Origin of the sequence: Arthrobacter sp. zg.Y820 (assembly GCF_030125555.1) — a bacterium.
GTDB lineage: Bacteria > Actinomycetota > Actinomycetes > Actinomycetales > Micrococcaceae > Arthrobacter_B.
This window is the reverse complement of sequence record NZ_JASKLX010000018.1, coordinates 1-55023: the sequence shown is the minus strand read 5'-3', so window position 1 is coordinate 55023 and position 55023 is coordinate 1. Positions and strand designations below refer to the sequence as shown.

At 66.0% G+C, this 55023-nt stretch carries 55 protein-coding genes, 1 tRNA gene and 1 rRNA gene; 26 read left to right on the top strand and 31 right to left on the bottom strand.

What is annotated here, in order from left to right; genetic code table 11:
• Positions 1 to 243 precede the first annotated feature (243 nt).
• The 3 genes from QNN99_RS17360 to QNN99_RS17350 form a co-directional block, all read right to left on the bottom strand.
• Complete coding sequence (locus QNN99_RS17360) at positions 244 to 447, bottom strand: cold-shock protein (RefSeq protein WP_229968465.1); 204 nt, start codon at positions 445 to 447, stop codon at positions 244 to 246.
• 213 nt (positions 448 to 660) lie between these two features.
• A complete protein-coding gene (locus QNN99_RS17355) occupies positions 661 to 1278 on the bottom strand; it encodes a LytR C-terminal domain-containing protein (RefSeq protein WP_229968463.1) in 618 nt (205 codons plus the stop codon).
• A gap of 36 nt (positions 1279 to 1314) precedes the next feature.
• Complete coding sequence (locus QNN99_RS17350; RefSeq protein WP_229968476.1) at positions 1315 to 1590, bottom strand: DUF3263 domain-containing protein; 276 nt, start codon at positions 1588 to 1590, stop codon at positions 1315 to 1317.
• 346 nt (positions 1591 to 1936) lie between these two features.
• Between QNN99_RS17350 and QNN99_RS17345 the strand changes: the two genes are divergently transcribed.
• Positions 1937 to 2626 (top strand): uracil-DNA glycosylase, encoded by a 690-nt coding sequence (locus QNN99_RS17345; RefSeq protein ID WP_269439264.1) that lies wholly within the window; start codon positions 1937 to 1939, stop codon positions 2624 to 2626.
• Between the two features lie 28 nt (positions 2627 to 2654).
• A complete protein-coding gene (locus QNN99_RS17340) occupies positions 2655 to 3512 on the top strand; it encodes a siderophore-interacting protein (RefSeq protein ID WP_229968461.1) in 858 nt (285 codons plus the stop codon).
• Positions 3513 to 3593: 81 nt separating this feature from the next.
• Here QNN99_RS17340 and QNN99_RS17335 read toward each other — a convergent pair whose 3' ends face one another.
• Positions 3594 to 5618 carry a threonine/serine exporter family protein gene (locus QNN99_RS17335; RefSeq protein ID WP_331461800.1) on the bottom strand — a complete coding sequence of 675 codons (2025 nt, stop codon included), beginning with the start codon at positions 5616 to 5618 and terminating at the stop codon, positions 3594 to 3596.
• Positions 5619 to 5662: 44 nt separating this feature from the next.
• A complete protein-coding gene (locus QNN99_RS17330; protein WP_229968459.1) occupies positions 5663 to 6736 on the bottom strand; it encodes a lipid II:glycine glycyltransferase FemX in 1074 nt (357 codons plus the stop codon).
• A 215-nt stretch (positions 6737 to 6951) separates the two neighbouring features.
• Between QNN99_RS17330 and QNN99_RS17325 the strand changes: the two genes are divergently transcribed.
• Positions 6952 to 7986 (top strand): LLM class flavin-dependent oxidoreductase, encoded by a 1035-nt coding sequence (locus tag QNN99_RS17325; protein ID WP_229968471.1) that lies wholly within the window; start codon positions 6952 to 6954, stop codon positions 7984 to 7986.
• 19 nt (positions 7987 to 8005) lie between these two features.
• Here the strand turns inward: QNN99_RS17325 and QNN99_RS17320 are convergent, their stop codons facing one another.
• Entirely contained in the window at positions 8006 to 9574 is a 1569-nt protein-coding gene (locus tag QNN99_RS17320) for an MFS transporter (protein ID WP_229968457.1), read from the bottom strand.
• Positions 9575 to 9652: 78 nt separating this feature from the next.
• A complete protein-coding gene (locus QNN99_RS17315) occupies positions 9653 to 10726 on the bottom strand; it encodes a CHAD domain-containing protein (RefSeq protein ID WP_229968454.1) in 1074 nt (357 codons plus the stop codon).
• 174 nt (positions 10727 to 10900) lie between these two features.
• Between QNN99_RS17315 and QNN99_RS17310 the strand changes: the two genes are divergently transcribed.
• Entirely contained in the window at positions 10901 to 11878 is a 978-nt protein-coding gene (locus tag QNN99_RS17310) for an aldo/keto reductase (RefSeq protein ID WP_229968453.1), read from the top strand.
• Here QNN99_RS17310 and QNN99_RS17305 read toward each other — a convergent pair.
• The 3 genes from QNN99_RS17305 to QNN99_RS17295 all read right to left on the bottom strand — a co-directional run bounded on the left by QNN99_RS17305 (position 11875) and on the right by QNN99_RS17295 (position 15863).
• Complete coding sequence (locus QNN99_RS17305) at positions 11875 to 12792, bottom strand: sugar ABC transporter permease (protein ID WP_229968451.1); 918 nt, start codon at positions 12790 to 12792, stop codon at positions 11875 to 11877. The genes QNN99_RS17310 and QNN99_RS17305 overlap by 4 nt on opposite strands.
• A complete protein-coding gene (locus tag QNN99_RS17300) occupies positions 12789 to 14396 on the bottom strand; it encodes an ABC transporter permease subunit (RefSeq protein ID WP_229968449.1) in 1608 nt (535 codons plus the stop codon). Before QNN99_RS17300 ends, QNN99_RS17305 begins: the two co-directional genes overlap by 4 nt.
• Positions 14397 to 14573: 177 nt before the next feature.
• Positions 14574 to 15863 carry a sugar ABC transporter substrate-binding protein gene (locus QNN99_RS17295; RefSeq protein ID WP_229968447.1) on the bottom strand — a complete coding sequence of 430 codons (1290 nt, stop codon included), beginning with the start codon at positions 15861 to 15863 and terminating at the stop codon, positions 14574 to 14576.
• A gap of 310 nt (positions 15864 to 16173) precedes the next feature.
• Here QNN99_RS17295 and QNN99_RS17290 point away from each other — a divergent pair, with 310 nt between their 5' ends.
• From QNN99_RS17290 to QNN99_RS17275, 4 genes are all read left to right on the top strand, one after another.
• Complete coding sequence (locus tag QNN99_RS17290) at positions 16174 to 17898, top strand: glycoside hydrolase family 13 protein (protein ID WP_229968445.1); 1725 nt, start codon at positions 16174 to 16176, stop codon at positions 17896 to 17898.
• A gap of 145 nt (positions 17899 to 18043) precedes the next feature.
• Positions 18044 to 19060, top strand: a complete 1017-nt coding sequence (locus tag QNN99_RS17285; protein WP_229968443.1) for a LacI family DNA-binding transcriptional regulator — start codon at positions 18044 to 18046, stop codon at positions 19058 to 19060.
• Between the two features lie 131 nt (positions 19061 to 19191).
• Complete coding sequence (locus tag QNN99_RS17280) at positions 19192 to 19557, top strand: DoxX family protein (protein WP_229968441.1); 366 nt, start codon at positions 19192 to 19194, stop codon at positions 19555 to 19557.
• Positions 19558 to 19668: 111 nt separating this feature from the next.
• The gene (locus QNN99_RS17275) at positions 19669 to 20628 is read left to right on the top strand and encodes a hypothetical protein (RefSeq protein ID WP_229968440.1); all 960 of its coding nucleotides are present in this window, start codon (positions 19669 to 19671) and stop codon (positions 20626 to 20628) included.
• Between the two features lie 138 nt (positions 20629 to 20766).
• Here the strand turns inward: QNN99_RS17275 and QNN99_RS17270 are convergent, their stop codons facing one another.
• Positions 20767 to 22389, bottom strand: a complete 1623-nt coding sequence (locus QNN99_RS17270) for an HNH endonuclease signature motif containing protein (RefSeq protein ID WP_229968438.1) — start codon at positions 22387 to 22389, stop codon at positions 20767 to 20769.
• Between the two features lie 698 nt (positions 22390 to 23087).
• Between QNN99_RS17270 and QNN99_RS17265 the strand changes: the two genes are divergently transcribed.
• From QNN99_RS17265 to QNN99_RS17250, 4 genes are all read left to right on the top strand, one after another.
• Complete coding sequence (locus QNN99_RS17265; protein WP_229968436.1) at positions 23088 to 23378, top strand: DUF1540 domain-containing protein; 291 nt, start codon at positions 23088 to 23090, stop codon at positions 23376 to 23378.
• Positions 23379 to 23448: 70 nt separating this feature from the next.
• Positions 23449 to 25062, top strand: a complete 1614-nt coding sequence (locus QNN99_RS17260) for an AMP-binding protein (protein WP_229968434.1) — start codon at positions 23449 to 23451, stop codon at positions 25060 to 25062.
• A 97-nt stretch (positions 25063 to 25159) separates the two neighbouring features.
• Positions 25160 to 26074, top strand: a complete 915-nt coding sequence (locus tag QNN99_RS17255; protein ID WP_229968432.1) for an HNH endonuclease — start codon at positions 25160 to 25162, stop codon at positions 26072 to 26074.
• 61 nt (positions 26075 to 26135) lie between these two features.
• Entirely contained in the window at positions 26136 to 26519 is a 384-nt protein-coding gene (locus QNN99_RS17250) for an RNA-binding S4 domain-containing protein (protein WP_229968430.1), read from the top strand.
• Positions 26520 to 26591: 72 nt separating this feature from the next.
• Here the strand turns inward: QNN99_RS17250 and QNN99_RS17245 are convergent, their stop codons facing one another.
• The 4 genes from QNN99_RS17245 to QNN99_RS17230 form a co-directional block, all read right to left on the bottom strand.
• Positions 26592 to 27899, bottom strand: a complete 1308-nt coding sequence (locus QNN99_RS17245) for an MFS transporter (protein ID WP_229968428.1) — start codon at positions 27897 to 27899, stop codon at positions 26592 to 26594.
• 65 nt (positions 27900 to 27964) lie between these two features.
• On the bottom strand, positions 27965 to 29494 hold the full coding sequence (scpC, locus tag QNN99_RS17240) for a succinyl-CoA:acetate CoA-transferase ScpC (RefSeq protein WP_229968426.1): 1530 nt from the start codon (positions 29492 to 29494) through the stop codon (positions 27965 to 27967).
• Positions 29495 to 29561: 67 nt separating this feature from the next.
• A complete protein-coding gene (locus QNN99_RS17235) occupies positions 29562 to 29930 on the bottom strand; it encodes a DUF4282 domain-containing protein (protein ID WP_229968424.1) in 369 nt (122 codons plus the stop codon).
• A gap of 130 nt (positions 29931 to 30060) precedes the next feature.
• Positions 30061 to 30228 (bottom strand): hypothetical protein, encoded by a 168-nt coding sequence (locus tag QNN99_RS17230; RefSeq protein ID WP_229968423.1) that lies wholly within the window; start codon positions 30226 to 30228, stop codon positions 30061 to 30063.
• Positions 30229 to 30303: 75 nt separating this feature from the next.
• Between QNN99_RS17230 and QNN99_RS17225 the strand changes: the two genes are divergently transcribed.
• The 3 genes from QNN99_RS17225 (at position 30304) to QNN99_RS17215 (ending at position 32362) form a co-directional block, all read left to right on the top strand.
• Positions 30304 to 31140: a DUF1684 domain-containing protein gene (locus QNN99_RS17225; RefSeq protein ID WP_229968404.1), complete on the top strand. Its 837-nt coding sequence runs from the start codon at positions 30304 to 30306 to the stop codon at positions 31138 to 31140.
• Complete coding sequence (locus tag QNN99_RS17220) at positions 31137 to 31829, top strand: bifunctional 4-hydroxy-2-oxoglutarate aldolase/2-dehydro-3-deoxy-phosphogluconate aldolase (protein ID WP_229968402.1); 693 nt, start codon at positions 31137 to 31139, stop codon at positions 31827 to 31829. Before QNN99_RS17225 ends, QNN99_RS17220 begins: the two co-directional genes overlap by 4 nt.
• A 71-nt stretch (positions 31830 to 31900) precedes the next feature.
• Positions 31901 to 32362 carry a GatB/YqeY domain-containing protein gene (locus QNN99_RS17215; protein ID WP_229968400.1) on the top strand — a complete coding sequence of 154 codons (462 nt, stop codon included), beginning with the start codon at positions 31901 to 31903 and terminating at the stop codon, positions 32360 to 32362.
• Between the two features lie 40 nt (positions 32363 to 32402).
• On the opposite strand, the gene QNN99_RS17210 is transcribed toward QNN99_RS17215, so the two are convergent.
• On the bottom strand, positions 32403 to 33062 hold the full coding sequence (locus QNN99_RS17210) for an aminoacyl-tRNA hydrolase (RefSeq protein WP_229968398.1): 660 nt from the start codon (positions 33060 to 33062) through the stop codon (positions 32403 to 32405).
• Between the two features lie 191 nt (positions 33063 to 33253).
• Here QNN99_RS17210 and QNN99_RS17205 point away from each other — a divergent pair, with 191 nt between their 5' ends.
• Positions 33254 to 33811, top strand: a complete 558-nt coding sequence (locus QNN99_RS17205) for a dihydrofolate reductase family protein (RefSeq protein ID WP_229968396.1) — start codon at positions 33254 to 33256, stop codon at positions 33809 to 33811.
• Positions 33812 to 33875: 64 nt separating this feature from the next.
• On the opposite strand, the gene QNN99_RS17200 is transcribed toward QNN99_RS17205, so the two are convergent.
• Positions 33876 to 34295 carry a hypothetical protein gene (locus QNN99_RS17200; RefSeq protein WP_229968393.1) on the bottom strand — a complete coding sequence of 140 codons (420 nt, stop codon included), beginning with the start codon at positions 34293 to 34295 and terminating at the stop codon, positions 33876 to 33878.
• A 135-nt stretch (positions 34296 to 34430) separates the two neighbouring features.
• Between QNN99_RS17200 and QNN99_RS17195 the strand changes: the two genes are divergently transcribed.
• Positions 34431 to 34889 carry a hypothetical protein gene (locus tag QNN99_RS17195; RefSeq protein WP_229968391.1) on the top strand — a complete coding sequence of 153 codons (459 nt, stop codon included), beginning with the start codon at positions 34431 to 34433 and terminating at the stop codon, positions 34887 to 34889.
• 12 nt (positions 34890 to 34901) lie between these two features.
• On the opposite strand, the gene QNN99_RS17190 is transcribed toward QNN99_RS17195, so the two are convergent.
• The 7 genes from QNN99_RS17190 to QNN99_RS17160 form a co-directional block, all read right to left on the bottom strand.
• Positions 34902 to 35981 (bottom strand): PLP-dependent cysteine synthase family protein, encoded by a 1080-nt coding sequence (locus QNN99_RS17190; RefSeq protein ID WP_284016198.1) that lies wholly within the window; start codon positions 35979 to 35981, stop codon positions 34902 to 34904.
• 5 nt (positions 35982 to 35986) lie between these two features.
• Complete coding sequence (sigJ, locus tag QNN99_RS17185; RefSeq protein WP_229968389.1) at positions 35987 to 36946, bottom strand: RNA polymerase sigma factor SigJ; 960 nt, start codon at positions 36944 to 36946, stop codon at positions 35987 to 35989.
• Positions 36877 to 38040 (bottom strand): NAD(P)/FAD-dependent oxidoreductase, encoded by a 1164-nt coding sequence (locus tag QNN99_RS17180; protein ID WP_229968388.1) that lies wholly within the window; start codon positions 38038 to 38040, stop codon positions 36877 to 36879. Before QNN99_RS17180 ends, sigJ begins: the two co-directional genes overlap by 70 nt.
• A 148-nt stretch (positions 38041 to 38188) precedes the next feature.
• A complete protein-coding gene (locus QNN99_RS17175) occupies positions 38189 to 38494 on the bottom strand; it encodes a transcriptional regulator (RefSeq protein ID WP_229968386.1) in 306 nt (101 codons plus the stop codon).
• A complete protein-coding gene (locus QNN99_RS17170) occupies positions 38487 to 38957 on the bottom strand; it encodes a hypothetical protein (protein ID WP_229968384.1) in 471 nt (156 codons plus the stop codon). The genes QNN99_RS17175 and QNN99_RS17170 overlap by 8 nt, the downstream gene beginning before the upstream one ends.
• Before the next feature lie 108 nt (positions 38958 to 39065).
• Complete coding sequence (locus tag QNN99_RS17165) at positions 39066 to 40028, bottom strand: patatin-like phospholipase family protein (RefSeq protein WP_229968382.1); 963 nt, start codon at positions 40026 to 40028, stop codon at positions 39066 to 39068.
• Positions 40029 to 40149: 121 nt separating this feature from the next.
• Positions 40150 to 40377 (bottom strand): hexameric tyrosine-coordinated heme protein, encoded by a 228-nt coding sequence (locus QNN99_RS17160; RefSeq protein WP_229968380.1) that lies wholly within the window; start codon positions 40375 to 40377, stop codon positions 40150 to 40152.
• A gap of 274 nt (positions 40378 to 40651) precedes the next feature.
• Here QNN99_RS17160 and QNN99_RS17155 point away from each other — a divergent pair, with 274 nt between their 5' ends.
• The gene (locus QNN99_RS17155) at positions 40652 to 41008 is read left to right on the top strand and encodes a YciI family protein (protein ID WP_229968378.1); all 357 of its coding nucleotides are present in this window, start codon (positions 40652 to 40654) and stop codon (positions 41006 to 41008) included.
• Between the two features lie 121 nt (positions 41009 to 41129).
• Here QNN99_RS17155 and gap read toward each other — a convergent pair whose 3' ends face one another.
• Entirely contained in the window at positions 41130 to 42140 is a 1011-nt protein-coding gene (gap, locus tag QNN99_RS17150) for a type I glyceraldehyde-3-phosphate dehydrogenase (RefSeq protein ID WP_229968376.1), read from the bottom strand.
• Between the two features lie 100 nt (positions 42141 to 42240).
• On the opposite strand from gap, the gene QNN99_RS17145 reads away from it, so the two are divergent.
• On the top strand, positions 42241 to 43446 hold the full coding sequence (locus tag QNN99_RS17145) for an ROK family protein (protein WP_229968374.1): 1206 nt from the start codon (positions 42241 to 42243) through the stop codon (positions 43444 to 43446).
• 53 nt (positions 43447 to 43499) lie between these two features.
• Here the strand turns inward: QNN99_RS17145 and QNN99_RS17140 are convergent, their stop codons facing one another.
• On the bottom strand, positions 43500 to 43910 hold the full coding sequence (locus QNN99_RS17140; protein ID WP_229968372.1) for a VOC family protein: 411 nt from the start codon (positions 43908 to 43910) through the stop codon (positions 43500 to 43502).
• Positions 43911 to 43920: 10 nt separating this feature from the next.
• Entirely contained in the window at positions 43921 to 44367 is a 447-nt protein-coding gene (locus QNN99_RS17135; protein WP_229968370.1) for a helix-turn-helix transcriptional regulator, read from the bottom strand.
• Between the two features lie 524 nt (positions 44368 to 44891).
• Between QNN99_RS17135 and QNN99_RS17130 the strand changes: the two genes are divergently transcribed.
• Positions 44892 to 45356: a hypothetical protein gene (locus QNN99_RS17130; protein WP_229968369.1), complete on the top strand. Its 465-nt coding sequence runs from the start codon at positions 44892 to 44894 to the stop codon at positions 45354 to 45356.
• A gap of 235 nt (positions 45357 to 45591) precedes the next feature.
• Positions 45592 to 45732, top strand: a complete 141-nt coding sequence (locus tag QNN99_RS17125; protein ID WP_229968367.1) for a hypothetical protein — start codon at positions 45592 to 45594, stop codon at positions 45730 to 45732.
• A gap of 316 nt (positions 45733 to 46048) precedes the next feature.
• Here QNN99_RS17125 and QNN99_RS17115 read toward each other — a convergent pair.
• Both QNN99_RS17115 and QNN99_RS17110 read right to left on the bottom strand, forming a co-directional pair.
• A tRNA-Thr gene (locus QNN99_RS17115) sits at positions 46049 to 46125 on the bottom strand.
• A 163-nt stretch (positions 46126 to 46288) separates the two neighbouring features.
• The gene (locus QNN99_RS17110; protein ID WP_229968365.1) at positions 46289 to 47161 is read right to left on the bottom strand and encodes a DsbA family protein; all 873 of its coding nucleotides are present in this window, start codon (positions 47159 to 47161) and stop codon (positions 46289 to 46291) included.
• Between the two features lie 168 nt (positions 47162 to 47329).
• On the opposite strand from QNN99_RS17110, the gene QNN99_RS17105 reads away from it, so the two are divergent.
• The 5 genes from QNN99_RS17105 (at position 47330) to QNN99_RS17085 (ending at position 54170) form a co-directional block, all read left to right on the top strand.
• Entirely contained in the window at positions 47330 to 48793 is a 1464-nt protein-coding gene (locus QNN99_RS17105; RefSeq protein ID WP_229968363.1) for an alpha,alpha-trehalose-phosphate synthase (UDP-forming), read from the top strand.
• Positions 48790 to 49566: a trehalose-phosphatase gene (gene otsB, locus QNN99_RS17100; protein ID WP_229968361.1), complete on the top strand. Its 777-nt coding sequence runs from the start codon at positions 48790 to 48792 to the stop codon at positions 49564 to 49566. The genes QNN99_RS17105 and otsB overlap by 4 nt, the downstream gene beginning before the upstream one ends.
• Positions 49567 to 49696: 130 nt before the next feature.
• Positions 49697 to 50788, top strand: a complete 1092-nt coding sequence (locus tag QNN99_RS17095) for an ABC transporter ATP-binding protein (RefSeq protein ID WP_229968359.1) — start codon at positions 49697 to 49699, stop codon at positions 50786 to 50788.
• A gap of 105 nt (positions 50789 to 50893) precedes the next feature.
• Complete coding sequence (locus QNN99_RS17090; protein WP_229968357.1) at positions 50894 to 52255, top strand: DUF4032 domain-containing protein; 1362 nt, start codon at positions 50894 to 50896, stop codon at positions 52253 to 52255.
• Positions 52256 to 52514: 259 nt separating this feature from the next.
• Positions 52515 to 54170: a glycoside hydrolase family 13 protein gene (locus tag QNN99_RS17085; RefSeq protein ID WP_229968355.1), complete on the top strand. Its 1656-nt coding sequence runs from the start codon at positions 52515 to 52517 to the stop codon at positions 54168 to 54170.
• A 55-nt stretch (positions 54171 to 54225) separates the two neighbouring features.
• Here QNN99_RS17085 and QNN99_RS17080 read toward each other — a convergent pair whose 3' ends face one another.
• Positions 54226 to 54711, bottom strand: a complete 486-nt coding sequence (locus QNN99_RS17080; protein ID WP_229968353.1) for an SRPBCC family protein — start codon at positions 54709 to 54711, stop codon at positions 54226 to 54228.
• Between the two features lie 233 nt (positions 54712 to 54944).
• Positions 54945 to 55023, bottom strand: a 5S ribosomal RNA gene (gene rrf, locus QNN99_RS17075); the annotation flags it as partial.

Below are 55023 nucleotides of genomic sequence, written 5' to 3'. Positions count from 1 at the left end.
CAGGTCCTCACCTCAGTGGCTTGCTTTTTCACTCAACGCCGACCGCATTTAGCAGTCATACGGCAAGAGTGCTAAGTCAATAATTAGCACTCCCACACACTGAGTGCAAGCGATCACGGCTCATCGCTGCCGTCGTCACATTCATCAACACAGGTGCGCCGCGGGTCCGGCGCGATCTCCCGGCGCACGAAAACGGCGGCAGCCCCGGACCGGGGCCGCCGCCTCGGCTGCGGCGGTCCGCCGCTAAACGGTGCGCACGTCTTCCGCCTGCGGACCTTTCTGGCCTTCTCCAATTTCAAACTCCACGCGCTGGCCTTCTTCCAGCGTGCGGTACCCCGACGCCTGGATCGCAGACCAATGCACGAAAACATCCGTCTGGGCCTCGTCCAGCGTGATGAACCCGTACCCTTTTTCCCCGTTGAACCATTTGACGATCCCCTGCGCCATTGCGTTTCTCCAACCTTGTTTCGCTCGTTCGTTCCGCCGGATGCCGTGGCGGAACGGTCCGGCGGACAGGCGGCCTGGGTTGGGCGGATATCCTTGCCTGGTCCCGGGCCGGCGTCGCACGGCTGGCACTCACTTTAGCCAGCGTGATCCGGGCCACAAACGTGGATGCAGGATCGTTATGGAGTTTTTACGGTCGGGGGCTCTTTCGGCCGGTTACTGGAACCCGGGGCCGGGCGCGACGGTCACCAAAGTAAACTCCGGGGACTCGCGGAGGTTGGGGATGCCCAGTACCCTCGACAGCTCCTGCGCGTTCGGCAGCTGCTCGGCGTTGCCGTAGAAAATGACTGACGTTTGCAGGGGCGTTCCGCCCCAGTTGGCGACCTGTGCGGTGGTCCAGCCGTCGGCCGCAATCAGTGCCGAGACGTTGGCTCCGAGTCCCCCGATGCCGCTTGCGTTCAGCACCACCACAGGCTGGGACCGGTCCACGACGGCTGCTGGGGTCGGCGACGGCGTGGGGCTCGGCGAGGCGCTCGGCGTGGGGCTGGCAGACGGTGCGGGCTCCGCCGTTTCCGTCCCAGCGGGCCGCGATTCCGGGCTTTCCGCGGGGGTGGACGAATTCGAGGCGGGCGCCGAAGCGCCGTCGCCCTGTCCGATGCCCAGGCGCGGCAGGACGAAATAAGCAGCGAGTCCAAGAACCAGGGCCAGCACTCCGACGGTAATGATCAGGGCGAGACTGCCCGACCGCGAGGGGATCAGCCGTTCCCGGTGGACACCCTGCCGCGACGACGTCTCGGGAACCTTGTCAAACTCATCCCGGGGATATTTGCTCATGGTTGGGTATCTGTCCTTGGTCTCAGGTGGCGCCGGTTAGACGTCAGAGCCTGAACGACGGGCGGTACGCGCGCGCTGACGGGTGGTACGTAGTCTACGCAGTCTCTTGACCAGCATCGGGTCGTGAGCCAGAGCGTCCTCGGTATCGATCAACGCGTTGAGGACCTGGTAATAACGGGTGGCGGACATGCCGAACAGCTCGCGGATGGCCTGTTCCTTCGCCCCGGCGTATTTCCACCAGGCCCGCTCCAGCGCGAGCATCTGCTGTTCCTGTTCCCCGAGCGGACTGTCGGGGTCAACCGTGCCGTCCATTGAGAAGGCTTCGGTTGTTTCGGCCACAGGATGCTCCCAGATCGGTTGTCGGTTTCCCATCCATGCTAGTTCGGAAATAACAGCCTTGTCATTCGGGGTGGTTCCGCCGGCGTCACAACTTCCGGTCCGACGGCGTGCGAGCACCGCAGAACCGCGCCGGGCCTAGGCTGGAAGGGTGAGTTCCAATGATCCGACCCTCTTTTCGCTGCCGCCCACCCCGCCCCTCCCGGCCAATGATCCAGAGCACAACAGTCCAGGACACAACGGCCCAGGGCACGACGGCGCTGCGGCGTCGCGAGCCGGCGCCGAGGCGGCAGAACCGTTCCCCTTTGCGGCCCCGGCGCGCCTGGCCGACGTCATGGCACCGGATTGGGCTCGGGCGTTGGCTCCGGCCGCCCCGGAACTGCATCGGCTCGCCGGCCTGTTGGAGGAGGAGCGCCGCTCCGGCTCCGCCGTGCTGCCGTCCCCGGGAAACATCCTTCGGGCGTTTTCCCGCCCCCTCGCGGACGTCAAGGTCCTGCTGATCGGCCAGGACCCGTACCCGACCCCGGGCCACGCGGTGGGGCTGTCCTTCTCGGTGGACCGCGGCGTACGTCCGTTGCCGCGGAGCCTGAACAACATCTATAAGGAACTCGCGGCGGATGTGGGAATTCCCCCGAGCCCGCACGGGGACCTCAGTGCCTGGGCCGATCAGGGCGTCCTGCTGCTGAACCGGGTCCTGACGGTCCGGGCGGGCAGCGCCGGATCGCACCGCAGGCGCGGCTGGGAACAGATCACCGAGCAGGCCGTCCGCGCCGTCGTCGCCCGCCGGACCCCGGACGGCAGCCCCGCTCCGCTGGTTGCGGTGCTCTGGGGCAATGACGCCCGTTCCATCGTTCCCCTGTTGGAGGGGGTTCCCCGGATTGAATCCGCCCATCCCAGCCCGCTCTCGGCGTCGCGCGGGTTCTTCGGTTCGCGCCCCTTCAGCCGGACCAACGAGCTGCTGCTGCAGCAGGGAGCGGAGCCGGTGGACTGGCGGTTGGACGCGATACGGTAGGGGAAACCCGTTGATCGAGGAGAACCGCATGCCTGACCGTTCCGTGCCCGCCGCGATGCCCGCGCAGGATGCTCCCCGGCGGTCCCGCCCGCTGCTGACCCTTGAGGTTTTGCGGCGGGAGCAGCTGACGCCGCACATGGTGCGCATCATCGCCGGTGGCCCCAACTTTGAGCGTTTTGTCGAGAACGGCTGCGCCGATGCCTACTGCAAAATCTGGTTTGGCCCGGATGGCAAGCCGCTGGACGGGAAGTCCGAGCTCGAGTCCCTGCGGCAGGATTTTCCCCGTGAGGAGTGGCCGGTGTCGCGCACCTACACGATCCGCAGCGTCAATTCAGCGGCCCGCGAGCTGGCCATCGATTTTGTGGTTCACGGCGACGAAGGCCTTGCCGGACCCTGGGCTGCCCAGGCCACAGCGGGTGAGGCCTTAACGTTCGCCGGCCCGGCCGGAGCCTTCAGCCCCGATCCCGACGCCGGATGGTACCTTTTCGCCGCTGACGAGTCCGCTCTGCCCGCCACTGCCGCCGTGCTGGAAGCCCTGCCGGCCTCCGCCGTTGGACAGGTGTTTCTGGAAGTGGGCGGTCCGGAGGACCGGCAGCCGCTGACGGCGCCCGCGGGGGTCACCGTGTCCTGGTTGTACCGCGGTGATCTGCCGGCCGGAAACACCGGCCTGCTGGCTGCAGCCGTTGCTGCCGCACCGTGGCCGAACAATGATGTGCAGGTCTTCGCGCACGGCGAGCGGGAGGCTATGAAGGCGCTGCGCGATATTTTCTTCGCCGGTCACGGGCTCGAGCGCCGGCAGGTGTCCCTGTCCGGATACTGGGCCGCCGGACGCACCGAGGATGCCTTCCAGGCAGAAAAAAAGACCCCGGTCGGCAAGATCCTCTAGATCCTGCGTTCCGGGGCCCTCTTTCCAGCTAAGGCCGGCCCTGCTGTGTGGCCGCAGAACCGCGGCCGGTCGTTCCGCAGACTACCGGCGGCGGTTCCGGCGGTCGTTGCCGGAAAGGCTCCGCGTCAGCGGCCGGGCGAGGTTGTCTCCCATCACCACGCCGCCGGCGATTGCCAGGATCACCGTCAGCGCATTGAAGATCCCCACGGCACCGGCGGTGAAGTCGTCCGAGCCGACGCTCAGGCCGTACATGGCACGGAAAATGCTCAGCCCCGGGAAGAGGAAGAGCACCGCCGGAACCGCAACAATCAGCTGCGGCGCGCCCATCCGCAGGGCAATCATGCGGGCCAGCATGCCGATGAAGACGGCCGCCACAGCCGGCGTGAGCCGGGGCCCCAGACCCACCAGCTCACACAGCTCGAACACCAGGTAACCCGCGGCTCCGGTCAGGACCGTAGGCAGCACCAGATTCATCGGTGACTGCTCCACCACACAGATCGTGGCCAGCGCCACGGCCAGCAGCAGCATCGTCACCACAAACGGATACTGGGATCCGGTAACGCTGGTCACGTCCAGCCGCGGCATGCCGGCCAGGGCACCCACAACCAGCGCGACGGCGATGCCCGCGACCAGCGCGCCGAACGTCAGGAACGCGGACAGGAAACGGCCGGAGGCGGTGACCGGGAAGCCGTTGATCGCATCCTGCACTGCCGAGACCAATCGCCCGGTGGGCAGGAGCAGCAGGATGCCGCCGGCCACCACGATGCCCGGCGAAATCGGCACGTTGAAGGACCAGAAGATCATGGCGATGGCAGTGACCACGAACCCCGCGGCGGCGGTGCTGAAAAAGTCCGGCACCCGCCAGCGGCCCAGCAGGCGCTGCAGCAGGCTGACCAGGACCGTACTGAGGAAGGCCACCAGGGAAGCCAGCGGCCCGCCGCCGATAAAGCCAACGATCGCGGCGGAAAACACTCCGGTTGACGCCGTCACCCCCCACCGCGGAAACGGCTTCGTCTGGTGGGTGATTTCGTTGAGCCGGTTGGCGGCCTCGGCACGGGACAGTCCGCCGTCGATGATGTCCGTCACGAGCTGGTGAACCAGGCCCAGACCTGCATAGTTGTTTGTCCAGGAACGGACCACCCGCATGACGGTGATGGGTGTCTGGTCCTTGGGCGAGTGGTTCAGCAGCACCGACTGGTTGGTGATGTCCACCTCGATGCTTTCCAAGCCGAAGGCTGCAGTGACTGCGATAATCGCCGTCTCCACCTCCAGGGCACCCGCACCGTACCGGAACATGGTCTCCGCCAGGCTGAGGGCGAGGTCCAGCGTCTTCCGGGCCGAGGCATCGGGACCGGCGGTGCGCACCAGGGGATTTGCGTACGGGGAACCGGCCAACCGCTCCACGATGGACATGGCCTGGGTGGGAGGAGTCTCCCCCTGGACCAGCCTGCGCAGCATCCGCCGGGCGGCTGCCGATGAACGGTCCTGCTGCCGGGCAGCGCTGCCGGCGCTGGTGTGCTGCTGACCCGGCACCGTCTTGCGGGAGCGGGGCTTCCGCGGCGGCTGGGTTGTGCCAGCGGGCTTTCCGGGTTTGCCGCTGCCAAACCCGGACCCCGGGATGCGTCCGGAGCCCAGTCCGCCCGAGGTGCCTTTGGAGGGCGTCAGCATCACCGAGGTGGTGGGGGGAGGCGGCTTGGGTTTGGTGCTCCTCAGCCCGAAGCCCCCCGGACCGGTGGGGAGCCCCATGGTGCTCTTGGAAGCCGATCCCTTCGGTGCCTTGCCGGGCGCAGCGGGACGCCGCACCTTGGCACCCGCGGGTGCCTTTTTAGCCCCTGATGCCCGGGGCTGCTGCTCTGTCCTGGGGTGCCCGGTCCTGGGCTGCCCTGCGGCGGACTCCTGTCCGGCAGACTCCTGTCCGGCAGACTCCTGCCCCGCGGACTCCTGCCCGGCGGACTCCTGCCCGGCAGACTCCTGCCCGGCGGACTCCTGCCCGGCGGACGACTCCTGCCCGGGACGCCGGATGACCGGTATCAGTCCCACCATCGGATCGGGGTTCTGTGCAGGCTTTTGGCGGTCTGCATCGGACGTGTTTTCCAAAGGACTCACCCTTTCGCCTCTGTTGCCTGAAATCCGTTCAGGCGCACTTGCTGTTAGTAGAACGGCTGCTGGTGCCGGCGCCAGTAAATCTGCCGCGCGACGCGTTCACCGATGGCGTTCCAGATCTTGTACCGCAGCGGGTCCAGGACCAAGTCGTAGCAGCCCACGAAGTCCGTGACGGTCTTCGAGAAGCTGGTCTTGAACAGCCCCAGCCCATGGTGGGGATGTTCCTTGTTTTTCAGCTGGTCACTCGGAGGCGTTCCGCAGAAGTCGTACTGCTCAATGCCGAAGTCTTCCTTCAGTTCGGTGATGGCCGTCCATTGAACCAGGTGCGAGTCTCCGTACTGGTTGCGGCGGGGCTTGGAGCCGCCGTCCTTGTACGTACCCTTCTTGCCGTAGGCGATGACGAAGGCACCCACCGTGGGTTCTCCGTTTTCGAAGGCAAAGTAGAACCGGCCCTGACCCGCAGCCACGAAGTTGGACCAGAAGCGGTGGTAGTACTCGTAGGAGCGCATCCGCGCCGCGGAACGGTCCTCGATATGGCTCATGAGTTTGTACATGGTGCGCATATTCTCTTCGGTGGGCTCCACCCGGCGCACGTCGGCGCCTTCACGGATTGCCCGGCGGACGGCGTTGCGGCCGCGCGAAGAGATGTTCTTCAGGACCTGCTCGATGTCCGGTGTGGTGTCCAGCAGCGCCGTGGAGTCATTGGGCTGCAGGTTGAAGGTCTTGACCAGGCCGGCGCCCTCGAACTGGGCCCGCACCTCGGCACTGTCAACGATGTCCGGTTCCACCTTCACGGCGAACACGTTTCGCTTGGTCTCCTTGATGAACCGGCGCAGCGCATCCAGGACCTCGGGCACGTGGGACGGCTCAGCGACGTCCGGTCCCTTAATCAGGTACCAGAGGCTGCCCAGGCCGGGAACCTTCTTTTCGATCGCCAGGTTGTACGTCGTGTAGCCGCGGCCGGTGAACACCAAGTGGATGGGATTCCATCCGTGGTGGGACTTGACCTCCGCGTACGAAGCGGACTGCAGCACGTTGCCGCCGCACGGGTTGGACTGCACGTGGCTGTCCCATTTGTCTCTCTCGTCGGCGGTGGCCAGACGTGCACTAAAGTCTCGCAAAATACCTCAACTAATCATTTGATCGCTTGATCGCTTGCACCATCTGCGGCTGATCCAAAAGTGACCCCGGAAAACGCCCGGCGGCCGTCCCCAAGTCTATCCGGTGGGACGATCACTCAATGAAATCCCGGGAGCCTCGGGCGGTGTGAGTTCGCACCGAAGGCCGCGGCTAGACTAGATGCAAATTCATGAAGTTTGCGCGAACAGGGAGCACCATGGGACAGCGGCTGGAACTCGGGTTGGACACCTTCGGCGACGTGACGTCGGACCCGGCCGGTGAACGGCTTCCACAGCACCAGGTTCTGCGCAACGTCGTGGCCGAGGCGGTGTTGGCGGACTCGGTCGGCGTCGACTTCATCGGCGTCGGAGAACACCACCGGGAGGATTTCGCGGTATCGGCACCGGAGGTGGTCCTCGCCGCGATCGCCGGGCAAACCAGCAGGATCCGGCTCGGGTCGGCGGTCACCGTCCTGAGCTCCGATGATCCGATCCGGGTCTTTCAGCGCTTTTCGACGCTGGATGCCGTTTCCAACGGCCGCGCCGAAGTGATCCTGGGCCGCGGCTCCTTCACTGAGTCCTTTCCGCTGTTCGGGCTGGATCTGGCCCAGTACGACGAACTCTTCGAGGAAAAGCTGGAGCTCTTCACCGAGCTGCGCCGCGAAACCCCGGTGACGTGGAGCGGCAGCACCCGGGCACCGCTGCAGAACCAGCGGGTATATCCGCCCACCGCCGGCGGGAAGCTTCCGGTGTGGATCGCCGTCGGCGGCACTCCGCAGTCCGTGGTCCGGGCCGCCCACTACGGCCTGCCCCTGATGTTGGCGATCATCGGCGGGGAACCGGCACGCTTCGCACCGTTCGTGGACCTGTACAAGCGGGCACTGGCCCAGTTCGGCCAGCCTCTGCTCCCGGTGGGCGCCCACTCCCCCGGCTACATTGCCGCCACTGATGAGCAGGCGCTCGAGGAGGCCTGGCCGCATTTCGAGCGGATGCAGAACCGGATCGGCCGCGAGCGCGGCTGGAGCCCGACCACGCACAGCGACTACCTTGCCTCGGCCGGCCCCGAGGGCGCCCTGTTTATTGGCTCGCCCGCAACCGTCGCCGCCAAGATCGTCAGGGTGGCCCGGGAACTGGAGCTGAGCCGCTTTGACCTGAAATACAGCCTGGGCACCCTCCCTCATGAGCTGATGATGAACTGCATCCGTCTGTACGGCACCGAGGTTGCCCCGCTGGTGCGCGAACAGCTGGCCTAGCCCGGAGGCTGGCCCGGCATCAGGCCGACGCCGGAAGGAACCACCGGATGCGCGGTTCCGTCTCGGCCAGCCCGGCTGCCTGGTCGATCACCTTCCGGTCCTCCCCCGTGGTGCGCTCCTGTTCCTGGCGCAGGTACTCGCGCCAGGTGGCGACGTCGTAAATCTCGCGGAACTGGCTGGAGTCAGTCACTGAGTGCACCAGCTCCCAGTCCCGCGCTCCGGTCCGCATCCGGGAAAGGCGCACCTCGTGCATCAGGTGCACGAAGTCCGCTGCCTTGTCCGGAGCAAGCTCGTAAGCGATAAGGATGGTGACCGGGCCGGCGTCGGGCGCCGGCTCCTGCGTCGGCTCGATCCCCAGGTCCGCTTCAGCCACGCTGCGGTCCAGCCGGCCGGTGCGGGGCAGCAGCGGCAGCACCGACACGCTCACGCCCGCGGCGGCCAGGACGAGTCCCGCCGCCGCCAGCACCGGACCATAGCCGTACACGGTTGCCAGCGAGCCCCAGACGACGGCGCCCAGCGCCTGCGCACCGGTGGTCACCATGAGGTAGACGGAGAGCCCGCGGGCACGCACCCACTCCGGCAGCGTGAGCTGCATGGCGCTGTTGAGGATGGAGAAGGTGGCAATCCAGGCGATCCCCGCGAACACCAGCAGGACGGCCAGCACTGCGGCGGGAAAGGACCCGGCGGCAAATGTCCCCGCTCCGAAGACGGCAGCGGCGAGGCCCAGCATCACGCTGTCGTTGAACCGGTCCTGGACGCGGGGCAGCAGTACGACGCCGACAATGGCACCTGCGCCCAGCGCCCCCAATAGCAGTCCGTATCCGGTGGACCCGAGACGGAGGTGGCCGTTTACGGCGACGGGCAGCAGCGCATAGAGCGCGCTGGCAGGCACCATGAAGAGCGCCGTCCGGAGCAGGATACGGCGGATCCGCGGAGCCGCCCGGATGTAGCGCATGCCGGCGGCAAGGGCCTCTCCCATCCGCTCGGGATCCTCCGGCTCGGCAGGTGAGCGCCACGCATAAACAGCGGCGGCCGTGCCCAGAAAGGAAACGGCGTTGAGCCCGAAGACGAAGGACGGGCCCAGGAGGGAGACCAGCACACCGGCCACGGCGGGCCCCACCGCCCGGGCGGCATTGACCGCGACACTGCTCAGCGCCGCCGCGGCGCGGATTTCCCGGCGGGGAACCAGCGCCGGCGTGATGGCCTGCCACGCCGGCGCGCTCAGGGCCACGCCGCAGCCGATCAGGAACGTGTACAGCAGCAGCGAATCCGGATCCAGCAGGCCCAGCGCCGCTATGACGGTCAACGTGCCGGCGGCAGCGGCGGCAAAAAGGTTCGCGCCGAAAATGAGGCGCCGGCGGTTGAAGGCATCAGCGAGCACCCCTGCCACGAGGCCCAACAGCAGGGTGGGCGCCAGATTGGCGGTCTGGACCAGGGATACCACTGCCGCGTTGGAGCTGTTTTCCACCAGGTACCACTGCGCGCCGACGGTCTGCATCCAGGTGCCGATGTTGGACCCGAGGTTGGCCAGCCACAGAATGAGGAACATCCGGCGCCGCAGCGGCGCCCAGGGCGAGGCCGGGTCCATCTCGGATACCTCCGTCCTGGGATACCTCCGTCCGGACATGCCGGGCTCGGACGTTCCCGGTCAGGCCAGTCAGGCAGGTCAGGCCACCCGGGGAAAGGTTGCCCACGCCTTGCGGAACTGCTTCCGGGCTGTTTCTCCGCGCTCCTCCTCCAGGGCATGCAGCCGTCCGAAGGTGAACCCGTTCTGGCCGGGGTCCGCCGCTGCGGCTCCCAACCGGCGCAGGTAGTCGCGGCTCACCACGCTGTCCTGGTGCTCGCCGAGGATCTTTTGTACGTGCTCGGCTCCGGCGATGAGCACGGTGACGTCGTCGGCACGCACCGGCTGGGCGACCTCGGCCGCGTAGCGCAGCCGTTTGGCGTCTTTGCGTGCGTCGTGCAGCGCTTGTGCCCGATGATCATCACTGCGGGCAGAACGGGCATCCCGAACCTGCTGGTGCAGGCGCTTGCGGTCGCGCTGCAGCATGCGGCCCGCCGTTACGGCGGCCGGCGCCTCTGCGGCGGCCGTGAAGTCGGGACGGGTCACCACCGCCTCGAGCTGTTCCAGCAGACGGCGGTAGCGGACGCCGTCGAGCTCGCCGGCAACCGCCGCATGCGCCGCGGCGTAATCACCCAGCAACTCTTCGTCGATGCGCTGCAGCACCGGTCCCATCACCAGCTCGGCAGGTTGCTCGTTCACCAGAGCGTGCAACCGGGCACGCAGAACCTGTGCGTCGCGGGCGGCGCCCAGAACTCCGGCCAGCCACTTGAGTTCGTTCCGCACGGTCCGCGCCGGCTCCGGGGCCAGCACCCGCTGGTAACTCGCCAGAGCCGACCGCATCCGACGGGTGCTGACCCGCATCTTGTGCACGGCGTCGGCACGATCTGCCCGCACCCGCGGATCTTCCGCCAGCATGGCAAGAAACTGCCCGCGCAGATACGCCAGCAGCAGGAGCCCGGCGGGGCCCTCGGGCGTCAGCGGCGCGGAATTCCCGCCGGCGACTCGTCCAGCGATCTGCCGGGCGAGGGAAGCCGGTGATGGTATCGGGATGTGTGGTGTCGGCGTTTGCGCCGGGATGTCCGGCGACGATTGTTCCTGCGAGGGTTCCGGCTCACCTGCGGGGCGGCTGCGCCGTGGCGGTCGCACGGAAATTTCCGGATCCTGAGCGGTAGGCATGGCTCAGTATATGGCGGCAAAGCCGCGTCTCGGCAGGGTCTGCACACCGGCAGCTGCCCACGGTGCGACATCCCTGTACCGGGTACCGCCGCAGCGGTAGCATCGCCGTACGGTGCCGGTGCTTGCCTCCGCCGCCGCGAATTCTTTCCGAACGCAAAGGCCGCAATGACCGACATGAGATACGTAAAGCTGGGAAGCTCGGGAGCCATTGTGTCGGCCGTCGGTCTGGGGTGCATGACGTTCGGCGACCCCGGCCGCGGAAACCACGGGTGGACACTGCCCGGACCCGAGTCACGGCCGATCCTGCGCCGCGCCCTGGACCTGGGCATCAATTTTTTCGACACCGCCAATGTGTACTCCGCCGGGGACAGCGAGGCGATCACGGGCGCGGCCCTGGTGAACTACGCCAAGCGGGAAGAGGTGGTGATCGCCACCAAGGTCCGTGGCGAAATGGCACCCGGCCCCAACGGATGGGGGCTCTCCCGCAAGCACATCCTCTGGCAGGTGGACGAAAGCCTGCGGCGCCTGGGCACTGACTACATCGACCTGTACCAGGTCCACCGGTGGGACGGCTCAACCCCGCTGGAGGAGGTCCTGGAAACACTGGACGGGCTGGTCCGGGCCGGCAAGGTCAGGTATCTGGGGGCTTCCACCATGTACGCCTGGCAGTTTGCCCGGGCGCTGACACTGCAGCATGCCAACGGCTGGTCACCGTTTGTGACCATGCAGGCGCATTACAACCTCGTGTACCGCGAGGAGGAACGCGAGATGATTCCCCTGTGCGAAGCCACCGGCACCGGAGTGCTGGCGTATTCGCCCCTGGCCCGGGGCCGGCTGGCCCGTGGCTGGGACCGGGTGAGCCGGCGCCAGCAGCAGGACGAACTGGGCCACTCCCTCTACTCAGGCCAGGACGTGCCCAACAGTGCCATTGCCGACGCCGGCCTCCGGGTGGCCCAACGCCACGGCGTGCCGCGTGCCCAGGTGGCCCTGGCCTGGGTTCTGACCCACCCGACGGTGACGGCACCGGTGCTGGGCGCCTCCGCCGTCGACCATCTGGATGATGCCGTGGCTGCCTTGGACCTTCGGCTCTCGCCGGAGGATCTCGAGGAGCTGGAACAGGACTACACGCCCCGGCACGTGGCTGGCTTCTAGCCCTTCACGGCTCCGGCAACCAACCCGGAGGAGATGAAGCGCTGCAGGAACAGGAACAGCACCATCACCGGCAGGGCGGCCAGGACGGCACCCGCGGAGAAGACGCCCCAGGTGCGGGACTGGCTGTCTCCGACGAAGGAATAGAGGCCCACTGCCAGCGTCTGGGTGTCCGGATCATTCAGGACAATGGAGGCGATCAGGAATTCGCCGGTTGCCGTGATGAAGGACAGCAGCCCCACAATGGCGAGGATGGGGGTGACCAGCCGCAGGATGATGGTGAAGAAAATCTGGATGTGGCTGGCACCGTCGATGCGGGCCGCCTCGTCCAGGGACTTCGGCACGGTGTTGAAGAATCCGTACATCAGATAGGTGTTCACACCCAAGGCTCCGCCGAGATAGACCATGATCAGTCCGGTCTGGCTGCCCAGGCCCAGCCAAGGCACGACGTCGGAGATGCCGCTGAGCAGCAGGAAGATGGCGACGACGCCGAGCATCTGCGGAAACATCTGCAGGAGCATCAGGCTCATCAGTCCGAAACGGCGGCCCGTAAAACGCATCCGGGAGAAGGAGTACGCGGCCAAGGCGCCGAGGAACACGGTGCCGGCACTGGTGATCAACCCGACGACAAGGGTGTTCACAAACCACTTGGCGAACGGTTTCTGGGGGTCCGAGAAGAGGTTCACGAAGTTGTCGAACTCGATTGTGCCGAACAGCCCGCTCGCGGAGACCAGCGTGCCAGTGGGGCTGAGCGCGGCGGAGAGCACATAGGCCAGGGGAAAGAGCGCGAAAACTCCCATGACCAGGCCCACCAGATGCCGCCAGCCCTTGTCGCGGAACCAGACGGCGAACTTCCTGCGGGGTGCCGGAGCCGTTGGGACGGTTTTGAGTGCCGGGGTCAGAGTCGAATTGCTCATGAGTTCACTTCCTCCAGCGCCTTGGTCTGCCGAAAGCTGACCGCTGAAATGACTGCCACGATGATGAAGATGATGACGGCGAGCGCACTGGCCAGCCCGTAGTCACGCCCGGACCCCTGGCCGAACGCCACCTTGTAGACCAGCGTGATCAGCAGGTCGGTGGCGCCGATGTCCATGTTGGTATCGGAGAACCGGGGCCCGCCGCCGGTGAGCATGAAGATCACGTTGAAGTTGTTGAAGTTGAAGGCAAAGGTGGAGATCAGCAGCGGTGCAGTGGAGACCAGCAGCAGCGGCAGCTTGATCGAGCGGAAGATCCGCCACGCGGAGGCGCCGTCCATCCGGGCGGCCTCGTTGACGTCTTCCGGGAGGGACTGCAGGGCTCCGGTGCAGACCAGGAACATGTAGGGGAACCCCAGCCACGTGTTCACCAGCAGCACGCTGAACTTCGCCAGCCACGGATCGGTCAGCCACGGAATATCGGCTCCGCCGAACAGGGAGGCGTTGATGAAGCCGAATTCCTGGTTGAGCATCCCGGACCAGACCAGCCCGGCGAGGAAGGCGGGGAAGGCATACGGCAGGATCATCACGGTGCGGTAGATCTTTTTGCCGCGCAGGTTCGGATGGTTGAACGTGAGCGCAAGGAACAGGCCCAGTCCGAAGCACAGCAGCACCGATCCGAGCGCAAACGCAAAGGTCCAGAGAATAACGCTGACGAGCGGTCCGCGCAGGTCAGGATCGGTGAACGCACGCTCAAAGTTCTCGAACCCGACACCCACCTTCCAGCCCGTGGCGAGGCGTTCGCCGTCGGCCGTTATGAAGGAACCTTCACCGCCGTCGGTGTAGACGGCTCCGGACTCGGTGTCGGTGAAGGTGTCCGCCGCTTCGTCGTAGACCAGCACCGGTTTGAAGACGTACGCATTGGAGCCGTCGGCCGTCTGCAGGATGCCCTCATCGAGGTCTTCACCGAGGGGAACCTGGATGGCGGTGATTTCCTGCTGCGCGCCGAGCAGTTCGTTGAAGGTCAGTGTGCGGTAGCCCTCGGCGCCCACGGCCTTGCCGGTGCTGCCGAGTTCGGCGCCGTCGACATCGGCCAGCGGTTCGCCGGTGGTGCCGATCCGCACGCCACCGTCGGGATCGGTGACCAGCAGCGACAGGACATCGCCCTTTTCCACCACAGACACCTGGTAGGCGGGGGAATCCGGAATGCGCTTCTGCGCGCTCATGGAGATGGACGAGATGGCATCGTCCTTGGTGCTGTTGTGCCCGTCACCGTAGTTGGTGAACGCGATGTAGCCGCTGTAGACCACCACGAAGACCTGAAAGACGAGCAGGAACAGGACACCGGGGGCCAGATACTTGGCCGGCAGGCCGCCGCGGCGCAGGTAAATCCAGTTGATCAGCACGGTCACGGCCGTGGCTACTGCCAGGATGGTCCATTTCTCGTTCATGAACAGGGCCATCAGGACGTAAACGGCAAACGCATCCGTCAGGCCCAGAAGCAGGATTTTGGCCAGCAGGCCAGCCGTAGAGTCCGGGCTGCGCCGGGGTTTCGTTTTTGGTGCGGGAATGTCTGAGCGGACGGGGGTGTCCAGCTGATCAACCATCGGGGTTCTCCTTGAACCGGTTCGGGCCGGGACACTGCTCCTAAAACTGCAGTGTCCCGGCCCGCGTATCTTGCATCGGCTGTGCGGCCGGTGCTGTGTCTATCTCGTGCCGTACCTGTGTCGACGTCGTGTCAGGCCCCGGCTATTCCGTGTCTGACCAGACCGGCTGATACCGGACTACTTGGCGATCTTGGCTTCGATGTTGCTGACCATGGTGGCCCAGGATTCAGCGGGATCGCCCTGGCCCTTGATGAGTGCCAGCTCGGTGCCGCCCCAGTCCGCCCAAACGGCTTCCATTTCCGGAATGGCCGGCATCGGAACGCCGTTGGCTCCGATTTCGCCGAAGGCGGCGACGATCGGGTCCGCAGCTGCCTTGTCGAAGGAGGCGGTGAGGGCCGGCGGCCGTCCGCCGCCCTCGAACATGGCGTCCTGCACGGCCTCGGTGGTCAGGTAGTTCAAGGCAAATTCGGTGGCAGCGAGGGAGTTCTGGCTCTTGGAGCTGATGAAGAACCCGTTCACGCCCACAAAGGGCTGCGCGGGCTGGTCGCCGGTGGTGGGCAGCGGGTCGACGGCGACGTTGATGCCGGCTTCCTCGGCCAGCGGCACGTTCCACGGGCCGGTGAGGAAGTACGGGGAGGCTCCGGCGTTGAACTTCTCCTTGGCGATGTCCGCTGAGATGTTGGAATTCAGGATTCCGGCGCCGCTTTCGCCCCATTCCTTCAGCTTGGCGGCAAAGGCCGCGCCGTTTTCGCTGCCCAGCTCCAGCTTGGTGGCGTCGTAGCCGCCGTCCTCATCGGTGCCGAAGACCGGAACACCCATCGAGGTCTGCAGCGGGTAGAGGTGGTAGGGATCGCCCTGCTTGGGATCCATGCCCACTAGGAACGGGAATTCGGCTCCCTTGGTGGCGACGGCGTCCTGGCCGTTGGCGATGACCTCGTCCATGGTGGTTGCCGGTTCCGGAACCAGGTCCGTGTTGCGCAGCAGGCCGATGTTCTCGATGGAGTACGGAACGCCGTAGGTGCTGCCTTCATAGGTCATTGCCGAGACGGCAGATTCCTGGAAGTCGGCTGCCTTGTCGCCCAGTTCGATCGGGGCGACGACGCCGTTGAGCACAAACTTGCCCAGCCAGTCGTGCGGCCCGACGATCAGGTCCGGGCCCTTGCCGGTGGGAACCTGGGTGATGAAGTCATCGGAAACCTGCTCGAAGTCCTTCGTGACCAGCTTGATCTCGATGCCGGTGTCTTCCTTGAACTGGGCCGTGACCTCGGTCAGTGCCGGTGAACGTTCGGCATCGACCCACATTGTGAGGGTGGTGGCGCCGGCGCTGGCGAGATCGGTGGAGTCTGCGTTGTCAGCGGCGTCGCCGCCCCCACAGGCACTCAGGACAAGGGCTGCGGTGACCGAAACGGCCCCGAGAGCGAGGGCGCGGCGGCGAGGCGCCGTCGTACCCGTGGTGTGCACCTTCATTGGTGAACCTCTCCTAGTTTTTTCAATGGTGTCCGACATTCTCAGGCTGGTGCCCGAGCCTCCTGTGCTGCTGCACCGGAAGGGTCAGGAGCAGGGGAACTCTCCATCGGGGACCTAAGTATGGAGAAAGTGTAAGCGCGTACACGGTGTGCGTCCAATCACAGACTCAGATCACACTAACCTTCCCACGTCAGAGGCACATTGCCCGCTCAGCTTCCCCGGCTGGACGGAAACTACCGTCGCTGGGAAAGCCGCAACCTGCGTGCAAGCGTTTTCATTCTGAGCCGGAGATGCCCCTAGGATGGCACCCATGCTCAGCCACTTAATTTCCGGCACCGGCGCAGAGACCGGCCCGTCCCTTGTCCCTCTGCACGCAGCCTCCAGCGAACACGATCGCCAGTGGTGGCGTTCCTCGGTGATTTACCAGGTGTATCCGCGCTCGTTCCGCGATCTCAGCGGAAACGGCGTGGGCGACCTGCCCGGCATCACTGCTGAGATGTCCTCCCTGGCCGAGCTCGACATCGATGCCCTGTGGCTCTCCCCGTTCTACACCTCACCGCAGAACGACGCCGGCTACGACGTCGCTGACTACTGCGCCGTCGATCCGCTGTTCGGCACCCTCGAGGACTTTGATGCCCTCGTTGCGAAGGCCTCCGGGCACGGCATCCGGATCATTGTGGACCTCGTTCCCAACCACTGCTCCAGCGAACACGCCCTCTTCCAGGCCGCCCTTCACTCGCCGGCGGACTCGCCTGAGCGGGACATGTTCATCTTCCGTGACGGGGCCGGCGAAAACGGCGTCCTTCCGCCCAACAACTGGCAGTCGCACTTCGGCGGATCAGCCTGGACCCGGACCACCAACACCGATGGAACGGCCGGCCAGTGGTACCTGCACCTGTTCGACTCCAGCCAGCCGGACTTCAACTGGGACAACCCGGCGGTGCGTGCGGAGTTCGAACGCGTGCTGCGCTTCTGGCTGGACCGCGGCGTCGGCGGTTTCCGCGTGGATGTTGCCCATGCCCTGGTCAAGAAGTCCGGGCTGCCCGATTGGGGCGGCCGTGCCGACGGCGGTTCCTCGGAGGGTTTCCCCGGATACGAGGCTCCGATGTTCGGCCAGGCGGAAGTCCACGACATCTACCGGTCCTGGCGGCGGCTGCTGGACAGCTACGACGGCGACCGCGTGCTGTGCGCCGAAGCCACCATCGATCCGCTGGACCGCCTCTCGGACTGGGTCCGCCCGGATGAGATGCACCAGACCTTCAACTTTGCCTATCTGCACCACCCCTGGCACGCCGGGGCGCTGCGCCACGTCATCTCGTCGTCGTTGGAAGCCTTCGACAAGGTGGGGGCGCCCACCACCTGGGTGCTTTCAAACCACGACGTCGTGCGCCATGCCACGCGCTTTGGTCTCGAGGACCAGCAGGAACGCCCGGGCGACGGTCTGGGGCCGGAGGACCCGCAGCCCAACCACACCCTGGGACTCTCCCGGGCACGAGCTGCCACCTTGCTGATGCTGGCCCTGCCCGGCGGCGTCTACCTCTATCAGGGGGAGGAATTGGGACTGCCGGACCACACCACCATGCCGCACGACTTCCGCCAGGATCCCACCTATCACCGCACCGGCGGCGCCCGCCTGGGACGTGACGGCTGCCGGATTCCCCTGCCCTGGTACTCCGCGGCTGACAGCTTCGGCTTCAGCAGCACCGGTTCGGCTTGGCTGCCCCAGCCTGCCGACTGGGCGTCGCTGGCCCGCGATGTCCAGCGCGAGGATCCGAACTCGACGCTGAACCTGTACCGCAGCGCGCTGGCCGTACGTCGGGAATATGCCCTCGGTGCCGGTTCGCTGGCCTGGTGGCCCGACGTCGATCCGGACGCCGTCGTCGCCTTCCTGAACGGCACCGTCCTGACTGTGCTGAACATGGGCACCGAACCGATGTCCCTGCCCTCCGGGGAGGTTCTGGTGACCAGCGAAGCCGGTGCCGCGGCTGACGGTTTCCTGCTCCCCAACCACGCTGTCTGGCTCCGGCTAAGCTAAATGCGGAAAAGGCACCGGGCTTCCGGGTCCGGTGCCTCAGCTGGGCGCTGCTGCTGTCAGGGTGCGGCAGCCCATAAGCCTTCTGAACAGTGCAGGTACTGAATCGCACATCTGCGTCATGCAGTTGCTGAATCGAGGACAAATCGTGGCAGGGATCAAAGAGGTGGCCGCGCGCGCCGGTGTCTCTTCAGCCACGGTCTCCCGTGCCTTCAGCGGCAACGGAAAGGTCTCCGAGGCCACCCGCCGCAAGGTTCAGGCCGCAGCCGACGAGCTGGGCTTTGTCATTTCCTACAACGCGTCGTCGCTGGCTTCCGGCCGCAGCCGCAACATTGGAATTGTCATGCCCACCGTCGGCCGCTGGTATTTCTCCCAGGTCCTCGAAGGCGCTGCCGCTGCACTCATCGATGCGGGCTATGACCTCACGCTTTACAACACCGGCGACAGCCCCGGACACCGCGAGAGTGTGCTGACCGAGATGCTGCGCCGCAAACGGCTCGACGCCGTCATAGCGGTGGCGCTGAAACTCACCGACGAGGAGCTGTCCCAACTGCACGCCGTCGGCAAGCCCATTGTCGCCATCGGCGGTCCCCTGCCGCAGACCCACACCATCCGCGTGGACGAGGCCAACATCTCGGCGCTCGCCACCGAGCACCTCATTGCTCTCGGTCATACCCGAATTGCCCACATTGGAGGTGGCGAAGAGCTCGAGCGCGATTTTCGGATGGGCAGCACGCGCCGGGACGGTTACGAACAGGCCATGGGCCGTGCCGGTCTGAAATGCGTGCACATCAACAGCCCCGACTTTTCCGTGGGCAGCGGAGTTCACGCCGCCAAGACTCTCCTGGCCGCTCCGGGCCGGCCCACTGGCATTTTTTGCGCCTCGGACGAGATCGCCATCGGCACCATCCTTGCGGCCAAGAGTCTGGGACTGCGTGTTCCGGAGGACCTGTCGGTGATCGGCATTGACGGGCATGAGCTCGGGGAGGTCTTTGGGCTGACCACCATCAGCCAGGATCCGCGGGGCCAGGGAGCTGCCGCCGTCGCCGCCGTCCTTTCCCTCCTCCAGCAGGAGCCGCTCGAAGCAGACTGGACTCAGCGTTTCTACCCCACCGAGTTCGTGGTCCGCTCCAGCACTTCGGTTCCCGCGGACCTGCACAGCTGATCCGCGGACTGCGGCCTCCACTCCGGGAATCAGCGGCTCCGCCGTCGTGCTGGCCGTTGCCCTCGTCTTCACCAGCCAACCGTGCTTGACTGGAATGTCAGTTCGTCCGGCCGAAAGAACACCGCTCCCCCATGTCCCTTTTTCTCTGGATTCTGCAGATCGTTCTGGCCATCATGTTCATGGGAATTGGCGGGCAGCGGCTGACGCGCCCCGCCAGGCACTTGAGGAAATTGCCGTGGACAGACGGTTATCCGGTGGCCGCCATCCGCGCCCTTGGTGCAGTGGAGCTAACCGCGGGCGTGTTCCTCTTGCTTCCCGGATTCCTGGGCTGGACGCCCATCCTGACCACCGCCGCTGCCGCAGGCCTGGTGGTCCTCATGGCCTTGGCCGTAGCGATGCATCTGCGCCGGGAACAGCGCCAGGCCGCTGTCCTCCCGGCTATCCTTCTGGTGATGGCAGCCATAGTGGTGTGGGGCCGGCTGGCTCAAATGCTGTGAGCTCGTTTTGATGAGCCCTAAGGTTGTGGAGTCCTGCAATGGGGAGCCTTGAATGGGGAGCCATGGAAGGTGAGCGCGGGAAGGTAACCACGGAAAGATGAGCGGAGCGGGATGGCGGACAAGGCAGAGACCGTAGCGGAGCTGTATGCCCTCATGCCCGATGCCTTCACGGAAGCCCGCAACCAGCGCGCAGCCGCTGCGACCAAAGGCGGGGACAAGGAATTGGGTAAAGCCCTACGCACCCTGCCGAAACCCTCTGCCGGTGCGTGGCTGGTCAACATGCTGACCCTGCATCGTCCGGAGCTGGTCTCCGAGGTCCTCGAACTGGGCGCCGTCCTGCGGGAAGCGCAAACCGATATGGATCAGCAGCAGCTGCGCCAGCTCAGTGGTGAGCGCCAACGCCTGCTCCGGTCTGCCGCGCGGGAAGCCCGGAGTCTCGCCGAAGAATTGGGGCGTCCGGTCAGTGCCGCAGTGGGCGCGGAAGTGGAACAAACACTCTGGGCCGCGATGACCGATGCCGATGCTGCCGCCGCGGCAGCCAGCGGTCAGCTAGTTCGGGCGCTGGAAGCCAATGGCTGGGAACCGGTGCAGCTGGAGGGCGCCGTTGCGGACCCCTCCTCGGTTCGGCAGCTGACTGCCGGCGGAACGCCGCGGCAACCATCCACAACCGGAACCGGTGCTCGCGGCTCTGGGGCCGGGGATGGGGAAGGTGCTGAGGGTGGGGCCGGTAAAGGTTCTGCCGTGCAGGCGAGGAAGGAAAAAGCTGCGGCAGCCCGCGCACTTCGCGCGGCGCGGACATCATTGGCGGATGCAGAGCGGGACGCAGCGCAGGCTGAGGACGCTCTGAAGGCGGCCCAAGATGAGGTCGATGCTGTTGACGACCGCCGCGACGAGCTGACAGACGAAATTGACGAACTGCGTGAGCGGATCCGAGATCTCGAGCGTGAAGTGGCTGCCGTCGACCGCCGTGCGGGCACCCTCGAACGGGCACGCGATAGTGCCCGCCGCACAGCGCGTGCGGCCCGACGGGCCGTGGAGAAAGCCCAGGCCAAGCTGGAGGGTTTGGGCTAGCTCCAGAGAGGCCGGGCTCCAGGTCTGGAGCCCTGTACGGCTCCAGCCGCCAGCCCTGTCCTGCTGCAGCTGGCCCCCAGCCCTGCTGCATCTGGTTCCAGCTGCGAGCCCTTCCGAATCTCGATGAATCAGTTCGCCCTAGAAGGGCGGCGGGTCGTCTCCGTAGTCGTCCGGATCATCTGGAGCGCTTGGTCCGCCGGGAGCACTTGGAGCGCTTGGTCCGCCGGCATCATTGGCCCGTGATGGACCAATGCCCGCCGCGTTGCCTCCGCCATTCGCCTGACCGCTATTCGCGGTGATGTCCGGGCGCAATTGGCCGCCGTCATCGCTACAGGTTTCCCGGGACAGGCTCAGTTGCGGTTCCGTCCGGTAACACCTGCCGCCCGGCGAGGTCCACTCAATCACCCCGGGACGAGGCTGCCTGGCTTTCCAGAACCCTTCGGATTTGAACATGTGATGCCGCCGGCACAAATGCTCCAAATTGTCATGATCAGTCGGCCCGCCCTGCGCCCACGGTTTGGTGTGATCGATCTCGGAAATCACCGCATTGGTCCGGCACCCCGGGAACCGGCAGGTCCCGTCCCGCACCCGCAGGACCCGTTTCAATCCGTCGGGAACCTTCCGCCGTTTTCCCACGCGCAGGATCTCTTCGGTGTCCGGGTCGCGTTCCACCGGTGTCCATTTCATGGCCTCGCGGGCCATCCTCCGGGCCGTTTCGGGACTGATGGGCCCGTATCCGTTCAGTTCGGCTGGCTGGTCATCGGCTCCGAAGAGGGTTTCGGCGTTGATCAGCACCAGGATCTCCGTCCGAGCCCTGGGACCATGGCCAATACGGCAGGACCCGGACCCCTTGCCGGAGCCCTTGCCGGAACCAGTATCAGAACCTGATCCCTGGCCGGAGCCGGCATCTGGGCCAGAACGCTTGCCGGTGCCCGAACCCTTACCTTCGCCGCTGGCGCCCCTGCCGGAGCCGGATCCCTTACGACGGCCCTTACCCTTCTTACCCCCGGCACCCGCACCACCACCGTTGCTGCACTCGTCCCCGCACTCATGCTCGTGGCCGCCCAACAGATCCGCGAGGATGTCCGTGCGCAACTGATCCACCGTGCGTGTGTCCCCGGCGGCCTGCTCACCCCGGGCCGCAACACTGAGCTGAGTAAAAATGGCTTGGGCTTTCTCGGCAGGCAGCAACGCCGAAAGCCAGGACATCCCGTCCGGCTCCGGACGCACCCACACCGTCCGCTGCTCAAACGCCGTCAACTGCCGCTGCACGATGGTCTCCGGATAGTACTGCTCCCGCAGCCGGTGAGCCTTCACCCGGAACTGGGTTCTGGTCTGACCCGCCGCCAGACCCAGCAACTCCGCCTCGAACCCGGGCAGCTCGCCCGACACCACGCCCACACACTGCTCCACCAGGATCTCGACGTGACCGTAACTGATCTGCCCGGACTCCAACGCCTGCAGCGTGGCCGTGTTCCTGGTGCAGAGATCACCGGCCTGACTCATCAACGCCTTTCCGCTACCGGTGGGCACTCCCAGAATGGTTGCGGCTTCCTCCGCGGCGAGGCTGAACGCCATCTCCGCGTCCCGCAACCCGGTAACGGATAGCGTCTCGTCCTCGTAAACGGTCTGCAGCCGGGACAGGACCCGAGCCTGCTGCGCCTGCGCCCACCGGATCAAATGATCCAATCGCAACAAGGCCCCACCGACTTCAGCCTCGGTCAGGGACTCCACGTTCTGCAGGGCCAGGAACCCGGTCAACCCGTCCCGGTAACCGGTGTCGGACGGCCCCGGGGAATGGACAGGATGGACGGAATTATCAGAGGAGGCAGGGGCCAGAGAGCCACCGGATCCTTGAACTTCAGCTCCGTCACTGACAGCTGGATCAGTTCCGACAACGCCCGGCTCGGCAAGGAAAACCGACAGGCTGGAGTTTGCAGCCTGCCCATGTCCAGTGCCGGGAGTCCCGGTCGAAGATCCGTTCTGATCCATGACTTCAGACTTTCACCCGGCACTGACATTCCCGGTTCCAGAAGCGCCAAAACCACCCCAAAACAGGCCAAAACGGGCCCTTTTCAGGACTCACAAATACCCCACTTTTGCTGGCAACTACTGGCTGCGAAGACTGGATACCCGCTCGTGCAGGGGCAACTCATACATCCCAGACAAACCGGGCAGAACGGATGCCTCACCGACATGCTTCCCCGACGACGCCCACCGAACAGTGCCACCGAACAGTGCCACCGAAGAGGCCCATCAGAACAGCATGGACGAGTCGTCGAAGGAGGGGTCGAATCAGCCCGCCCGGGGAGCCTTCAGCACCCCTCGGCACGCCTCCCCCGACGTGCGCTGCGGCGTGGCAGACATCCGGAAATACGTGCAACATATTCGCCCTAATTATCGGCGGACAACGGTGGTACGTTCGAAATTCGACAGACATAACTCCCTCTGGAGGAATCATGACTGATCATGTAGCGCCCGTCAGCGATTGCGCCGTCCACAGCTGCGATTTCAACCACGACGGCTGCACCGCTTACGCCATCACAGTCGGCGGCACCCCCGACCACGCGAGCTGCTCCACCTTCATCGACACGGCTGAAACCGGAGGCCTGCCCAAGGTTCTTGCATCGGTCGGAGCCTGCCTGCGGAGCGAGTGCCGGCATAACGACCACCTCATGTGCAATGCCCACGATGTCAAAGTCGGCCCCGGTTCCGAGCTGGCGGACTGCCTAACCTACCAGCCCCGCTAGGCACAATGTGTGATCCAAGCCTCAAAAACCCTGTAGCGTTGGAGGCGATTAACCGCCTCAAAGGAGAACAATGCCAGGCTTGGATACCGCTTTGACACCGCTTCGCTTCCTCGAACGCGCGGCGCAGGTCCACCCGACAAAGACAGCGGTAATAGACGGCACCCGCCGCCTGACCTACCGGGAGTTTGCGGAAGCAGTAACCCGCACCGCGCACGCCCTGCTGGCCTCGGGCCTCCAGCCGGGAGGCCGGGCCGCGTTTCTCGGCACGAACTCCGCCGAGCTGCTGATAGCCCACTACGCCGTGCCCCTGGCCGGAGGTGTCCTCGTTCCGCTGAACACCCGGTTGTCTCCGCCCGAGGTCGCCTATATCTGCAACCATTCCGGCGCCACTTTGCTGTTCGGGGATCCGGACCTGCTGCTCGGCTTGGGCTCGCCCGAACTGAACACGGTCGAGGAGATTTTTTCCGTCCCCCTCCAGGACGGCGCCGCCGACACGGTGGAGGGCACGACGTCGTACGCTGATTTCCTCGACCGCGGCACCGACAGCCCGCTCCCCTGGGAAGTCGCGGACGAAAACACAGTCATCACGCTGAACTACACCTCCGGCACCACCGGGCGGCCCAAGGGCGTGATGTACACGCACCGCGGCGCGTACCTGAATTCGCTCGGCGAGCTGCATCACCAGGGGTTCGGCGCAGACACCGTTTATCTCTGGACCCTGCCGATGTTCCATTGCAACGGCTGGTGCACCACGTGGGCACTGACCGCAGCTTCCGGAACCCATGTCTGCCTGCGCGCGGTCCGCGGCCCGGAGATCTGGCGGTTGATCGACTCCTGCGGCGTGGACCACCTGGCCGGTGCCCCAACGGTCCTCAGCGCCATCGCCACGGCCGCGGAGGCTCATGAGTTGGCGCACCCGCTGACCATTGTGACTGCCGGGGCGCCGCCCAGCCCCACCATCATCACCAAGATCCACCAGCTCCGGGCCACGGTGGTGCATGTCTACGGGCTTACCGAGTCCTATGGTCCGTACGCGGTCTGCGAACCGCAGGCAGCTTGGGCGGAGCTCGACGGCGATGCCTTGGCCCGGAACATGGCGCGGCAGGGTGTGGGCATGCTGACCTCGGACCGGCTGCGCGTGGTCCGCGACGAGGTCGGGGCCTCCGGAGACCTGATTGATGTGGCGGACGACGGCGTGGAAATGGGCGAGATTGTCATGCGCGGAAATTCAGTGATGAAAGGCTATTACCGTGACGACGCCGGAACCGCCGATGCCTTCCGCGGCGGCTGGTTCCGCACAGGGGATCTCGGCGTCATGCACGCCGACGGTTATGTCCAGCTGCTGGACCGTTCCAAGGATGTGGTGGTCTCCGGCGGTGAGAACATCTCCACCATCGAAGTGGAACAGGCACTGGCCAGCCATCCCGCCGTCGCCGACGTGGCAGTGATCGGCGTTCCGGATGACCGCTGGGGCGAGCGGCCCAAGGCTTTCGTGGTCCTCGCACCGGGCCGGATGGTCACCGAGGAGGACCTCCTGTCCCATGTAAAGTCCCAGATCGCTTCCTACAAGGCACCGCGGTCAGTGGAGTTCATCATTGACCTGCCCAAGACATCCACCGGAAAAATCCGCAAGAATGAACTGCGGTCGCTGGAATGGGAGGGCCGGGAAGCACGCATCAACTGAGGACCGCCTGCTGGGGCGTCCTGCCGGCCGAGAGCGTTCGTCCACCCAGGATCCTCATCATCCGAGCCGCACGCAGAACAACAAACAAGGAGTTTTTATGGCAGCCGTCGTACTGGGCTGGAACCCTGCCACAGCGTTTGGCGCAGGGCCAGGACGTACGGACTACCGGATGGCGGCCTCCACCGTGCACCGCACCGGACTTTTTGGCACCAGGTGGCGTGTGGGGCGCGGACAGCGGCTGGATCCCGGAACAGACGTGTGGCTGTTCGCTCAGGGCCGGCACGGCCGAGGGCTGCTGGGACACGGCGTGGTTGCCTCCGCGCCCCAGCCCGGCGCGGCGCTGCCGGCCAGGCTGGGGCTCCTCGCGGGCATCGTCTTTGACCTGCTCCTGCCACCGGGGGATGCCCTGTCCGCGGACGAACTGCCGGCCAGCGTCCCGGAGCTGAACTGGAATGCCGTCCGCAGCACGGGCACCGTCGTGCCGCCCCAGGCCGAAGCACCGCTGCGTTCGACTTGGACCGCGTTCCTGCGCTCACGACCTGTTCCGCAGGAGTGGCTGGGAGCGGCGGACCCGACAATTCCCCTTCCGGGGAGCCTCCCCCAGGACAGCCTGCGCCAAGTCGCCGTCAACCGCTACGAACACGACCCCGACGCCGTGCGGCAGTGCGTCGCGTTCCACGGCACGTCGTGCTCAGCCTGCGGCTTGTCGATGGAACAGATCTACGGGCCACCCGGTGCCTCCTTCGTGCAGGTCCATCACATCGTTCCGCCGGCCTCCATCACCCCTGACTACACGCTGGATCCCGTGGCGGACCTGCTGCCGCTGTGTCCCAACTGTCATGCAATAGCTCACCGCGGGGTGCCTGATCCCTACACCCCGAACGAGCTGCGCCGGATGCTGGAATCCGCCGCGGGACCGCGGCCCGACCGTAATCCGATTCCGGGCTCCGTCCCCACCGCCGAGGAGCTGCGCGCCCAAGCGGACGCGGATCGCCTTCGGGACAACCGGTAAAGGACTGAAGAGATGAACCACCAGCAAAAGCACACGGCGCCATGACAGAATCGTTAGCGCCATGACCATTCCAGCCAGCACCTCAAAATCCGTCCGCGTGGATGCCTGGTTGTGGGCCATCAGGGCCTACAAGACCAGGTCCGCCGCCACTGCCGCCTGCCGGGCCGGCCATGTCCGGCTCAACGGCAACCCGGCCAAGGCCGCCCAGCCGGTGCAGCCGGGAGACACCATCCGGGTACGCCAGCCGGGTTTCGAAAGAATTCTGGAAGTCCGCCAGCTGATCGCCAAGCGGGTTGGGGCCGAGCCAGCCTCCCACTGCTTTACCGATCACACGCCGCCGCGGCCCGTGGGCCCTGCCCTGGGCGTTCCCCTGCGGGACCGGGGCGCGGGGCGCCCCACCAAGAAGGACCGCCGCGAGATCGACAGGCTGCGCGGGGACCGCTAAGCCTATTGGGCAGCTACGTCCTGCGCGGGGACTGCTAAGCCCCTTGGGCAGCTACGTCCTGCGCGGAGACCGCTAGGTCCCTTGGGCCGGATTCCGGCTCAGCTGGTCATCCACAAACCGCGGGGCCGCTGCGGCCACCCCGGCAGCGGCCATGGCCACCGAGAAGCCGATCAGGATGATAAGCGGCAGGGCCCAGCTTTCCGTCGCTGCGTGCAGGGCACCGATGGCAAACGGCCCAACGGCAGCCAGGAGGTAGCCCACCGGCTGGCAAAAACCGGAAAGTTCCGCCGTCACCCGCGGATCCCGGGAACGTCCCGTAATGAGGGCCAGCGCAGTCGGGAAGGCAAAACCGCCGGCACCGAGCAGCAGCGCCCACAGCCAGGGCACGGTGTCAGGGGCCAGCAGCAGACCGAGATAACCGGCTCCGGTGGCGGCGGCCAGCGCGGCGACATAAAAACGGAGACCCGGAGCCCGCGCCACGAGGGCGGGCATGATCAGGCCGCCGGGAATTCCCAGCGCGGCAATGATCGCCATCATGAAACCTGCCTGTGTCTGGCTGAGTCCGGCGTCCCGGTAGATCTGCGCCACCCAGCCAAACTGGACATAGGCGTTCATGGACTGCACGCCGAAATACACGCACAGCGCCACGGCAGTCCGCGACGAGGTCAGGCGCAGCCGGCCGCCGTCGGACGCCAACCCTGCAGTGCCGCCGTCGGGCGCGGACGCCAACCCTTCGGTGCCGCCGTCAGTGCCGGTGCTTTCGGTCCGCGAACGCCGGCCGCGGAACGCGATCACGGTCCACGGCACCACGGCAACCAGTGCCGTCGCACCCCAGACCCGGAGACTGACCTGCCAGCCGTCCGGCCCGCTCGCCGCCAGCGGAGCCGCGATCAGCAGCGGCAGTGTTGCGCCGACGGCCAAGGTGGTGCCGTAGACGGAGTTCAGCAAAGCGGTCCGCGTTCCCCCGTGCCGCTTGATGAACGCGGGAACAAGAATGTTGCCCACGGCCATGCCGGCAAAAGCCAGAGCCGTCAGCAGCAGGAACGGCACGGCTGAATCCACGACCGAGCGCAGCAGCAGACCCGCAGCGACAATCGCCACGCCCGCGGCAATGGTTCCGTTGAGTCCGGCCCGCCGGGCCAACGCAACGGCCAGGGCACCGACGACGGCGAAGGTCAGCCCGGGCAGCGCCGTCAGGACTCCGGCCAGCGCGGACCCCATCCCCAGCGCGGACTGCAGTTCCGCCAGCACCGGCCCGACCGACGTCGCGCCGGCCCGCAGGTTCAATGCGACAAGGACGACGACGGCGGCCGCGGCCCACAGTGTCAGGGGCGCCGCTGCTGCGCGGCGCCCGGCCCGCCGGTTTCTGCTTTCACTCATCTGAGCTTTCTAGCACGCGGGACGCAGATCCCGCGTGCCAGGTCAGCTCCCGGTTACACGTGCCGTCAGGCGGAGGCCGGTGTCTGGACGCGGCTGTCCCCGGTTTCCACGAACCGCTGGTGCCAGGACAGTGCTTCGTCGAGCAGGTGCGGGGTGTGCTTGCCGAAGCTCTCCCGGCAGGCCCGGTCGAAGTAGTCCTGCAGCAGGGGCTGGAAGTCCGGGTGTGCACACTTGTCGATGATGGTCCGCGCGCGCTGTTTGGGCGAGAGCCCGCGCAGGTCCGCGAGACCGCGTTCGGTGACAACCAGCATGGTGTCGTGCTCGGTGTGGTCCACATGGCTGACCATCGGCACGATGCCCGAGATTTTGCCGCCCTTGGCAGTGCTCGGGGACAGGAAGGCGGAGAGGAACCCGTTGCGGGCAAAGTCGCCGGAGCCGCCGATCCCGTTCATCATGGCGGTGCCAGCCACATGGGTGGAGTTCACGTTGCCGTAGAGGTCCGCCTCGATCATGCCGTTCATGGCGATGCAGCCGAGCCGGCGGATCAGTTCAGGATGGTTGGAGATCTCCTGGGTGCGCAGGATGATGCGCTTGCGGTAGAACTCGATGTTGGAGTTGAACTCTTCGATTCCGGCCGGGCTCAGCGAGAAGGAGGTGGCGGAGGCCACGCGGATCACGCCGTCGCGGATCAGGTGCAGCATCCCGTCCTGGATGACTTCGGTGTAGGCGGTCAGCCCGGTATAGCCGGAGGAGGCCAGCCCGCCGAGGACGGCGTTGGCGATGTTGCCGACACCGGACTGCAGCGGCAGCAGCTTGTCGGTCAGCCGGCCGGCCTTGATCTCGTCGCCGAAGAAATCGATCAGGTGGGCGGCGATCTGCTGGGAGGTTTCGTCCGGGGCGGCGAAGGGCGTCATCCGGTCCGGGGCATCGGTCTCGACGACGGCGATCACCTTGTCCGGGTCCAGCCGCAGGTAGGGCTCCCCGATCCGGTCATCCGGGTTGACCAGCATGATCGGCTTGCGGTGCGGCGGCAGTGCCGTTCCGTAGTAGACGTCGTGCATGCCGTCCATCTGGGCCGACTGCTGGACGTTGACCTCCAGGATGATCTTGTCCGCCTGTTCGATCCAGGTCTTGTTGTTGCCCACGGAGGAGGACGGAATGAGGGAGCCATCTTCGTTGATGCCAACGACCTCGATCACCGCCAGGTCCACGTGGCCGTAGAAGCCGAACCAGGTGTACTGGGCCACATGCCCGAGGTGGATGTCGATGTACTCGAGTTCGCCGTCGTTAATCCGCTTCCGCAGCGTCGGATCGGACTGGTACGGCAGCCGCAGTTCCATGCCGCCGGCCTTCGCGAGCACGCCGTCGAGCTCGGGAGCGGTGGAGGCGCCGGTAAGGACCTTGATCTGGAATTCCTCGCCGCGGGCATGCGCCTCTTCCATCTGCACGGCGAGAGCCTGGGGCACGGCCTTGGGATAGCCGGCTCCGGTGAAACCGCTCATCGCCACAGTCATGCCAGGTCTAATAAGCGCCGCTGCCTGCTCGGCAGACATTCTGCGCTGAAGCAGTCCTTCGTGGTGAATCCGGTCGTGCATGGTGGCCTTTCCTTAGATGGGACCAACCAACACTATCCGCTGTGTGCCACACCTCATATTCGGCGGGTCACGCCGTAGGCCGCAGCGGCGGAGCGGACAGGTAACGCTGCAGCGGCCCGCTGCCAAACATTGCCCCTTCGGCAGGCGCAGGCGCTGACGTCGAACCCATCAATTCCACGAGCTTCTCGGTATTCTCAGCAATCAAAATTGTGGCGATAATCCACTCGCAAACAATCCGCGTTCCAAGCAGCAGGAAAAGAACAAGAACAGGACCCAGGATCAGCACAATTGCGCCGGCCACGTAATTGTTCAGCAGCCCCACTATGAGCATCATCAGCCAAGCCACCGTGAGCAGCCCGGTGCACAGACCGTAATACAGCTTAATCAGGAGCGGCGCAGAAAAAGCCTTGAATGACGGATCAAGAAAATTGAGCATGCTCCCCCGGAAACATATGGTGATTAGTGTGAACCGTTCAACCTGAAATGGTGCAGTCCGGGTCCAGCCTAATCGCAATTGCGCCGCGGTAATTCTCTTTGGTGAAGTGATCCGTACGGTGTGATCGCGGTTACGGCGCCTGCCGGTCGTGCTGCTGGATCTGTTCCAGGACGCTTTCCAGCTCAGTGCTCAGCGCGGCGAGGCGGGAGGTACTGGTTTCGACGGCGAGAGCGGCCACGAGTTCCGTCTGACGGTTGCGGAGCTGGGCAAGTAAAGGCGCTGAATCGTGATTTTCCATGCCTCATCCTACAAACAGGCCCGCTAAACTGCCCAAGTCGGCCGTACAACCCAAATCCGTACAACAGGAGGAACCATGCGCAACCCCACGGATGAGGCTTTGGCAGAGTGGCGCCGCTTCCGCAGCGACCGTGACCGCGAGCTGGGGCAGGAGCACGGCTGGCTGACGCTGACATCACTGCACTGGCTGACGGCGGATCCTGCGCCGGTGGAACACGTCCCGGGGCTTTGGTCCGGCTCTGAGGCGAAAGCCGTGCTGTCGGCATCTGTGGAGGACGGACTCACCCTGGCAGCCGCGGGAACTCCGGTTGACGGTACCGTCACGGCAACGCTCGCCGACGAGGAATCGCTGCTGTGGGTCCGCTTCGGCGGCAGCGACGGCGGACAGGTTGTGGTGGAGCTGGCCCGGCGGGGCGGACGCTACGCGATTCGGACCCGTGATGCGGCATCGCCGGTGTTCACCGGATTCCGCGGAGTGCCCACCTTCGAGTTCCGCCCGGATCTGGTCGTCGATGCACGCTTCGACGCTTATCCCCGTCCGGTGGACGTTCCGATCCGGACCGCTTCCCCCGCCGTGGACGGAGTGCACCGGACGGTGGGTGAACTGGCTCTCCGGCTCCCCGGGGCAGAGAAGGAATACCGGCTGCAGCTGAGCGCCGACGGTCCGGACCGGCTGGAGCTCACCTTCCACGATCCGACCAACAACCAGAGCACCGCCGGTTGGCGCAAAGTCGCTTTCGCCGCGCCTCAGCCGGGAACGTCAGCGGTCACTGTGGATTTCAATCGTGCGGTGAACTATCCAAGCGCGTTCACGCCGTACGGCACCTGCCCCATGCCGGTGGGCAGCAACATCATCGGGGTACCCGTCGAAGCCGGGGAAAAACTGCCCGAGGCGCCTCCGGCTGGCCGATGAGCACCCCGGCCGCCCCGTTCAACTTCCGCCGGGTTCCCCTGAGCGGCGCCCTGCTGCGGACGCGGATTATTGCCGTCCTCCGCGCCCAGGATTCGAGCCGGATGAACGCAGCGGCAGACATTCTGGTGGCCAACGGCATCCGCTGCCTGGAAGTGGCAACGACCACCAAGGGAGCCCTCGACGCCGTCGAACGCCTCGCCGGACGGCTGCCGGCCGGAGTCGATGTCGGGTTGGGGACCGTGATGACGCCCGGTGAGGCACTGCGGGCGGCCGATGCCGGCGCACGGTTTATCGTCGCCCCGCACACCGCCACCGATGTCATCCATGCTGCCCGGAACCTGGGGCTGGCCAGCCATCCCGGCGCCCTGACCCCCAGCGAAATCCAGCTCGCTTGGCGGGCGGGGGCCAGCGCGGTCACGCTGTTTCCCGCCGGCCCCCTCGGAACGGCCTATCTTGCCGCCGTCCTGGCGCCGCTTCCGCACATTGATGTGATCCCCGCCGGTTCCCTCAGCCTCGCTGAAACGGCCGGCTGGCTTGCTGCGGGTGCCACAGCCGTCGGGCTCGGCGGATCCCTCCTGGGCGATGCGCTGTCCCCGGGCGGAGACCTGGATGCCCTGGCCGAACGGACCCGGCGGGTCTGCGCGGCCGCCGAAAGCGTTCCGCGCAGGGACGCGTCGGCAGAGCAGTGAGCGTCAACGCACGCTTCCGCGAGATCATGGAAGGAACACCAACGATGTTCTCCGATCGGAAATGAGACCCCATGACACTCAAAGAGCAGCTCCAGGCAGACGTAAAGGCCCACATGAAGGCGGGCAACCGCACCGCACTGATGACGGTGCGCAACGTGCTCGGTGAGATCGAGACCCGGGAGAAGTCAGGAAAGACGCCCGTGGAGCTCGACGACGTGCAGGTCCTTGCCCTGCTGCAGAAGGAAGCGGCCAAGCGGCGCGACACCGCCGGCATCTACCTCGACGCCGGCGAGAAGGAGCGCGCCACGGCCGAGATCACTGAGGCGGAAATCATCGAGGCGTACCTGCCCGCGCCGCTGACCGCCGCTGATGTCGAGACCATCGTGGACGACGTCATTACCGAGCTGAAAGCAGCCGGCACGGAACTGTCGATGCGCCAGATGGGTGCGGTTATGAAGCCCGTGACGGCCAAAGTGGCCGGACGCTTTGACGGCAAGGCCGTCAGCGAGATCGTCCGCAGCCGCCTCGCCTGACAGCCGCGCGCCTGACCTCCTACGCCCCCGGGGCCGCCGGCTACGTCGCGGGGGCCGCGGGGGCCACCGGGGCCGCCACAAACGCGGTGGCCGTATTGGGAGCGATCTCGGTCAGGCCGGCATCCACGATCAGCGGCCCCGCACCGGCAGCAGCGGCGAGCGCCGAAAAGTCGGCCCCGGCGGCTGGCCGGACCCTGGCCCGGCAGCCGCCGTCGCACCAGCTGATCCGCTCCTCCGTGGAAAGCGTCAGATACCAGGTGAGCAGCGCGTGGGCTGCCTGGGCGCCTGCCTTGCCCGTGGACATTTCCAAGTCCGCGTTCAGGACAATCACCGGAGCGTCCGCAGTGCCGGGGGCCGGCTCACCGTCGGGCAGTTGGGTGCCGGAGACCTGCAGCGCCCGCAGCGCCTTGGGCATCTCCTCGTAAGTTACCGGTTCAAAGGCGACGGCCTTTGCCTGGCCGACGACGACGGTCCCCGACGGCGCGTGGGCGGCCAGCTTCTCAAAGGCCTTCGGTCCGGCCCGGCGGACCGTCTTCGTGAACCGCCCAAACACCCAGTTTTCCCACGCGTCATCACTTTCCCGCCGCGCGTACGCGCTCACGCTGGCCGCTGCTGCCGCAGCCACGGCGTCAAGATGCGCGGCGGGGTCCTCCTTATCCACGAGCAGGACTATCGGCTGGACGGTGTCACTGGGTTGCATGGTTCTAGTTTTTCACGGTCCCGGCAGGCGTTTGGTCACGGCGCTCCTGCACGCGGCACCTGCCCTTCCGCCGGACGAGCCACTTATGGTCCCATTCAGGCAGGCCCCGCTCAGGCAAGGTTTGAGCCGGCGGACAAGGTTTGAGCCGGCGGACAAGCTGCCAATTCAACGGGTGAACGAAGGAGCACGGCATGGGCCAGCTGATCTATTCCGCCATCACCTCGCTGGACGGCTACGTGGCCGACGAGACCGGCAGTTTTGACTGGAGTGTTCCGGACGAGGAAGTCCACGCCTTCGTCAACGATCTGGAACGGAACTACGGCATCCACCTCTACGGACGGAGACTGTACGAGGTGTTGGTGGCGTGGGAAACCATGCCGCTTGCCGGCGAACCTGCCGTGCTGCAGGACTATGCCCGGATCTGGCAGGCCTCGGAAAAGGTGGTCTTCTCCCGGTCGCTGAGGGAGGTGGGCAGCGCCAACACCCGGTTGGAATCCGAATTCGATCCGGCCGCCGTGCGCCGCCTCAAAGCCGCTTCGGACCGGGATCTGGCGGTGGGCGGCCCAATGCTGGCCGGGCAGGCGCTCCGGGCGGGGCTGGTGGATGAGCTGCATCAGCTGCTCTCGCCCGTCGTCGTGGGCGGCGGCAAGGCCTTCCTGCCCGCAGGGCTGCGGCTGGACCTGAAGCTGCTCGACGAGCGGCGGTTCGGCAACGGCGTGGTATTCCTCCGCTACGCGGTACTGAACTGACGCCTGAACCGCTCCTTAACCGAGTGCTGACCGGGCGGCTGCCTGGCGGGGCGGCCGGACGGGGCTAAAGGCTGACGGCGGCCGTCATCTCGTTCACAAAGGCCTCGGTCTCGGCAGCGTTGCGGAAACCGTAGGACACCTCGCGGACCGCTTCCTCCCGGTTGGCCGGAACGGCGTGGTACTTCACGGCGTCGAAATTGCCGGGTTCGGTGACCGGCTCCACCAACGGCCGGTGATTCAGGTGCGAGAACTGGCGCAGTGTCGGGTCAATCCGCCACTCTGCGGTCTCGATCCAGAAGTGGTCCCCCATCCCTGAACTCCCGCTGGCCACCCGAATATCCTCAATGCCCGCACCCGACATCAGCCAGGCCAAAGTGAACGACGTCGGCGCACCCAGCCCGGATCCGTAGGGAATATGGCCCGCAGCCACCGCCGCCGACTGCTCTGCAAGGCGGGTGGCTTCCTGAAGGCTGAGTGATCGCATGCTTCCATGATCCCAGCCGGATGCACGGAGAACCTATTTGACGGTTTGACGGTGCGGAGGACCTCTTTGACGGGAGCTGCGCCCCCACGCTCATGAGCCCTGCCTCTCCGCCGCCGGCGGCGGTACCGTGGAACCATGACCGACCGCGAAACCCACCAGCGGCACAGTTCCCCTCCCCCAGGCCCCATCCCTGCCATCCCGTCCGGCAAGAAGGCCGACCCTGTCTGGTCGACCATGCGACGGGAGCACGGCCTCTACACCATTCTGGAAACCGCGCAGCGCCTCGGCTTCGGCTACGAGCCCAATCTCCGCGCCTCCCGGCTGACCGGAAGGGGCGGGATCCTGGCCGTGCGCCGCGGCCAGGAGGCCTTCCTCTATCCGGGATTCCAGTTCGACGAGCCCGGCGGCCGCATGCTCCCGGCGGTTCAGGACGTCATCCGATTGGGCCGCCGGATGGGCTGGACGGATGAGCAGGTGGCGCTGTGGTTTTACCTCCCGAACAAGGCGCTGCGGGGCAAGCGTCCCGTCGACTTCCGCGACGATGAGGAAAAGCTGATCGGCACCGCCGAAAAGGACATGGCGGGCGTGAGCTGATTCCCGCTCCTGCTAGGCCGGCCAGCGGCCGGTCTCGAAGAGCTCGGCCAGCACTGCCGTTGCCGGAGCGGGATCCAAGCCGCGGGCAGCCAGCCAGTCGTCGTCGCCGTAGGAGGCAGCGTACCGGTCCCCGGAATCGCACATCAGGGACACGATGCTTCCGGTCCGGCCCTCGGCTTCCATCTGGGCCGCCAACTGCCACACGCCCCAAAGGTTGGTGCCGGTGGAGGGCCCGGCAAACAGGCCGGCAAGGTCGAAGAGGTGCCGGGCCGCGGCCACCGAGGCTGCGTCGGGAACCCGGATCATGTGGTCGATGACAGCCGGCACAAAGCTGGGTTCCAGGCGCGGCCGGCCGATTCCCTCGATCCGGGAGGGGCCGCCGACGGCGGGCACCCCGGGATTCTGCCACGCCGGGTAGAACACCGAGTTTTCCGGATCCACCACTGCCAGCCGGGTGGCGTGGCGGTGATAGCGGATGTAGCGGCCGAGCGTTGCACTGGTGCCGCCGGTGCCGGCGCCCACGACGATCCACTCGGGCACCGGAGACTCCTCCAGGGCGAGCTGCCCGTAGATGGACTCCGCAATGTTGTTGTTCCCGCGCCAGTCGGTGGCCCGTTCCGCATAGGTGAACTGGTCCATGTAGTGGCCGCCGGTGCTGCGCGCAATCTCCTCGGCGGCCGCATAGACCTGCGACGGATCGTCAACGAAGTGGCACGACCCGTTGTACTGCTCGATCAGGGCGATTTTCTCCGCGCTGGTGGTGCGGGGCATGACGGCGATGAACGGCAGATCCAGCAGCTGCGCGAAGTAGGCCTCCGAGACCGCGGTGGAGCCGCTGGAGGCCTCCACGATGGTCATGCCGCGGGTGATCCAGCCGTTGACCAGGCCAAAGAGGAACAGGGACCGGGCGAGCCTGTGCTTGAGGCTGCCGGTGCGGTGCGTGGATTCGTCTTTGAGGTACACCTTTACCGACCAGCCGGCCGGAACCGGAATCTCAAACAGGTGGGTGTCAGCTGAACGGTTGCCTTCGGCCTCGATCCGCCGGATCGCGTCGTCTGACCAGCGGCGGTTCGGATCCTGGGAAATAGTCACCCGGTTCAGCCTACCGCGGGCCCCTGGAGGTGGACGAGCTTGTCCGGATTCCGCATCGAGTAAACGCCGCGGACCCGTTCCCCGGCCAGGCTGATCTGGAAGACAGTGGTGACGGTTCCCTCCTCCCGGAAGGCCACTGCCGGCAGCCCGTTGAGTTCCAGGAACTCCGGCACCGCACCGGCCGCGTACTTTGAGGCCAGCCCGAGCATCAGCCGGGCCACCTTCTCCGGCCCGTGCACCGGACGCAGCGCGGCGTTGGCCTTGCCGCCGCCGTCGGACAGCAGCACCACATCCGGGGCCAGCACATCCAGCAGCGCCTGAACGGAACCGGTCAGGGTGGCTTCCAGGAAGCGCCCGACGACGGCGCGGTGCTCGGCGGCGTCCGGCGCCGTGCGCGGCACTCCCGTCCGCACGCGTTCCCGTGCCCGGTGCACCAGCTGCCGCACGGCCGGCTGGCCGGCATCCAGTGCTTCGGCGATCTCCGGATAGCCGAAGCCGAAGACCTCGTGCAGGACGAAGGCGGCCCGTTCCGGTCCGCTCAGTGTCTGCAGCACCACCAGCATGGCCGTGGAAACCTCCGCGGCGGTCAGGGCTGCGGTCTCCGGATCGGAGGTGAACCCCGGCGCTCCGGCGCCGGGTCCGGTGGGGAGCGGCTCGGGCAGCCACTCCCCCGGATACTCCTCCCGCCGCCGGGCCGCCGACCGGAGGAGGTTCATTGCCTGCCGCGCAGCGATCCGCGCCAGGTATGCCCGCGGATTCTCCACCGGGCCCGGCACCGCGCGCCACCGCAGATAGGTTTCCTGCACCACGTCCTCGGCATCGGCGACCACACCGGTGATGTCGTAGGCGATCGTGAACACCATGCCCCGGTGGGTCAGGAAATTGGCGTCGCGGGTCAGGTCCGCGCCGCCGAGTCCATCGCTGCCGCCGCGGCCTCCCGCGTTGTGCTCGGGCCCTTGAGCCATGTGTACGCTCCGCTCCGTTTGGCTTCGCTGCGGATCCAGCGCAGCGTCATCCGGCAGATAATCTCCTTCAGGACCGCCGCCGTCCTGCCGTGCAAATGCAGGCGGAGCGGCGTGTCATCCGCGGCGACAAACTGGACCATGCCGTCGCTGCGGCCCAGACTAACGCACTGGCCGCCGAATCCGCTGTCGTGCAGGACTGCCGGCCGGCCATCCAGCGACCGAAGGATATTGGTGGCCGCGTCTGCGCCCATCGGCATCGCCGCTGCGCAGCTCATCCGCAGGTAGGCGTAACCGCTGCCGGTGATCACCGCAGCATCTCCGGCACCGTAGATCCGGTCCGCTCCGGGCACCCGCAGGGCCGGATCCACGCGCAGCCGGCCGGCATCGTCGACCGGCAGGCCGCTGACCGCCGCAAGGTCCGGAACACCAAAACCGGCGCTCCAAAGCACGACGGCGGCATCCAGGCTCGCGCGCATGTCGCCGATTGCCGAAACGGAGGTGCCGGTGTGCAGGTCCACTGAAGCGCGGCGCAGGCTCCGCTCCAGACCCTGCCTGGCCGGTGCCCCCAAGTGCGGGCCCGGCACACTCGAGGCGTGCAGGCTGACCCGCAGCTGAGGGTAGCCGCGGGCGATTTCCGCTGCCGTCTCGATGGCCGTAAGGCCGCCGCCCACCACCGCCACGTGTTCTCCCGGTGCCAGGGCTTCCAGTTCGGTGCGCGCCGCTGTCGCGCCTTCCAGCTGTTCAATTGCGAGCGCACCTTCCGGAACCCGCGCCGCGCCCGAGCCCACCGCGTACACCAGGTAGTCATACGGCAGCTGCCCGCCGCCGGCCAGCTGCACGGTCCGATCCGCGGTATGGATACGGACTGCGGCGTCCCGAACCTGGCGGATGGCCGGATGCAGCACCGATTCGAAGGTTACGGTGGGATCCTTGCGGGTGCCGGCGGTGTATTCGTGCAGCCTGATCCGCTCCACGAAGCGTTTTCCCGGGTTTACCAGGACGACGTCGAGCCCGGGCCTTGCCGCGGCGGCCAGCCGATTCGCCGCCAGGACTCCTGCATATCCGCCGCCTGCAACAACTGCTGTGGTGCGCATGACCTTCTCCTGTTTCCTCTCGCTGCCTCCGGCTCGATGCCGGCTTGCACATAGGACACCGGGCGAACCGGATTTGTGACAGGAGTTTGCAGCAGGGGTCGTTCAACAGGGGTTGTGCAGGGGTTGTTCAGCAGGAGCTGCAGTGCAGCTAGCCGACTGTGCCGGCAATCTCCCGCAGGGCACGGATGTGCGCATCGAAGGCCTCTTGGCCGGCCGGCGTGAGTCCCACCCACGTCAGCCGCCGGGCGTCTTTGCGGTGAGCGGACGGGGCCTTTGCCAGCCGCACGTATCCGGCGTCGGACAGCGTTTTCAGGTGCTTCGACAGGGCGGCGTCCGCTATGCCCAGAGAATCCCTGAGCACCGCGAAATCCATCTGGTTGACGGCCCGCATCAGGCCGCAGATACGTAGCCGCGTCGGGGCGTGGATGATGTTGTCGAAGCGTGCCTCAGGCATGGTGCAGGCGGTTCAGTGCTGAGCGGTAGGCAACTCCGGCCAGCCACGCCACCAGTCCAAAGGCCGCCAGGCTGGTGAAGGACACGGCCCACCCCGCACCGAGGGAGACCAGGCCGAGGGAAACCGAGAACAGCGACAGGCAGACCACCAGAATAGCGACCACGGCAAGGGCAGCTCCGCCACCCATGCTTTGGAACCTGATCCCGGTCTCGCGGTTGATGAGATGAGCGATGACCAACACGGCGACGAGGGCCAGCCAGCCGGAGGTCGGCGTTTCGTAATTTGCGCCGGGATTGGCCGTGGCCGCCTGGGCAACCCACCACGCGCCGACACCGCCGTAAGCGGCCAGCAGCACCCGGGGAATGGAGATGCCTTCCGCCAACGCGCGGCGGTCCCCCGACAGTTCGCTCAGGCAGACAGCCGCATCGTCGGCGGTAGGGATGGTACGAAAGTCGTTTTCCATACCGGAAAGCCTACAAGTAACTTTCCATCCAGCCAAGAGACTTTGGATCCCGTTGTGGATCCCCGGCGGGTGGCCCGTCCGCCGCCGCCCCCGGAGGGTGAGGATCCATTACCCACCCTGCAGCAGGCCGGCGAGGCGACCGAGTTCCGCTGATGAGTCCAGTGCCATCTTTTCGGCGCTGGCCACCAGGCCCAGAAGGTTCCTGACTCCGGCGTCGTTGGAGGCATGGTGTGTTCCCGGCAGCAGCCGGGCCTGGACCCGCACGTAGTTGGTGCCAAGCAGCTGCCGCAGGTTATCCCGCATCAACTGGCCCGGCCCGCCGAAGACCATGGCGAAATCCAGTTCAAGAGCCTGGAGATCGGGAGTGTCCTGAGTCTGCTCGGCATTCAGCAGCAGACCGACGGAGGCGCCGGAGGTGCCGGTGCCCAGCGAGACCAGCAGCACGCCGTCGTCGTCCTGCGGAAGTGAAAGGCCCAGGGTGTGGGCAACCAGCGCCGGATCGTCGGCGGCCAGCCCGCCGTCCACCAGCTCACGGGCTTGCCCGGCCGGATCAATGTAGGTCACGGGAGGGAAAAACCGCGGCAGCGAGCCGGTGGCACGGGCCGCGAGTGCCATGGGCGCATCACCCAGCTGCGACTGGTCCAATCCCCCGCCGGAGAAGTGCAGCGCCTGTGTATGGGCCAGGTCGCAGGTCGTCACCGCGACGGGACGAGTGGCTTCGGAGAGCTTGGCGTTTCCCAGCACCTCAGCCAGGAATTGCTGCAGGGGCTGGGCCGAGTAGAGGGACGAGCCGCGTGGAAAATCCGCCAGGCTTGGCTTGGAGAAGTTCCGCGGAAAGATCCCCTTCGCACTCTCAAAGTTCAGGTGCCGCAGATCCCTGGCGCTGTACGGTTCACCGTCGTCGCGGGGGCAGGTCAGGGCCAGAGCGATCATTCCGCCGACCGAGGTGCCGACAATCAGGTCAAAGAGGTCTGCGGTCCTGCGCCCGGTCCGTCTCTCCAAATGCATCAGCCAAATAATCGGAATGATGCCGCGGACGCCGCCGCCGTCGATGGAAAGTATGCGCAACATGGCGGGCTCCTCAATGGATGCGGTCTGATCCCAGCGTCCGATCAACCCTGCCCGGGCGTCCCGGTACGGTCAAGGCTGGAGGCCGGCCCGCCCGTCCCCTGCATCAGATCGGCGGGGAGCCTTAGCGCCAGTAGTGGTTGGCAGCGGCGATCGTCGCGAATTCCGTGGCCACCACTTGGGAAGCCGCTATCAAGCCGTCCGGGCTGTTTGCATAAGCGTCACGGATGATGCTCTGCACGTGTTCATCGGGCTGAATCGCAAAGGAAGTCTGAAGCGCCAGCCGAATGGCCAACTGGCGTCCTTCCTCGGGGCTCCCGCATTTGAGGGTGTTGTTCGGAACGAGCTCCATGTTGTCTGTCCTATCAGGGGAAAGCGTCGCGGTGCCGTTTGCCTCGTCTTGCCTGGTCTTGCCTCGTCGCAGGCCTTTTGCCTCATTGTGGGCACCCCCGGCTCGCGGAAACAAGGGCGGTGGGGACAGAACGGCGCCTCCCGGCCCATCCCCGCCGCCCGGCCACACCGGAAATCTGCGGGTGTTCTGCTGTGCCCTTGGACTATGGTGCTCCTGAGACCGTGTGCCGGCTGCAAATGTTCGGCATGAACGGTTTTCCGACGAGGAGGCCACATTGGATGAATACCTGATCCTGCTGCCCGACAACGAGGACGCCTGGGAGGGGCTCAGCGACGCTGAGCGGGAGGCGGTCTATGACCTGCACCGGGAATTCGCCCGCCGATTGGAAGAGGGCGGGCACACGATGACCGGAGGGGCGGAGCTTGCCCCGTCCAGGACGGCGACGACCGTCCGGCGGGTCGCTGGCCGGCCCGTGATCAGCGAGGGCCCGCCCACCGATTCCGCCGAGCAGCTCAGCGGTTTCTATCTGGTGGAGACCGAAGACCACGACGGACTGGCGGAGGCCTGCGGACTGCTCGCCTCCCACTCCCCCGTCGAGATCCGCCCGGTCGCCCGGCACGACGCCGAGTAGCCGGCGCGACGCCGGGCAGTCCGGGAGTGGATCTTTGCACACCCGCCGTCGGGCACAAAAAAGCGCCCGACCGCGGGGGCCGGACGCTTTCTGCGCAGTTAGACCGCGGATAACACCAGAACTAGCTCAGCTTGGAAGCAACCAGAGCGGTCAGGTCCACGAGGCGGTTGGAGTAGCCCCACTCGTTGTCGTACCAGCCCACAACCTTGACCTGGTTGCCCATGACGCGGGTCAGACCGGAGTCGAAGATGCAGGAGGACGGGTCGCCAACGATGTCGGAGGAGACAATCGGGTCCTCGGTGTACGTGAGGATGCCGGCCCAGCGCGGGTCCTGCGCAGCCTTGGCGTAGACGGCGTTGATCTGCTCGACCGTTGCTTCCTTCTCCAGCGTGACCGTCAGGTCAGTGACGGAGCCGGTGGGGACGGGAACGCGGATGGCGAAGCCGTCCAGCTTGCCCTTGAGCTCCGGCAGGACCACGCCGATGGCCTTGGCGGCACCGGTGGAGGTCGGAACCATGTTCACACCGGCAGCACGGGCACGGCGCAGGTCGCTGTGCGGGCCGTCCTGCAGGTTCTGGTCTGCCGTGTAGGCGTGCACGGTGGTCATCAGGCCCTTTTCGATGCCGAAGGCGTCGTTCAGGACCTTGGCCAGCGGGCCCAGGCAGTTGGTGGTGCAGGAAGCGTTCGAGATGATGTCGTGCTTCTCGGCGTCGTAGTCGCCGTCGTTCACGCCCATGACCACGGTGAATGCGTCGCCCTTGGCCGGTGCGGAGATCAGGACCTTCTTGGCGCCGGCGGAGATATGCTTCCGGGCATCCTCGGCCTTGGTGAAGAAGCCGGTGGATTCGATGACAATGTCAACGTCCAGTTCGGCCCAGGGCAGGTTGGCCGGATCGCGCTCGGCGAGGACGCGGATGGTGCGGCCGCCAACGTTGAGGTTCCCGTCTTCAACGGAGACCTTCTCGCCCAGGCGCCCGGCGACGGAGTCGTACTTGAGCAGGTGCGCCAGCTGCGCGGGGTCGCCGAGGTCGTTAACCGCAACAACCTCAAAACCTTCGCCGTGCTGAAGCGCTGCTCGCAGGAAGTTGCGGCCAATGCGACCAAAACCATTAATACCGACGCGTACCGTCATGAGGGCCTCCTCAGGCTCGATAAGATTAAATTTAGAGTCTAAATTTATTACCTCCTATAATTATGCTGTTATCGCCGCCACACGTCAAAAGGGACTACCCATGGACGCCTCCACCAGCACCCCGCAACTCCTGCGCCGCACCAACCTGCGCGCAGTGCTGGAGGTGCTCCGTGCCGTCCCCTCGGCCACCGGCACCGACCTCATTTCCGCCACCGGGCTGACCCGCGCCACCGTCATTGCCGTGTGTGATGACCTGATCGCCCGGGGCTGGGCGCGGGAACGCGAATCGCCGCGGATCGGCGGACAGAAGGGCCGGCCCGCCCGCCGCTTCGAGTTCAACTCAGGTGCCGGTCATGTCCTGGGGCTCGACGTCGGCATCGCCACGGTTCGCGTCCTGGTCGCCGACCTGTCCGGCGTCGTCGTCGGCGGCACCGAAGTCCGCTTTCCCCGCCACGGCGGAGAGCCCGAGGAACGACGGCGGGTGCTCACTGCCGCGGTCGACGAGGCGCTGGCCGACGCCGGCATCGCCCCCTCCGCCGTGCTCTGCGTGGGCATGGGCATTGCCGCGCAGGTGACCGGCGACGGCGCCGTCGCACCGGGGCAGGACGTGGCTCCGATGTTCGACCTCGGACTGCAAAAGGACTTCGGCGAAGGGCGCGGCTGGCCGCTGCTGGTGGAGAACGACGCCAAGCTCGCGGCCCTGGCCGAGCGCTGGCGTGGAGTGGGCGCCGGCGAGAAGGACCTGGCGGTGATCCTGGCCGGCGAGCGCCTGGGCAGCGGCATTATCGAGGCCGGGCGGCTGCTGCACGGCGCGTCCGGCGGCACCGGAGCGATGGGTGCCCTGGAACTGGTCGCCGGAGTCGGCAACGAGGACGGCATCGCCAAGCTGGCCCGGCTGTGGGGCAGTGCGGCGCTGAAGGACGGGCACGACGGCGGGATCCGCGCCCTGGTGGGTCCGGACACCAACCGTGCCTCCGCCCGGCTCGTGTTTGAGGCCGCCGCGGCGGGCGACCCGGTCGCGGAGGAGATCCTGGACCGGATTGCCCGGCGGATGGCCCGGGTGCTGGCACTGGTGGCGTCGTTCTTTGATCCGAAGCTGATCGTCATCGGCGGTGCCGTGGCGGCATCCGCCACGGCACTGCTGCCGGTGATGACGGAGGAACTGGCCCGCTACGTCAGCGAACCGCCGCGGCTGGCCGTCTCGGACCTGGGCAAGATGCTGGTGCCCACCGGCGCCGTGCGGCTGGCCCTGGACTACGTGGAAGCGCACATGCTCGAGCTCGTGCCGGAGCTGCGCCGGTCCTGACGCGGGCGCGGCCCGGGCCCGACTCGGGCCCCTGACTCTGCCCTACCTGGCTGTCATTTCAGCTCCGTGATCCGCAGCAGGTTTCCGGCCGGGTCGCGGAAGGCGCAGTCGCGCATCCCCCAGTCCTGGTCCATGGGCTCCTGCACCACCTCGGCCCCGCCGGCCTCGACGCGTGCAAACGTGGCGTCCAGATCGGCGGTGGCCAGCATCATGCCGGCGTAAACCCCCTTGGCCATCATCTCTTCAATGGTGCGGCGCTCCTCATCGGTTACCCCGGGGTCCGCCGCGGGCGGCTGCAGGACGATGGACGTGCCGGGCTGATCCGACGGTCCGACCGTGATCCAGCGCATCCCGTCGTAGCCGACGTCGTTGCGGACCTCGAATCCGAGCACATCCCGGTAAAACGCCAGCGAAGCATCCGGGTCGGTGTGCGGAAGAAAGGCAGAGTTGATTGTGATGTCCATGTCGCTCTCCTTACGGCTGCGGCTGCGGGAGCCGCCTGTCTCGATTTCTTATCGGTCTGGTCGCCTGCCGGGTGACGCAGGACGGCAGCCCGGCCAGTGTGTCGGCTGCCTGCCGCCGATACGCTGCCGGCGACAGGCCCACCAATTCGGCAAACCGCGTGCTGAAGGTGCCCAGGGATCCGCAGCCGACGGCGAAGCAGACCTCCGTGACTGTGAGCTCTCCCCTGCGCAGCAGCGTCATTGCACGTTCGATCCGCCGGGTCATCAGGTAGGAATACGGCGACTCCCCGTAGACGCTGCGGAACTGGCGGCTCAGGTGGCCGGCAGACATGAACTCCGCGCGGGCAAGCGCCTCGACATCCAGCGGCCGCGCATACTCCCGGTCCATCCGGTCGCGTACCCGCCGCAGCCGGGCCAGGTCCTCCAGCCGCTGGGAGGATGCGGCAGTCTCCCTCATGGCGGTGCTCCTCTCAGCGGTCCCCCGTCTTGCCTGTGCTTCAACGCTGCGTGTGCCTCAACGCTACCGACCGCAACAGGTCCTGCGCTTCTTGATTCCTGATCGTTGGTTGCCCCAGCCTGTGCTTCCCTGCCGCCATGCTGGCACACCACGCACCTGCTGGCACCCCTGTCCGAAGCATGCGCGTCCGGGGGTTCCCCACCGGCTTCCGCCGACATAACGTACCCGCGGGTTAACTCTGGGATCAGTGGTGATTCGCGTCGAGAAGCTCCAGCCACAAATAACCTTTTGGAGTCGTGCACTCGATTATGTACTGCAGCCGGGAGCATCAACTGACGATTGGGCCGTGCTGAGTCCGCGCACCGGCGGTGGCCGGGACGAGGACACCCTCCGCACTGCAGAGGGCGCACTCTATGTTGCATACGGCTGAAACGTGCCCCTTCCCGGGCGGCGCTGCGGGAGCCGATAACCTAGCCGTCTGAGCGGCTCAATTAATTGCCTAATTGCCGATATGGACGGATGGAATGGAACCCGCAACCAAGCCTTCCTCGTCTGCCCAGGGGTTCTGGAAGATCTTCCTGGGCTCGATGTCGCGCAAGGAGAAGGTGGGCTATTCCCTGTTCGCGCTGCTCCTGCTCGGAATCTTCATCATCATGCCCGCCGGGGTGCTGGCTACGCAGGAATGGAACAAGAACAGTCCTACCCAGTGGCGGGAGTGCACTGTGACCAAGGCCGAGCCGTCCTACGTCTCCGGCAGGCGAAGCGAGTCATACAGTATTCATCTCAACACGACGGACTGCGGAACTTTCGAGCTGAATAAGGGTGTGGCCGCAGACAACTACAAGGACAGGGCACGCGAAATAACTCCGGGTGAGTACCGTCTGGAGCTGGCCGCGTCGGCGGTGAAAATGGAGTCCTTTGAGAGGTTCTTCCATTCGCGGATTGACATCGAATCCATTGAGCCCGCGGGAGCCGATGGAGAAGACTGACACGCCATGCGCCGCCGTCTGGTCGGCTCAACCGAATACTGTGACAACTGCTTGGTCGACTTTTAGGCCGAGGTGAATGCCAGCGGCGCACCGGCCACCGCCAGGCTGTCAGTGAAGGCCTTCCCCATGGGCGCCCCGATCCCATTTACATTCTGGGTGCAGCTCAATGTGGGCTACGGTGGGGCGCACATGACCTACTCCGAATAGCTGCAGGCTCGACGGAAGGACAAATGAAATGGGTGTTATCGCAGGCTGGACATTGACCGTGTTCCTCTTGATTCTCCTGATTGCCGCGGTGGTCTTCGGGATCGTCTACGTCGCGCGAAAGGGTGTGCCGCGGCGCGTTGTCAGGCGCACGGCACGCCGCAGGGAATGAACTGACGCTCAGAGCCCCGGTTTCGGCCGGGGCTTTGTCATGTCCGGCCGGGGGCCGAACTGGTGTCTCCTGACAGCTATATCAGAGGTCGGGCCCTTCCCGGGAATCATCCGTACGCGGAGACCCCCTCAGCCCGTCATCGGTTCCCGCCGGCTTGCCCAGCCCGTCCCAGGACTACTACGACTCCGGAATCGACTTCAACAAACACTTCATTTCTGACTCCACGTCAACGTGTTGTAAACGTGTCGTTGTTAGGAAGCTAGACAAGAAAAAACCCCTCCTGATCGAGCGTTACGCCTGATCAGGAGGGGTTTCGTGGAGCCCCCTGCCGGATTCGAACCGGCGACCCCCTGTTTACAAGACAGGTGCTCTGGCCAGCTGAGCTAAGGGGGCGGTGCCGGACAAGCCGGCTGCGCGCCGTCGTCGTACGCCGGGTCCTGCCTAAAAAAACAAAACACGGTGACTGCGCTAGTCAAGGTTAACCCAGAGCGCCCGTTCCCGCGAAACCCAAACGGGATTTCACGGAAACGGGCGCACCGGACAAAGCCGAAACAGCCTACTTGGCGGCGTCGATTGCCGTCTGGACGGCGGTTTCGAAGTCGTTGGCGTTGGTCTCGGCGCCGTTGACGTACACGGTGGGGGTTCCGCTGATCTGGTCAACACGGGCCAGGCGGTCCGCGTACTTGACGAAGGCACGGAAGCCGTTGTTCTGGATGCACTCGGAGGCATCGCCGGCACCCACGGACTCGGCCATGTCAGCCAGTTCAGCGTTCTTGATCTCGCCGTTGTCGTAGTTGGCGAAGATGGCGTTCATGAAGTCCCAGTAGGAGGCCGGGTTGGTGTCAGCCACGCACGCGGCGGCGTTGGCGCCGCGCGAGGAGTAGTTGCTGGGCGAGCTGCGGTCCAGGAAGGCAACCGTGCGGTACTCGAAGGTGACCTCGCCCGCGTCCAGCCAGGATCCGATCTTGGACTCGTAGGCCTCTTCGAACTCGGCGCAGTGCACGCAGTTCACGTCCACGTAGACCACAATCGGAACCGGCTCGCCTTCAGCGGCAGCAGCGATACCCGGCGGAACCGGAGCGTCGTCAGCAGCCTCGGCCGGCGGTTCAGGCAACGCGGCAACGTCAACGTCGAACGGCTCGGTGGGCTCCAGCTCCGTGGTGGAGGTCAGCGTGATGCCGCCGTATTCATTGGCGTTGGCCGGGGCCGGCCCGGTCTCGGCTTCCGCACCGTTGCCACTGCGCATGGAGTTAATCACGATGAGCGCCACGACAACGATGATGGCCACCACGGCTACCACCACGCCCCAGCGGATCAGGAGCTTGTTGCGCCGCTCCTTCTTTTTCTGGGCTTCACGCAGGGCACGCGCCTGTTCACGCGCAGCAACCGTACGATCGGCCTTGCTGGGCTTGGGGTTCCGCTCAGTCATAGTTCCTCATGTCTCTCTCACGCCTGCCCGTTTGGGCACGCGGCCGGCAGGCACCAGTTTAGGCCAACGATTCATGCAGCCCTTACTTCCAACGGGCGCCGCGGACACAAAGTTTCAGGCCTTGGATAGAGTGGCATAAATACAAAAGCTAACCAAGGGGTGCATATCGTGAACGCTGCTGCCGCTGATCCCGCAGAAAAAAATGCCACGGATGGGTATGGCGATTTCGATTTCATCGTAGTGTCCAACCGCCTTCCGGTGGACCGAGTGACAACCGACGACGGCGAAAGCTGGCGCCGGTCCCCCGGCGGACTGGTTACCGCGCTGGCTCCGGTCATGGCCAAGGCCGACGGCGCCTGGGTGGGATGGCACGGAGCTCCCGACGAGGAACTCGACGAGTTCGACCACGACAACATGCACCTGCTGCCGGTGCCGCTGAGCGCTTCCGAAGTCGAGCTGTACTACGAGGGCTTCTCCAACGCCACCCTCTGGCCGCTCTATCACGACGTCATTGCACCGCCGGAGTTCCACCGTACCTGGTGGGATTCCTACCAGACCGTGAACCGCCGCTTCGCCGACGCCGCCGCGACTATGGCCGCGCAGGGCGCCACCGTGTGGGTTCAGGATTACCAGCTGCAGCTGGTCCCGCAGATGCTGCGCAAGGACCGGCCCGACCTGAAGATCGGTTTCTTCAACCACATTCCCTTCCCGCCGCTGGAGATCTTCGCGCAGCTGCCGTGGCGCCGCAACATTATTGAAGGGCTGCTCGGAGCGGACCTGATCGGGTTCCAGCGCCCCTCCGACACCAGCAACTTCCTGCGCTGCGTCCGCCGCTTTGCCGGACACACCGTCCGCCAGCAGCAGGTCCACGTGAAAACCGAGGACGGCATCTCGTACGTCTCCCGCGCCGAGTCCTTCCCCATCTCCATCGACGTGGACCAGATCACCGAACTGGCCAAGCGGGAGGACGTCATTGAGCGTTCCAAGCAGATCCGCCGGGAACTGGGCGACCCCAAAACGGTGCTGCTGGGCGTGGACCGCCTGGACTACACCAAGGGCATCAGCCACCGGCTCAAGGCCTACGGCGAACTCCTCGAAGACGGCAGGCTCACCGTCGAAGACGCATCGCTGATCCAGGTGGCCAGCCCCAGCCGCGAGCGCGTGGAGCAGTACCGGCTGCTGCGCGAAGAGGTGGAGGGCACCGTGGGCCGGATCAACGGCACCTACGACACCATGGGCAGCACCGCCATCCGCTACCTGCACCACAGCTACCCGGTGGAGGAAATGGTGGCGCTCTACCTGGCCGCCGACGTCATGCTGGTCACCGCACTGCGCGACGGCATGAACCTGGTGGCCAAGGAATACGTCGCCGCCCGGATCAACAACACCGGCGCACTGGTGCTCAGCGAGTTTGCCGGCGCCGCCGACCAGCTGCGCCAAGCGGTCCTGGTGAACCCGCACGACATCGACGGGCTGAAGGCCTCCTTCCTCGAGGCCATCGAGATGCCCGACCGCGAGGCCCAGCGCCGGATGCGCCTGATGCGCCGGCAGGTCCTGCAGAACGACGTCGAGCGCTGGTCCAAGAACTTCCTCAACGCCCTGCAGCAGGGAGAAGTGGAGAACGCACAGTGAGCAACCTTCCGGACGGCCTTTACGAAGCGCTGCAGCAGCTGGCGGCAACCGACACGCTGCTCGTCGCGTTGGATTTCGACGGCGTGCTGGCACCGCTGGTGGAACACGCCGACGACGCGCGGCCGCTGCCCGGATCGGCCGCGGCGGTACGGGCCCTCGGCGCCCTGCCGCACACCTTCACGGCCATGATCTCCGGCCGGGCGCTGGACAGTCTGCGCCGGGCCGCCAGTCCTGCTCCGGAGACCCTGCTGATTGGCAGCCACGGCGCGGAGGCCTGGACCGGGCCCGACGCCGAACCGCTGCTGTTGACTCCGGACCAGGCCGAGCTGCTCGGCCGGGCCCGGGAGGCCGTGGAAGAGGTGGTGAACTCCCATCCCGGCACGTGGCTGGAGGCCAAGCCCGCCGGCGTCGTGCTGCACACCCGCAGCGCACCCGACAACATCGCCTCGGCCGCCACCGACGCCGCCCGCGACAGTCTCCTGGCCCTCGACGGCGTCCAGGTGACCGACGGCAAGCGGGTCCTGGAGGCCTCGGTTGTGCACACCAACAAGGGCGAGGGCATCCGTGCGCTGCGGACCCTGACCGGCGCGACGGCGGTGCTCTTTGCCGGCGACGACGTCACCGACGAAAACGGCTTCGCGGCGCTGCTGCCCGGCGATCTGGGCCTGAAAATCGGTCCCGGAGACACGCGCGCTTCCTTCCGGGTGGACTCGCCCCATGCGTTCACCGCAGTGCTCGAAACACTGCTGGAAATCCGGAGTTCCGGCGCCTGAGCGAGCCGGTCACAGGGGTATGGCATACTGACCCTGTGACCGCGGCCACAACCGCTGCCACCTGTCTGCAACTTAATAGCACTTCACTACGGATCGTCGGGCACGTACCTGCCCGTGAAGGAGAAACATCATGGCAACGGTAACGTTTGACCAGGCCACACGCCTGTACCCGGGCACTGACCGCCCGGCAGTTGATAATCTCAGCCTGGAAATCGCCGACGGCGAATTCCTGGTTCTCGTGGGCCCCTCCGGCTGCGGAAAATCCACCTCCCTGCGCATGCTCGCCGGGCTCGAAGACGTGAACTCCGGCCGCATCCTCATCGGAGACCGGGACGTCACCGACGTGCCGCCGAAAGACCGTGACATTGCCATGGTTTTCCAGAACTACGCCCTTTACCCGCACATGTCAGTGGCCGACAACATGGGCTTTGCCCTGAAGATCGCCGGCATCGGCAAGGAAGAGCGGATGGAACGCGTCCGCGAGGCAGCAAAGCTGCTGGACCTCGAGGACTATCTGGACCGCAAGCCGAAGGCCCTCTCCGGCGGCCAGCGCCAGCGCGTCGCCATGGGCCGGGCCATCGTGCGGAACCCTCAGGTGTTCCTGATGGATGAGCCCCTCTCCAACCTGGACGCCAAGCTGCGCGTGCAGACCCGCACCCAAATCGCGTCGCTGACCCGCCGCCTTGGCGTCACCACCGTCTACGTCACCCACGACCAGGTCGAGGCCATGACCATGGGCGACCGCGTGGCAGTGCTCAAGGACGGCATCCTGCAGCAGGTGGATACCCCGCGCAACCTCTATGACCACCCGAACAATGTCTTCGTGGCCGGCTTCATCGGCTCCCCCGCCATGAACCTGCTGGAGCTGCCGGTGGTGGACGGCGGCGTCGCATTCGGCGGCGCGGTCTATCCGGTGGCGAGTTCCGTCCTCGGTGCCGCCGCCGGCAACACGGTCACGGTTGGCGTGCGTCCCGAGGACCTGGAGATCGTGGATTCCTCCGGTTCGGGCCTGAAGGTGGAGGTCGACGTCGTTGAGGAACTCGGCGCCGACGCCTACGTTTACGGGCACACCACTCTGGACGGCACGGATCGGGACATGGTGGTCCGCGTCGACGGACGCCGCCCCCCGCTGAAGGGCGACACCCTGTATGTCCGCCCGCAGCCGGGCCATGTGCACCTGTTCGACACCGCCAACGGTGAGCGCCTGGCCGACCAGGCCTGATCCCGCCGGTTGACCTGCGGTGGCCCCTCCACCTGAACTAGACTCGTGGATGGGGCCACCGCACTGCTGTTTAACTTCCAACAGCTCGATAAAGGGCACGTGCTTATGACCGAACCTGCAGGCGCAAACTGGCGCGACGAGCCAACTGACTATAACCAGCCGGGCAAACTTCCGCGCCCGCATGCCTCCACACCGGAAGCAGCCCTCGGCTCCCTGAACATTACCGCCGCTTCCATGGACCCGGCCCTGCTGGATCTGCCCTGGCACCTGCCGCTGGAGGACTGGCCCAAGGACAACTTGGCCGCACTTCCCCGGGGCATTTCCCGCCACGTCGTCCGTTTTGCCCGGATGGGCGACTCGCTCATCGCGATCAAGGAAACCAGCGAACACGTGGCCCGGCAGGAATACCACATGCTGAGGAAGCTGCGCCGGCTCAACGTTCCCTCGGTCGCCCCGGTGGCCGTCATTACCGGGCGCTATGACGTACACGGCGAGGAGCTGCAGCCGGTCCTCGTGACCAAACACCTTCGCTTTTCGCTGCCCTACCGCGCCGTCTTTTCGCAGACCCTGCGCGAGGTCACCCTCACCCGACTGATCGATGCCCAGGCCCTGCTGCTGGTGCGCCTGCACCTGGCGGGGTTCTATTGGGGCGATGTGTCGCTGTCGAACACCCTGTTCCGCCGCGACGCCGGCGCCTTTGCCGCCTATCTGGTGGACGCGGAAACCGGCGAACTCTATCCGGAGCTTTCCCGGGGCCAGCGCGAGTACGATCTGGAGATTGCCCGGGTCAACATCGCCGGTGAGCTGATGGACCTTGCCGAGGGCGGCCTGATCGAGGAGACCGTGGATCCGCTGGCCACCAGCGAACGGATCATGGACAGCTACCGGAACCTGTGGGCTGAGCTGACGGAAAAGGAATCCTTCGAACTCGGCCAACGCTGGCGCGTCAACGCCCGCATCCGCCGGCTGAACGACCTGGGGTTCGACGTCGACGAACTCACCATCAAGAGCACAGCCGACGGCACCCAGGTCCAGCTGCAGCCCAAGGTGGTCGACGCCGGCCACCACCAGCGCCGCCTGCTGGGCCTGACCGGCCTCGATGCGCAGGAGAACCAGGCCCGCCGCCTGCTGAACGACATGGACTCCTACCGCGCCGACAACAATCCGGATCTCGATGAGGAGCTCAGTGCGCATCTCTGGGTGACCCAGGTGTTCGAGCCGATCGTTAAATCAGTGCCGCGCGAGCTGGGCAGCAAGCTGGAACAGGCCGAAGTGGTGCACGAGGTGCTCGAGCACCGCTGGTACATGTCGGAAAAGCAAAACCGAAACGTTCCCATGGCCGAAGCCGTGCAGTCGTACATGGACACCGTGCTCCGGCACCGCCGGGACGAGGCGGCAATCCTGCTGACCGCAGACACCCGGACCATGAACATCCTCGAATCCGGCGGCACGCCCGACCAGGAATGACAGTGCTAATGACCCGGAATTGGGCCCCAGCGGTCTAGCGCCACCGGTTCAGCGCGCGGTTCAGCGCGCGCAGCCGGTCGGGCGCAGCTGGTCCCACTATTGTGCCCAATGTCACGAACCGTTCGGGAAAAGCCTCCGGCGGCAGTTCGTTAACGAAGATGAGCAACGATCATCCGAGACAGGAGGACGCGACCGGCCTATGTCCACACCAGCTGTTTCCCGCACACCGGGATCCGCCCTTAGAACCATCCCCGTCCATATGCCCCCGCCCGGGCGCGAATGGTGGCGGTCTTCGGTTATTTACCAGATCTATCCCCGGTCGTTCCGAGACCTGCGCGGCGACGGAGTCGGTGACCTGCCGGGCATTACCAAAGAGATTCCGGCCCTGGCGGAGCTGGCGATTGACGCCGTCTGGCTGTCGCCGTTTTACCGGTCTCCGCAGAAGGACGCCGGCTACGACGTGGCGGACTACTGTTCTGTGGACCCGATTTTCGGCACCCTGGACGACTTTGACGCGTTGGTAGCCCGGGCCGCCGAATATGGAATCCGGGTCATCGTGGATCTGGTCCCGAATCACTGCTCCGACCAGCATCACCTCTTCCAGGCGGCACTGGCGGCAGATCCCGGGTCGCCGGAACGCGACATGTTTATTTTCCGCGACGGCCGCGGCCCCCAGGGCGAGCTCCCGCCGAACAACTGGCAGTCACACTTCGGCGGCCCGGCTTGGACCCGGACCACCCACCCGGACGGCACCCCGGGACAGTGGTACCTGCATCTTTTTGATTCCTCCCAGCCCGACTTCAACTGGGACAATCCGGCAGTGCGGACCGAATTCGAACGGATTCTGCGCTTCTGGCTCGACCGCGGCGTGGGGGGCTTCCGGGTGGACGTGGCGCACGCGCTGATCAAGAAGTCAGGTCTGCCGGACTGGGGCGGCGCTGCGGACGGCGCATCGTCCGAGGGTTTTCCTGGCTCGGCGGCTCCCATGTTCGGCCAGGCAGGCATCCACGATATTTTCCGGTCCTGGCGGAAGCTCCTGGACGAGTACGACGGCGACCGCGTGCTCTGCGCCGAAGCCAACGTTGATCCGGTGGAACGGATCACCGACTGGGTCCGCTCCGATGAAATGCAGCAGGCCTTCAACTTCGCGTACCTGAACCACCCGTGGGATCCGGCGGCGCTGCGCGGCATCATCGAGTCCTCCCTCCGGGCCTTCGACAAGGTCGATGCTCCGACCACGTGGGTGCTGTCCAACCACGACGTCGTCCGGCATGTGTCGCGGTTCGGGCTGGAGTCCAACAAGCTGCGCAGCGGGGACGGCATCGGGCCACGGGACAGCCAGCCGGACTATCTGCTCGGCGCCGACCGGGCACGTGCCGCCACCATGCTGATGCTGGGCCTGCCCGGCGGCGTGTATCTCTATCAGGGCGAAGAGCTCGGGCTGCCCGACCACACCCTGATGCCCGATGAGTTCCGGCAGGATCCCACCTACCACCGCACCGCCGGGGTGCGGGTGGGCCGTGACGGCAGCCGCGTCCCGCTGCCGTGGAGGGTCAGCGAACCCTCCTTCGGCTTCAGCTCCACCGGGAGCTCCTGGTTGCCGCAGCCGGCGTATTGGGGCCGCTATTCCCGGGACGTTGAGCAGCGGGATCCGTTCTCGTCGCTGAACATGTACCGCACGGCCCTTTCCCGGCGTCGGGAGCTGGGACTTGGTCATGGATCGCTGGAGTGGTGGCCGGAGCACGACGCCGAGGGCCTGGTGGCCTTCGTGAACAACAATGTCCTGGTGGCAATGAACATGGGCGACGCTCCGGTGCAGCTTCCTGAGCTTCCCGTCCTGGCCACCAGCTCGCCGTCTGCCTTGGAAGGCACCCGGCTGCGGCCCAACCGCACCGTGTGGCTGCGGCTCGATTAGCTGGCTTTGCCCGGGTTGAGGATTCCGGCAGCGGGTCTGGGGTCAGGCGAGGATGCTACCGGGCGCCCATGAAACGTGCGTAGCGGTCAAGGATCTGCGGCCAGGCGGTGGAGAATCCGCCATGGGTTTCCACGGCTTCAGCAACTCCGCCGAGGCCGGAATGCGTGAGGCTGACGCGAGTAGCGTCGTCGCTGACCGGAGTAAAGGTGATGCGGACTTCAGTGGGAGTCTGCGGGCTGTGGCCGGCTACCCAATCCAAAACGAGCTCGGCATCCTGCACCCTGCTGTTGACGGCTGCCCACACTGCTGTTTGCCCCTCCGGCCCCGTCTCGGTCAGGGAGGCGGCCTCAAACTCCGGATGCGTGCCTTCCCCGAATTCCGTGTACTCCTCCGGCCACCAGAGGTGCAGGTATTCCGTAAAGCCGTTGAATGCTTCGTGAAGCTCACGGGGCACCTCGCGCTCAATAACGATGTCCTGCACAGCAGCCGACTCCTTGGCAGGTTCGGGCTGTTCGGCATGGGAAAAGAGGGAGGAGTTCATCGTTCCAGCCTAGCCGGATCGTGTCGGAGCGCGAACGTGCTCAATCTCTCGCGAGATGGCAGTAAGTGCTCTTCCCGGGGCCGGGACGTGCAGTTTCTGCCATCTCGGCGCAAAGAGAACCAGGGCCCGGGAGGGTGCCGGCGGGCCTGGAACACCCTGGTTAAACAAGTAAGGCCCCGCCAATGGCGGGGCCTTACTCTCTGAACAACCGGTGTCTTTCAACCGTAAATATTGTCCGGCGGTGACCTACTCTCCCACATCCTCCCGGATGCAGTACCATCGGCGCTGTGGGTCTTAGCTTCCGGGTTCGGA

What these genes read in the sequence shown, in the direction of transcription:
- QNN99_RS17340 (WP_229968461.1), top strand. Translation starts at nt 2,655, where the DNA reads ATGCCTGACCGTTCCGTGCCCGCCGCGATGCCCGCGCAGGATGCTCCC.
- QNN99_RS17250 (WP_229968430.1), top strand. Translation starts at nt 26,136, where the DNA reads ATGACCATTCCAGCCAGCACCTCAAAATCCGTCCGCGTGGATGCCTGG.
- QNN99_RS17160 (WP_229968380.1), bottom strand. Translation starts at nt 40,377, where the DNA reads ATGGAGCTCGTTCCGAACAACACCCTCAAATGCGGGAGCCCCGAGGAA.
- QNN99_RS17095 (WP_229968359.1), top strand. Translation starts at nt 49,697, where the DNA reads ATGGCAACGGTAACGTTTGACCAGGCCACACGCCTGTACCCGGGCACT.
- scpC (WP_229968426.1), bottom strand. Translation starts at nt 29,494, where the DNA reads ATGCACGACCGGATTCACCACGAAGGACTGCTTCAGCGCAGAATGTCT.
- QNN99_RS17275 (WP_229968440.1), top strand. Translation starts at nt 19,669, where the DNA reads ATGGCGGACAAGGCAGAGACCGTAGCGGAGCTGTATGCCCTCATGCCC.
- QNN99_RS17080 (WP_229968353.1), bottom strand. Translation starts at nt 54,711, where the DNA reads ATGAACTCCTCCCTCTTTTCCCATGCCGAACAGCCCGAACCTGCCAAG.
- QNN99_RS17135 (WP_229968370.1), bottom strand. Translation starts at nt 44,367, where the DNA reads ATGAGGGAGACTGCCGCATCCTCCCAGCGGCTGGAGGACCTGGCCCGG.
- QNN99_RS17230 (WP_229968423.1), bottom strand. Translation starts at nt 30,228, where the DNA reads ATGGAAAATCACGATTCAGCGCCTTTACTTGCCCAGCTCCGCAACCGT.
- QNN99_RS17145 (WP_229968374.1), top strand. Translation starts at nt 42,241, where the DNA reads ATGGACGCCTCCACCAGCACCCCGCAACTCCTGCGCCGCACCAACCTG.
- QNN99_RS17295 (WP_229968447.1), bottom strand. Translation starts at nt 15,863, where the DNA reads ATGAAGGTGCACACCACGGGTACGACGGCGCCTCGCCGCCGCGCCCTC.
- QNN99_RS17305 (WP_229968451.1), bottom strand. Translation starts at nt 12,792, where the DNA reads ATGAGCAATTCGACTCTGACCCCGGCACTCAAAACCGTCCCAACGGCT.
- QNN99_RS17325 (WP_229968471.1), top strand. Translation starts at nt 6,952, where the DNA reads ATGGGACAGCGGCTGGAACTCGGGTTGGACACCTTCGGCGACGTGACG.
- sigJ (WP_229968389.1), bottom strand. Translation starts at nt 36,946, where the DNA reads ATGGCTCAAGGGCCCGAGCACAACGCGGGAGGCCGCGGCGGCAGCGAT.
- QNN99_RS17165 (WP_229968382.1), bottom strand. Translation starts at nt 40,028, where the DNA reads ATGTTGCGCATACTTTCCATCGACGGCGGCGGCGTCCGCGGCATCATT.
- QNN99_RS17310 (WP_229968453.1), top strand. Translation starts at nt 10,901, where the DNA reads ATGAGATACGTAAAGCTGGGAAGCTCGGGAGCCATTGTGTCGGCCGTC.
- QNN99_RS17245 (WP_229968428.1), bottom strand. Translation starts at nt 27,899, where the DNA reads ATGAGTGAAAGCAGAAACCGGCGGGCCGGGCGCCGCGCAGCAGCGGCG.
- QNN99_RS17320 (WP_229968457.1), bottom strand. Translation starts at nt 9,574, where the DNA reads ATGGACCCGGCCTCGCCCTGGGCGCCGCTGCGGCGCCGGATGTTCCTC.
- QNN99_RS17125 (WP_229968367.1), top strand. Translation starts at nt 45,592, where the DNA reads ATGGGTGTTATCGCAGGCTGGACATTGACCGTGTTCCTCTTGATTCTC.
- QNN99_RS17180 (WP_229968388.1), bottom strand. Translation starts at nt 38,040, where the DNA reads ATGCGCACCACAGCAGTTGTTGCAGGCGGCGGATATGCAGGAGTCCTG.
- QNN99_RS17225 (WP_229968404.1), top strand. Translation starts at nt 30,304, where the DNA reads ATGCGCAACCCCACGGATGAGGCTTTGGCAGAGTGGCGCCGCTTCCGC.
- QNN99_RS17170 (WP_229968384.1), bottom strand. Translation starts at nt 38,957, where the DNA reads ATGGAAAACGACTTTCGTACCATCCCTACCGCCGACGATGCGGCTGTC.
- QNN99_RS17110 (WP_229968365.1), bottom strand. Translation starts at nt 47,161, where the DNA reads ATGACTGAGCGGAACCCCAAGCCCAGCAAGGCCGATCGTACGGTTGCT.
- QNN99_RS17265 (WP_229968436.1), top strand. Translation starts at nt 23,088, where the DNA reads ATGACTGATCATGTAGCGCCCGTCAGCGATTGCGCCGTCCACAGCTGC.
- QNN99_RS17205 (WP_229968396.1), top strand. Translation starts at nt 33,254, where the DNA reads ATGGGCCAGCTGATCTATTCCGCCATCACCTCGCTGGACGGCTACGTG.
- gap (WP_229968376.1), bottom strand. Translation starts at nt 42,140, where the DNA reads ATGACGGTACGCGTCGGTATTAATGGTTTTGGTCGCATTGGCCGCAAC.
- QNN99_RS17255 (WP_229968432.1), top strand. Translation starts at nt 25,160, where the DNA reads ATGGCAGCCGTCGTACTGGGCTGGAACCCTGCCACAGCGTTTGGCGCA.
- QNN99_RS17350 (WP_229968476.1), bottom strand. Translation starts at nt 1,590, where the DNA reads ATGGACGGCACGGTTGACCCCGACAGTCCGCTCGGGGAACAGGAACAG.
- QNN99_RS17260 (WP_229968434.1), top strand. Translation starts at nt 23,449, where the DNA reads ATGCCAGGCTTGGATACCGCTTTGACACCGCTTCGCTTCCTCGAACGC.
- QNN99_RS17090 (WP_229968357.1), top strand. Translation starts at nt 50,894, where the DNA reads ATGACCGAACCTGCAGGCGCAAACTGGCGCGACGAGCCAACTGACTAT.
- QNN99_RS17235 (WP_229968424.1), bottom strand. Translation starts at nt 29,930, where the DNA reads ATGCTCAATTTTCTTGATCCGTCATTCAAGGCTTTTTCTGCGCCGCTC.
- QNN99_RS17210 (WP_229968398.1), bottom strand. Translation starts at nt 33,062, where the DNA reads ATGCAACCCAGTGACACCGTCCAGCCGATAGTCCTGCTCGTGGATAAG.
- QNN99_RS17280 (WP_229968441.1), top strand. Translation starts at nt 19,192, where the DNA reads ATGTCCCTTTTTCTCTGGATTCTGCAGATCGTTCTGGCCATCATGTTC.
- QNN99_RS17300 (WP_229968449.1), bottom strand. Translation starts at nt 14,396, where the DNA reads ATGGTTGATCAGCTGGACACCCCCGTCCGCTCAGACATTCCCGCACCA.
- QNN99_RS17085 (WP_229968355.1), top strand. Translation starts at nt 52,515, where the DNA reads ATGCCCCCGCCCGGGCGCGAATGGTGGCGGTCTTCGGTTATTTACCAG.
- QNN99_RS17140 (WP_229968372.1), bottom strand. Translation starts at nt 43,910, where the DNA reads ATGGACATCACAATCAACTCTGCCTTTCTTCCGCACACCGACCCGGAT.
- QNN99_RS17360 (WP_229968465.1), bottom strand. Translation starts at nt 447, where the DNA reads ATGGCGCAGGGGATCGTCAAATGGTTCAACGGGGAAAAAGGGTACGGG.
- QNN99_RS17175 (WP_229968386.1), bottom strand. Translation starts at nt 38,494, where the DNA reads ATGCCTGAGGCACGCTTCGACAACATCATCCACGCCCCGACGCGGCTA.
- QNN99_RS17315 (WP_229968454.1), bottom strand. Translation starts at nt 10,726, where the DNA reads ATGCCTACCGCTCAGGATCCGGAAATTTCCGTGCGACCGCCACGGCGC.
- QNN99_RS17130 (WP_229968369.1), top strand. Translation starts at nt 44,892, where the DNA reads ATGGAACCCGCAACCAAGCCTTCCTCGTCTGCCCAGGGGTTCTGGAAG.
- QNN99_RS17290 (WP_229968445.1), top strand. Translation starts at nt 16,174, where the DNA reads ATGCTCAGCCACTTAATTTCCGGCACCGGCGCAGAGACCGGCCCGTCC.
- QNN99_RS17195 (WP_229968391.1), top strand. Translation starts at nt 34,431, where the DNA reads ATGACCGACCGCGAAACCCACCAGCGGCACAGTTCCCCTCCCCCAGGC.
- QNN99_RS17215 (WP_229968400.1), top strand. Translation starts at nt 31,901, where the DNA reads ATGACACTCAAAGAGCAGCTCCAGGCAGACGTAAAGGCCCACATGAAG.
- QNN99_RS17220 (WP_229968402.1), top strand. Translation starts at nt 31,137, where the DNA reads ATGAGCACCCCGGCCGCCCCGTTCAACTTCCGCCGGGTTCCCCTGAGC.
- QNN99_RS17355 (WP_229968463.1), bottom strand. Translation starts at nt 1,278, where the DNA reads ATGAGCAAATATCCCCGGGATGAGTTTGACAAGGTTCCCGAGACGTCG.
- QNN99_RS17200 (WP_229968393.1), bottom strand. Translation starts at nt 34,295, where the DNA reads ATGCGATCACTCAGCCTTCAGGAAGCCACCCGCCTTGCAGAGCAGTCG.